The following is a 57,671-nucleotide window of genomic DNA, read 5'->3' on the forward strand; positions in this document are numbered from 1 at the left end:
CGAATCCCAGACGCGGCAGGCACCGGGCGCCCCGTCGCCGGTCGGCCGGCCGTCCGTCAGCTGCCCGTCCGCCGTCCGTCAGCCGGTCATCGACCGCACCGACTGGTAGACCTCGAAGACGGCCAGCGTCAGGGGCACCAAGGTGAGCAGGACGAAGCCCTCGGCGATCTCCAGGAAGCGGCCCCAGAAGGGCGTGAGTCCGGTGCGGGAGGCCATCAGCCCGATCGCGGTGATGATCGCGGCCGCCACGGCGATGGCCGCGACCAGCCAGACCGTACGGAGGTCCAGGTCGGCCCGGTCGCCGGTGAGCGCGTCGCGGACCAGGGCGTGCGGCGGGTTGAGGGCCAGCCCGAGGCCGAGCGCCACCAGCGACGCGAGGCCGGCGGCCAGCAGACCGGCGACCTGCGCGGTGTAGCGGAACAGCTGGGCGCGCATCAGCAGCGCGATGCCGGTGGCCAGCGCCAGCAGTTGGGCCCATACGTCGTCCGAGAAGCCGAGCACCAGTGCGGAGCCGGCCGCGAGCAGCGCGCAGCCGCCGACCAGGCCGACGAGCAGTTCGTGGCCGCGCCGGGCCTGGGCGCCGATGCGTTCGGCGTCGACCGGTTCCTGGGGTTCGGGGTCGGCGCCGTACGCGCTGCGGTAAGTGGTGTCCGGCGCGTCGAAGCCGATGGGCAGGCGGGCGAAACGCATCGACATGCCCGGCAGGAAGGCCAGTGCCCCGACGGCGACGGGGGCGCACAGTGCGGCGGTCTCGGACGGGGTCCAGTCGCCGAGGAGGGCCCCGAAGGTGGCGGCGAGGGCGAGGCCGGAGGCGACCGCGAAGGCGACGAAGGGGCCGTCGCCGCGCGGGGAGCACAGGGTGAGGACCACCGAGGCCACCAGGACGGCCGCGCAGGCCAGCAGGAACTGCAGCTTGCCGATGCCCTGCCCCTCGGACAGCGAGAGCAGGCCGGAACCCGCCACGCCGACGTTCGGCAGGGCGCCGAGCCCGAGCGCGATGCCCGCGGCACGGTCGTCGTAGACGCGGGCCCGGACGAAGCCGAGGACCACGAGGAGCACGCCGGTGACACCCGCGAGGATGCCGGGCAGGCCGTGCATGTCGTGGCGCGGGTCGGCGGCCCAGGCGACGAAGGCGAGCAGGGCGAGCAGCACCCCGCCGCCGGTCAGGCCCGCGGCGCGGGTGAGGTCGTCGCGCCACAGGGAGCGGTCGCGGGTCACGGCGGAGGCGACCGCTTCGGAGACGTCGTCGAAGACGGCCGGCGGGAGTGACTCGGAGAACGGGCGCAGGGTGAGGAGTTCGCCGTCGAGAATGCGCTGTGCCGCGAAGGAGCGGGAGCTGTCGAGGACGGTCCCGTCCCGGCGGACGAGGTGGTAGCCGACCGGGGCGCCCTCCTCGGCGGTCTGCCGGGAGAGGCGGAGGATCTCGGGGTAGACGTCGGCGACCGGCACGTCGTCGGGCAGGGCCACGTCGATGCGGCTGTCGGGGGCGACGATGGTGACCCGGCAGAAGCCGAGTCCCTGTGCCGCCCGGGTGGGAGGTGTCCCCTGCCCCGGTCCGCCCGGGCCGGTGGCCGCCGTCGAGGCCGTCATGCTCACCTGCTGTTCCCCCTCGGTGCTGCGTCCGTATTGAGTCCGTGCTGGATCCGTACTGAGTCCGTGCTGAGTCCGTGCTGAAGTCCGCACTGCCTCCGGAGTACGTCCGGAGCGCGTCCGGAGCGCGTCCGCACTGTGTCCGGAACGCGTCCGTCCTGTCGCGTACTGCGTCACTGTGTGTCGTGCTGCGTCCGCGTCCGCACGAAGCTCGTACTGCTTCGGTCGTGCACGGTACTGCGTCGTTGCCGAGCCGGTGCGGCCCGGTGGCCTCCGCCTCGCGTCACGGGCCCGGGTCCGTGTGGATGGGGTGAAAGGCTTGTGACTTCTTCCGGCGGCGCCATCGTCCGCCGTGAAGCGGGTTGTTGGCGGCAGTTCGGCAGCCGGGTACGGGCCCGTGCGGCCCGGGACGGCGTTCCCCGCCGCGCCGGATCTCACGAATGCCCCATATTCCCGGCCGGGTTCGCGTGTGCTGACGCGAACATCCGGCACCCTACCGTCCGCCGGCGCGTGAGGGGATCAGTAGGATCGCGCGGCGGCCCTCGTCCGCCTGACACGGGGTGGTGGACGACAAACCCGGCGGGCCGCCAAGGGAATTGGTGAGCAGTGACCCAGATCGTCGTGAAGCGTCCGCCACGAGCGCTGCCGCCCGAGGTGCCGTCCGGTGAGGTCGTGGTGCAGCCGCCGCCCGAGCTGCCGCGGGACCACCGGGAGAGCGTGCTGATGCAGTTGCTGCCGACGCTCGGCATGGGCGGTTCGGTGGTGTTCTTCTTCACCAGCGGTCAGCCCTTCATGCGGATCATGGGCATGGTGATGATCGCGTCGACGATCGCCATGTCGATCGCGATGGTGATCCGCTTCCGCCGAGGCTCCCAGGGCCAGCTCGCCGATCTGCGCCGGGACTACCTGAGTTACCTCTCCCAGACCCGCCGGACGGTCCAGGAGACGGCGCGCAGGCAGCGGGACGCCCAGTACTACCTGCATCCTTCACCGGACCAGTTGTGGGCCCTGGTGGCGGAGGGCAGCCGGGTCTGGGAACGGCGGCCGGGCGACGAGGACTTCGGACAGGTCCGCATCGGCCTCGGTCCGCAGGCCCTGGCCACCGAGCTGGTCACCCCCGAGACGGGCCCGGTGGAGCAGCTGGAGCCGCTCGCCGCGGGCTCGATGCAGCGGTTCGTCGCGGTCCACGGCACGCTGGACGACCTGCCGATGGCCGTGTCGCTGCGGGCGTTCTACCACGTGACGCTGGGTGGTGAGCCGGAGTCGGTGCGGTCCTCCGCGCGGGCCCTGGTCGGGTCGCTCACCGCCCTGCACTCCCCCGAGGACCTGATCGTCGCGGTGGTGGCCGGGCGGGAGGCGCTGCCGCACTGGGAGTGGGCCAAGTGGCTGCCGCACGTGCAGCTGTCCGGGGTCGCGGACGGCGCCGGGACCCGCCGTCTGATCGGCGCCGACCCCCGGGAGACGGAGGACCTGCTCTCCTCCCGCCTGACCGGGCGCCCCCGCTTCCACCCGAACGCCGCCCCGCTGCCGGAGACCCCGCACATCGTCGTCGTGCTCGACGGCGTGTCCCTGCCGCCCGACTCGATGCTGCTCAGCCCGGAGGGCCTGCAGGGGGTCACGCTGGTCGAGGTGACCGAGGGCGAGCCGGCCGGGGTCCGCGGCGACCTGTCCGTGGTGGTCCGGCCGCGGTCGCTGCACCTGGAGTCGGCACACGGCGCCGTCTACGAGGGAACGCCGGACGCCCTGTCGTACGAGTCCGCCGAGGCACTGGCCCGCCAGCTGGCGCCGCTGCGGATGGCCGAGGGCGGCGACGACGACGAACCGCTGCTGGCCAACCTGGAGTTCACCGACCTGCTCAACCTGGGCGACGCCGCCTCCGTCGACACCCGGCGGACCTGGCGGCCTCGGTCGCAGGCGGAGCGGCTGCGGGTGCCGATCGGCGTCGGTGAGGACGGCCGCCCGGTGATGCTCGACATCAAGGAGGCCGCGCAGGAGGGCATGGGCCCGCACGGCCTGTGCGTCGGCGCGACGGGTTCCGGCAAGTCGGAGCTGCTGCGCACCCTGGTGCTGGGGCTCGCCGTGACGCATTCCTCCGAGACCCTGAACTTCGTCCTCGCCGACTTCAAGGGCGGTGCCACCTTCGCCGGCATGGCGCAGATGCCGCACGTGGCCGCCGTGATCACCAACCTCGCGGACGACCTGACCCTCGTCGACCGCATGGGCGACTCCATCCGCGGTGAGCTCAACCGCCGCCAGGAGCTGCTGCGCGACGCGGGCAACTACGCCAACATCCACGACTACGAGAAGGCCCGCGCCGCGGGCGCGCCGCTCCAGCCCATCCCGTCGCTGCTGCTGGTGATCGACGAGTTCAGCGAACTGCTCACCGCCAAGCCGGACTTCATCGACATGTTCGTGCAGATCGGCCGCATCGGCCGGTCGCTGGGCGTGCACCTGCTACTGGCCTCGCAGCGCCTGGAGGAGGGCCGGCTGCGCGGCCTGGAGACATATCTGTCGTACCGGATCGGCCTGCGGACCTTCTCCGCCGCCGAGTCGCGGGCGGCACTGGGCGTGCCGGACGCGTACGAGCTGCCGAACGTGCCGGGTTCGGGCTTCCTCAAGTTCGGCACGGACGAGATGGTGCGCTTCAAGGCGGCCTACGTGTCGGGCGTCTACCGGTCCGGGACGCAGCAGAACGCGTCCGCGGGCGGACCGCTGCCGGTGGACCGGCGGCCGGTGCTGTTCACGGCCGCGGAGGTGCCGGTGCACTACGCGCCCGTACCGCAGCAGCGGAGCGCCGCATCCGGCGGCCCCGACGAGGTCGACGACGCGCTCGCCGACACCGTGCTGGACGTCGTCGTCCGGCGGCTGGAGGCCCAGGGCCCGGCCGCGCACCAGGTGTGGCTGCCGCCGCTGGACAGCCCGCCCTCGCTGGACGGCCTGCTGCCCGGTCTGACGGCCGTGGCGGGCCGGGGCCTGACCCAGCCCGGCTACGAGGGCGCGGGCCGGCTGCTCGTCCCGGTCGGTCTCGTCGACAAGCCGTACGAGCAGCGCCGCGACCCGCTGTGGGTGGACTTCTCGGGCGCGGCGGGCCACATGCAGATCCTCGGCGGCCCGCAGTCCGGCAAGTCGACGCTGCTGCGCTCGCTGATCTGTTCCTTCGCCCTGACCCACACCCCCGAGGAAGTCCAGTTCTACGGGCTGGACTTCGGCGGTGGCGGCATGGCCGCGGTGGCCGGGCTGCCGCACGTCGGCGGCATCGCCTCCCGCCTGGACCCGGAGAAGGTCCGGCGGACGGTGGCGGAGGTCTACGGGGTGCTGAACCGCCGGGAGGAGTACTTCCGCGCGTCGGGCATCTCGTCGATCGCGGAGTTCCGCACCCGGCGCGCCCGTGGCGACATCTCGGTCACCGACCAGCCGTGGGGCGACGTCTTCCTGGTGATCGACGGCTGGGCCACCTTCCGCGGCGACTACGAGGCACTCGATCAGGTGATCCTCGACATCGCCACGCGCGGGCTCGGCTACGGCGTCCACCTGGTCCTGTCGGCCTCCCGCTCGATGGAGGTGCGGTCGGCCCTGAAGGACAACCTGCTGAACCGGCTGGAGCTGCGGCTCGGCGACACCATGGACTCCGAGCTGGACCGCAAGATCGCCGCGAACGTGCCCGCCGGGGTCCCCGGCCGGGGTCTGTCACCGCAGAAGCTGCACTTCATGGCCGCGGTGCCGCGCATCGACGGCCTCACCTCCGACACGGACCTCGCGGACGCCACCGCGGCCCTGTCGGCCGAGGTGTCCCGGCACTGGCAGGGCTCCGAAGCGCCGGCGGTCCGGCTGCTGCCTCGTACGTTCCCGGCCGAACAGCTGCCGCCGGGCGACCGGTTCCCGAGGCGGGGCGTGGCGTTCGCGCTGGACGAGGACAACCTGGAGCCGGTGTTCGTCGACTTCGACCAGGACCCGTTCTTCCTCGTCTTCGGCGAGAGCGAGTCCGGCAAGTCGAACCTGCTGAAGCTGTTGATCAAGCAGCTCACCACGCGCTACCCGGGCAACGAGTGCAAGCTGTTCGTGGTGGACAACCGGCGTTCCCTGCTCGGCGTGACCCCCGACACCCATCTGGCCGAGTACATCCCCATGTCCAACGCCATGGAGCACCACATGACGGCCCTGGCCGACCTGATGCAGCGGCGCACCCCGACCGCGGACGTCACCGCACAGCAACTCCGGGACCGCAGCTGGTGGCAGGGCCCGACCGTGTACGTGGTCATCGACGACTTCGACCTCGTCGCCACGTCCAGCGGCAACCCGCTGAGCGGCCTGACCGAACTGCTCCCGTTCGCCCGGGACGTCGGCGTGCGCTTCATCATCGCCCGCTCCACGGCGGGCGCGAGCCGTGCGTCCTACGAGGCGTTCATGCAGCGCATCAAGGAACTCGGCGCCCAGGGCGTCGTCCTGGCCGGCGACCCCGGGGAGGGTGACGTCCTCGGCGGCGTCCGCCCGCGCCCGATGCCGGCCGGGCGGGGCGTGTTCGTCTCGCGGCGCCGGGGGCGTCCGCTGGTGCAGACGGGGTTGGTGGCGGAGGAGGAGTTGTAGCGGCGGGCTGGTCGGTGCAGGTCATGGGGCCGGGGGGCCTGCGGCCGGTTCGGCCGGGTCGGCGATAGGCCGGTTCGAATCGACGCGGAGGGACTGGGTGGCTGGTCACCTCGGTTGCGAACCTGTGTCGGGCGGCAGTTGAGCGTGCCTTCCGCGGGCGAAGCCTTGGCTCGATGAGTCGGACAGTCCGCTGGGAAGGCCCAGCCGCAGGTTCTCACCGACGGCATGCTCAACGGCCACGACCGTGGTTCGCGCACCGCTGCGACGTACCTGACGGACACGACGAACCGATCTCGCTCCGCAGCCCTCCAGCCCAGGAAGTTTCATGCCCCGAAGGCCCTTGCCCCGCAACCGTCACTCCTACCTCCTCACTCTGACCGCCACCGCATGCGCAGCGGTAGCCGGGATCGGGGCATGGCTGTTCCTCGGCCACGACGATGAGAGCGGCGGTTGCGAGGATCTGTTGCAGGATGAACGGATCCAAGAAGCGTTGGGTGACTCCCGCACAACCGGCATGAACTGCTCCGAGCTCGGGTCGGTGCTACGAGAGGTGACCGTGGGGTCCCTGCCGGGGCAGCATTCGCTTCGTCAGGCTCAAGCCATGAAGGATGTGCTCCTGGCTGTCGACGACGAGGTGACGAAGGCCGGTGGCCGTCTGGATCCGGGAATGCGTGTGCCGCTCGCGGAATCGCTCGCGGACTACGCCTCGGACACGGGCGTGATGCTCGGTATGGGCAGAGCTGACCACGTCGTCCGGAGTTCCGCTTCCGAGCCGGCGTGGGAGGACGAAGAGGGCGTCCACATGGCCGTTCCGCGCGCTGCACTGCTGCGCACTGTGCGGGCGGTGTCCGAGGAGCCCAAGGCGTTCGTCGTCCTCCGGCTGGCAGCTACTCGGCACGCTGCGGAAGAGCTTGCGGCAGTGGAACGTGACGCGACCGGCGCCGAGCTCGCGGCTCCACCCGCGCGCACCGCCCACACGCTCGGTGCGCTGGACGCGGTGGCCAAGGACGTGCGGGAGAACCTGGGCGGGGGCAGGACCGCCGAGTGGGAACGAGAGGTTTTCCAGGGACTGACGAAGCGAATTCCCGAGCCGTCGTCCTACGACGAGGATCCGGTGAACCACCTCGTCGTCTCGTGGCGGCGTGCGCTGCTCACCAAGGGGGCGGAAGGCAGTCGGACGCTTCTCGAGCGGCAGAGCGCAGACATGGTCGACGTCTGGAGCAGGGCGCTCGGTCTGGACGGCAAGGTACGGCGCTCGTTGCGTCATGACACGCTCAACAGTTCCTCCGCGGCGCGGGGGAATGCAGGGCGGGAACTGGACTGAGAGAGCGGGCAGGGCAGCCGCCAACACGGACGCGGGCACACGAAAGGGTGGACACCTCCCGCGCGTGTCCACCCCGTTCGTGTGAGGCGTGCGTGCCCCGACGGACTGCTCGGACTCGCACTACATGAAGTAGCTGGAGCCCTTCAGGTCGCCGCCGCGGTAGTCACCGCCGGCGGTGCCGACGCGCTGGGCGATGCTCGTCAGAGCCTGGTGGATGCCCCGGGCGTGGCGGTCCCACTCCTTGCTCTTCTTGGTGAACTCCTCGTACGCCTCGCCGCCCCAGCCCGCCGCCGCGTCGAGGACGGCCTTCTTGAGGGCCTCGAGGTCCTCCTCCAGCTTCTTGGCCTGGTCGCCCAGCTCGGTGGCGAGCGCGTCCATCGTGCCGTACTTGACGGCGAGTTCGTCGTAGTGGACTCCGGACATGATTTCCTCGTTTCGTTGAGAGCCGGAAGGTGGTGGGCTCGCGTCAGTACTGGCTGAGGGCGGAGGTCTTGCCGCCGAGGTCGTCCACGGAGATCTTGACGATGTCCGCCTCGATCTGGCTTTCGAGATTCCGCTTGTCCTTCTTGTTCAGCTCGATGCCCTCGAGGAAGTCGTCGAGCATCCGGCCGATCGCGGCCATGTGGCCGTTGATCTCCGTCTGCTTCTTGTCGAACGCGATGGCGCCCTGACCGGTCCAGTGCTTCTCGATCATGTCGATCGTGCCCTGGAGGCGGGCGAGCGACTGACGGATCGAGTCGTACCGGTCGATGACGTTCGTCTGGAGCTTCTGTACCTGGGCCTCGTAGAGCTTGCGGCCGTCAGCCATGTCGGCGGTCCCTTTCGTGAGTTCGGTGGTGCGGTGGGTTGGGGTGCGTACGGCTCACCGCGCGGTGTAGGTGGTGGGTCGGGTCAGGAGTTCCGCCGTGAACGCAGCACGGCGAAGGCTCCGCCGCCGATGGCCAGGGCGGCGGCTACGCCTCCGAGGGTGATCCAGAGGGTGGTGTTGCCGCCGTCGGAGGACTCCTCGGCGGAGGCGGACACCGAGGACTGGTCGTCCGCTGACCCTTCCGAGGGTTTCGCGGACGGCGCCCCGGACGCGGAGACGGGCTTGCCCGACTCGTCGAGCACACCCTTCTCGTTCTCCCTGGCCAGCGGGTCGACATCGGGGGGGCCGGGGTCGAAGTCCGGCTTCTCCAGCACCCTGCGGGGGCGGATCAGGCCGTAGCCGAGGTAGATGCTCGGATCGTCCTTGGCCCAGTCGCGGCCGGCGGTGTCGATGAGGCTGGCGAGGACCTGGTTGGCGGTCCAGTCGGGGTGCGCGGACCAGATCAGGGCGGCTGCGGCGGAGGTGAGGGCGGCGGCGCCGCTGGTGCCTCCATCGCCGTCGCAATAGGAGCGGAGGGTGGCGTCGCAGTAGTAAGACATGTTCACCCCCGGAGCAGCCACGTCGATGTAGTTACCGTGCTCGGAGAACTTGGCGACCTTCCCGGACTCATCGCTGGCGGCAACGCCTACGACGTAGGGGTAAGCAGCCGGGTAGTCGATGAGGTTGTGCTTCATCGCATCGTTGCCGGCAGCGGCAATCATCAGCTTCCCCTTGGAATGGGCGTACTTGACTGCCGCCATTTCCTCGTCGTTCTCGGCATCGACGCCGAACGACATGTTGATGATCCGAGCGTCACTGTCAGCAACGGCCCTGATCACCTCAGCGACCTCGGGGGCGTTCTGCACGGGCTTCCTGGCTGTCGAGCCGGCCAGGTCGATCCGGTAGGGAACGATCTTCGCCCCCGGGGCCAGTCCCTTGAGCCCACCACCCGCCCCCGTGCCGGCGATCAGCTCAGCCATGCTCGTGCCGTGACCCGAGTAGTCCTCAGTCGCTCCGTGGCTCACGGAATCCGGCGCTTCACCAGCGAGGACCTGACCTCTGAGAGAGGGAGTGTCGGGATTGACGCCGCTGTCGATCACAGCGACCTTGATGCCCTCACCGGTGCTGACCTTCCACATCCCCTCGGCCTTCATCGCCGACAGATACCACTGCTTGGACTGCACGTCCGCGGCTGCGACGCCCGTCGTGAGACCGGTCGACAGCAGCGCTACAGCACCGACCATCGAGCAGATGGCGACGCTCCGTCCCCTGCTCCGGCTCTGCTGCGAGGCCGCAGACGTGTTCCGCCCGGCGAGTCGGCTCACCCTTGACACCATGCTTCTGCCTGTCCCTTGTCCATCCGGTCAGCCGGACGCCGATGTGTCGTCGCGGCGCCCCTCGCGGCGTGAACGGCCCGAGCCGGCGTTCCGGCTCTTCGACGCGCCATGTCGCGCTCCGGGCTCCTCAGATGAGCGGCCACTTTTCCTGGAGGCCGCCCCAGTCGCCGTTGGCGCTCCGATGACACCCTCGGAGCTGCCGGCTGGACGACGGCCCGATGGTGCCCTGTTCGCGGTCGTCGGGGGTGCTCCGATCACGCCTTGCTGACCGGGCCTCTGCCCGGTCGAGCCGCCGGCGGCTGCACCTTCACCGCCGATGACGTTGCCGCGTGGCAGCCTCGGGGTGGTCCCGGCACCGGACTGCGGTGCCCCGACGACAGGGCGTCCGCCCACCACGCCGTCACCGCGTCGGCCGGAGGTTCCGCTGCGGCCTGCCAGTGGTGGTCCCATGGGGCCCATCGGCCCGCGAGCGCCACCGCCTACGGGACCTGGCATCGGCGTCGTAGCTCTCGGTACGCCACCAACGATGCCGCGTCCTGCGGTGCCGCTCCCGGCGCCGGAGGCTTGCCCTGGCATGGCTCCACGCCCGACTGGCCCCAGCGGACCGGTGGCCCTGCCCATCGGCCCGGCGCCCCCCGCTACAGGGCCCGACCCCGTGCCCATGGCACCCGGCCCCATACGTCCGATCGTGCCGTTCCGCCCCGGCCCACCGGCCGGGCCGTGCGCCACGGGAGGAACCTTGCCCCCGGGCAACCCGCCAGGGCCACCCAGGGAGCGTCCTGCGGTTCCGCGCAGGACGGGCGGCATCGTGCTGGGCGCCATGGGAGGGACGGGACCCGGTTGGCCGACGGGACCAGCGGTCATCGGCGGCGCACCGGCCGTCGGCGGCCTCACCGCTTCCTGAGGGGGCAAGGTGCCAACGGTGTTGATCTCCGTGCCCACTGCAGGTTTCGGCAGCCCATCGGGCTTGGTCGCTTCCTTGAGCAATGCCTGCGCGTCCACGGACTGCCGCCCGGGCTCCGCTCCCCGTTCGCTCTGCGCCGTGGTGCGGGCGTCGTGGGAGGAAGCGGGCAACATCTGTTCCGACGCAGGCGGCGTGGGCAGGCGCTCGTAGGGCAGCGGCTCTGGAACCCCCACGTCCGGCATCTTCGGGAACACCGGCTCCTCCGCCGAGGCCATCTTCCCCTGCGACACCCGGTAGAACGACGCCAGCCGGTACATCTGGTTGATGGCTTCCTGGCGGTTCTGTTCCGCCTTGCGGGCGGCGGTGAACTCCTCGTTCGTGTCGAGCCGCTGGATGGGCGGGATGTCGTCGACGGTCTTGGGGTTGGCCCGGGAGTCGCGCGGGGGCATGGACTTGCGGACGGAGGCCAGGCCGGAGCCGGCGGCCATGACCTGGGTGCCGACGGTTTCCGCGTAGTTCGCCAGGCCCTTGGCGGTGGTGACGAGGCTCTTGGCCCACTTCTGGAAGGCGTCGTGGGCCTCGCCCTTCCAGTCGATGTTCTTGAGGTCACCGTCGAGTATGTCCGCGGCCTCCTCGATGGCGGTACGTGCGGCGAGGAGCGCCTCGCCCGCGGACTCGAGAAGTTCGGGGTTGGCCGATTCGACGATGTCCACCATGTCGTTGAGGTCGTAGCCCTCGAAGTCGGTGGACGCGAAGTGGATGCCCCGGGCGTTCGGGAAGGGGGAGAGGGGATTGAACGGGTTGACGACGCGGGTCATGGTCATGACCGCGTCCAGGGCGCCGTTCTGGGACGTGGCGTCCTCGCGCTCGTCCTGGTAGGGATCCGGCCTGTTCTTGTCGCCGCTCATGAGTACCCCCCGTCAGTCTGGCCGGCCGTGTTCTCCCGCTTGTCCTGCGCGTCGCGCATCTCCTCGCTGGTCCGGTTGACCTCGGTCCGGATCGAGTGGAACTTGCGGCGCTGCTCTTCTTCGAGGTTGTCGAAGTCGACGTCCACGCCGTGCACCGCGATCCGCATGGCCTCGAGTTGCAGGCCCAGAGATTTGGACAGCGCGGTGATCCGTTCGTGGACGCGCTCGTACTCCAGGTGGAGTTGCTGGCCCTCGGGGAAGGCGCCGGTGCCGAAGGCGGTCTGGGGCAGGCTGTGGGCCGAGACCTTGGCCGGGCCGCCGGGTGACCCCTCGAAGGTCTCGAGGAGGTCGTCCACCTTCTCCTTGAACTTCGACAGCGCCATCACGCCGCGGCGCAGGTCCGCCGATCCGGACGCACTGCCCGGCGCTCCGACCCTGTCCTCCTCTGGAAGCCCCATGCTTCTTCCTCCCCGTGGGTACTGCTGCCCCGTTGTCCCCGTGCCGTGGCCGGTCGGACCCGCTCGGGCGTTGTTCCGTTCGCGCCCCGAAGCGATCACGACCGCAACGGAACCACTCTAGTGATCCGCACCGACAGTCCCAACTGCCATACGCCGTCGCGGTCGTGCGGAACGGCGTATCCTCACCCTCTCTTCACCGGACGGTACGGATGCGGAGCCGGTTGCCGTCGGGTCCCCGGTGATCGAGCGGTGTTTCTCACATCGTGCTGTCGACGTTTTCCGGGGTGACCGCCCGCTTTCGCCTGCGCGCGTCCCGGACGGCCACCGCCGTACCGCCCAGCCCGGCCACCAGCACCGCGGTGCCGACGGCGACGTAGGTGGCGAGGCGGGCGTTGCGTTCGTCGGCGGTCTCACCGATCGGGAGGGCTGCCGGTCGGGGTGCCTCGGCCCGGGCGAGGCCCTCGCGGGGGCGTGGGGACTCGATCGGGCGGTCGTCCTCGGTGAGGGCGGCGACCGGGTCGACCACGCCCCAGCCGACCAGGCGGTCGCGGCCGGCGATCGACCGTTCCGCCGACTGCTCGATCTGGGCCACGATCTGACGCTGCGTCCACTTCGGGTGCTTCGCCTTGATCAGCGCGGCGACGCCCGCGACGTAGGGCGCGGAGAAGCTGGTGCCGTTGTCGAGGCAGTGGCCGCCCTTGGGGACGGTGGAGATCATGTCGACGCCGGGTGCCGCCACGTCGACGAAGTCGCCGGACTGGGAGAAGGAGGCGCGTTCGTTGTTGCGGTCGGAGGCGGCGACGGCGAGGACACCCTCGTAGGAGGCGGGGTAGGTCTTCTTGACGTTGCCGCCCGCTCCGTCGTTGCCGGCCGAGGCCACGACGACGATGTCGTTCTCCAGGGCCTCGTCGATGGCGGCCTTCAGGTCCGGGTCCGGTTCGGCGGCGTTCGAGGTGTCCTGGCTGATGTTGATGACGTCGGCCTCGGCCTGGACGGCGTGGCGGATCGACCGGGCCAGGGTGGCGGTGTCGCCGTTGCCGTCCGCGTCGTTCTGCTGGATCGGGATGATGACGGCTTCGGGGGCGAGGCCGACGAAGCCGGTCTTGTCGGCCGGGCGGGCGGCGATGATGCCGGCCACCTTGGTGCCGTGGCCGACGGTGTCGGTGGTGCCGTTCTCCTTGCCGCGGTCGACGGGGTCGCCGTTGTCGTCCTTGAGGCCCTTGGGCAGGAAGTTGCGGCCGCTCTTGGCGTCGACGGCGTCCTTGAGCTGCGGGTGGGTGATGTCGACGCCGGTGTCGATGACGGCGACCCGTACGCCCTTGCCCTTGGACTGGCTCCACAGCGCGTCGAGTTGGACGCGCTGGAGGGACCAGGGGCGGCCGGGGTAGGAGGCGTTGGGGTATTCGCACTGGTCGGAGAAGGAGTCGTCCGCGGTGGCGGGCGGGGCGAGGGCGACCGGGGCCGCCAGCAGGACCGCCGCGGTCGCTGTCCGGAGCAGGGCGTGGTGGTTGCGTCGCATGCCGTCCCCCGGGTCAGGAGCCCTGCGGCTGGCGGGCCGCTGCCGTGGACAGGCGGGGTCCGGTGGGCAGGAACGCGGACCAGGCGGCCGGGACGGGGGTCGGGTCGACGTCGGCGTAGCCGAGGCGGGTCTGCGCCTGCTGGGCCTCCTGCTCCAACTGCTTCCTCTCCGCGGCGGACATGCCGATGCCGGCGTCGTCGGTGGCGCTGTCCGCGTTGGACTGCAGCACGTAGCGCAGGCCGGTGTCGGTGACCAGGAAGACGGGGCCGGCCTTGGTCTCGGTGCCCTGGAACTGGCGGTAGAGCTGCCCGGAGCCCGGGGTGACGTAGGCGCTGGAGGAGCCGGCGGGGAGGTCGGCCGGGAAGTCGGTGCCGGCCCAGGTGGTGAGCGTGGTGGCGCCCTTGTCCCCGACGTGGTGCAGGACGTTGCAGACGGTGTTGCGGCTGCCCTTGGCGGCGGAGGCCTCGTTGACCGCCTCGGGTGTGCCGGTGGGCCAGTCGTGCTCCTGGCCGAAGGGCTTGCCGGGGACGATCGCGCCGGGGCTGGTGTCCAGGGCGTGTCCGGCCTGGCCGAGTGAGGTCAAATCCTCGCTGAACAGCAGGAGTTTGGCGACGAAGGCGGAGACGGGGGCGACCCGGCCGGGGAGGACGACGTAGTGCTGCACCTTGTTGTTGTCGGGGGCCTTGAGCACGGTGCCGACCTTGTTGGCCGACGGGTCGAGCCGGCCGGGGGCGTCGGCGGGGGTGCCGGGCGTGGCGTCGAGTTCGGGGAAGGTGACCGGGTCGCCCCGGTGCAGGGTGGCCAGCCACTCGCGGGAGACCCGCTGCGGTTCGCTGCCGGAGCCGACGATCGTGCGCAGCAGCAGCTCCAGGTCGTCGCCGCTGTCCAGTTCGTCGACGCGATAGGCGGTGCCGCCCGCGTCCACGATGTGGCGGTGGCCGTCGGGGTCGACGACGTAGAGCAATTGGCCGCCCTTCAGCTTCTGCTTGCCCTCGGTCAGGGACCGTTCGCGGTCGGCGAGGACGAGGGCCGCCTTCTGGATCGACTGGCCGCCCGCGCTGGGGCGTTCGCAGACCGCCCACCGCTTGGCCGCGGCCGCTTCCTTCGCGGAGGGCAGGCGGTCGGGGGCGTAGGGGATGCCGATGGTGGCGCCGTGCGGGATCTTGCCGCTGTCGAGGAGCGACTCGCTGACGGTGACGACGTCGCCCTTGTTGGGGGCCAGGAGCAGCTTGGCGGACGCCATGTTGAGGACGGGGTGCAACTGGGCCTCGTCGCCGGTCTTCAGGACGACGTACCGGGTGGTCGACTCGCTGGCGATGATGACTTTCTCGTTGGGGGTGTCCCAGCCCTTGGGCGCCGTCGGCTTGAGCATGCCCCAGGCGCCGAACACGGCCATGACGATCACGCCGATGACGAGGCCGGGCACGACACCGCGCAGCGGGCGGGGCGCTCCCTCCTCCGATCCTTGCGGGAACGACTGGACGAACGCCGCGAGCAAGCGGCGCTTCGCGAAGGTGTAGGCGTTGAGCTGATCCCGCCGAGATGCCATTGGTGCGTGTCTCTCCCCGTGTTCCGCACGTGTCCCGCCCGCACCCGTTCCGGGGGCGGGGATCGCCGTCGTCCGCCCGCCGGTGTCGGACCGGGCCCCTACTATGCCTGGTGTGGGGAGCAACTTGCGGAGCGGGTAGGGTGCCTGGGCCCCGCAGGGCCTGGTGGGACGCGGGATTTCCTGCGTGTTGTGAACAAATTGGGGGAATGCAGTGATGGCTTCCGGAAGGCGGCCCCCGGGGCGTGGCCGGACCCGGACGCGCGGTGCCGCCGCACCCGACGCCGGGGCCGCGGGGCAGCCGTCCCCGCGCGGAGGTCTCCAGCTCAAGGTGCGTGCGGGACGCCCGGGTTCGTTCCGGTTGCAACGGATCGTCCTGGTGGAGCTGGCCGCCGCGGTGCTCCTGGCGGGCTGGTTGTTCGGGCCGCTGTTCCTGGTGCCCGCCGCCGTCGTCGCGGTGCTGCTGGTGCTGCTCGCCTTCGTGCGGCGCCGCGGCCGTTCGCTGCCCGAGTGGATCGCCACGGTACGGGCGCTGCGTTCCCGGCGGAAGCGCGCGGCGAAGCTGGAGATCCCGGCGGGGACGGAGGCCGGGCTGGCGCCGGCGGTGGAGTGCGATCCGAGCCTGCGCACGTACGCGTTCGGCGGGCGGGAGCGGCGTCCCGTCGGCCTGGTCGGGGACGGCACGTTCGTGACGGCCGTGGTGCAGGTGGAGGCGGACGCGACGGCCCTGCGGGCTGAGCGCTCCCGGCGGCCCCTGCCACTGGCACTGGTGCGGGACGCGCTCGACGTGGACGGGATCCGCCTGGAGTCGGCGCAGATCGTGCTGCACACGCAGCCCGCCCCCGCGCTGCACCTGCCCCGTCAGTCGGTGGCGGTCAGCAACTACGCGCCGTTGCAGGAGCAGACCGGCGCTCCCGCGGTGCGCATCACCTGGATCGCGTTGAAGGTGGACCCCGAGCTGTGTCCGGAGGCCGTGGCGGCCCGGGGCGGCGGGCTGGTGGGCGCGCAGAAGTGCGCGGTGCGGGTCGCCGACCACCTGGCCAGCCGGCTGACCGGTGCCGGGTTCCGGGCCACGGTGCTCGACGAGGAGGAACTGACCTCGGCCATCGCGACGTCGGCCTGCGCCAACCCGCTGGTGACGGCGGAGGCGGGGCGGGCCTCCCGGCAGGAGCGGCGCACCGAGGAGTCGGGCCGCAGCTGGCGCTGCGACAACCGCAGACACACCACGTACTGGGTGCGCAGATGGCCCGCGCTCGGCGGCGAGGGCGGCGTCCCGCTCCCCCAGTTCGTCGCCCGGGTCACGGCGGTTCCGGCACTCGCCACCACCGTCAGTCTCACCCTGGCGGCGGAGGGCCGGCGGGAGCTGTCGTTGACCGGGCACCTGCGGGTGACCGGTCGCAGCGCGGAGGAGCTGACCGAGGCGCGGCGGGCGTTGGAGGGTGCCGCGCGGGAGGCCGGTGCGGCCCTCATGCGCCTGGACCGTGAGCAACTGCCCGGCGTACTGGCCACGTTGCCCCTGGGAGGTGTGCGGTGACGGCCATGACGACAGGACCCGGCGCCGGCCCCGGCGTCCCCGCGCCCGCGCCCGGCGCAGGCCCGGTGACACCGGCTCCGGGCACGCCGGACACCACGGCGTCCCGCGCGGCGGAACTGCTGCGCACCGGTTTCGGGCTGCTCGGCCCGCGCCACGGCCGGCACACCCTGACGGCCGACGACCTGGACACCCTGGCGCTGCCGATCGGGGACGACGGGGTCGTCATCGGGGTGGACGCCGAGGGTCAGCCGGCGGTGCTGGGGCTCAACCGGCCCACCCCGTACGACATCGTGCTGATCGGCAGCCTGTGGACGGTCCAGGTGCTGGCGCTGCGGGCCGCCGCGACCGGCGCCCGGGTCGCCGTGGAGACCGGGCGTCCGCAGGCGTGGACGCAGATGGTGCACGCCATGGGCGGCGGGCAGAACGGCCTCGCGGTGTACGACGTCGGGCGGGTGCCGCCGCAGGGCGCCTCGGCCGGTACGCCGGTCCTGGTCGTGCGGGACTGCGGAATGCGTCCGCCGCGCGGCCGGGTGGTGTCCGGGCGCTGGCAGTCGGTCCTGACGCTGCTGCCCTATCTCAGCCCCGTCGCGCCCCGGTTGCTGCGTCAGGCACGGCTGGTGGGGGTGCAGCGCATCTCGCCGGACGAGTCGGCCGAGCTGGGGCGCACCATGGGGCTGCCCCGGGCGGACATCGACGCCCTGCCGACGCTGCCCGACGGTGTCACCCTGTGGTGCGCCGACCGCGACCGGCAGTACGTGATGACCCAACCGACGGACGCGGAGATCGGGTTGCTGGGTACGCCCCGGCGGATGGACTGAAGGCCGCCGGCCGCCGGGGCGCGGAAGCGTACCGAGGGGTCGACGGGGCCTGCCGGGGTGCCGGTGGTGGTGATTAGGCTGGGTCCGGTCGGGGGCGGCACCGTGCGACGGACGACTCCGCAGCGGCCTCGGACAGCCCCCGGAAGACTTCGGACGACGAGCAGGGGCGCCCCCGGCACGGCCTGAGGGTGCGCCACCACACCAGGAGGAACTGTGAACAGCGATCGGGACGGGAACCGCGGGGGCTGGGCGACACCCGGCGATGACCAGCCCGACGCGGAGTCCGTCGAGGCGACGGGCGAGTTCACCATCGACTACGCACCACCGGCCTGGTACACGCAGAACGCCTCCGGTGGCGGTGCGGCGGGCCCACCCCCGACGGGTTCCGGCGCGGTGCCCAGGCTGCCGGCGGGCAGCGGCTTCGAGCCCCAGCAGCCCGAACCGCCCCGCGCGCGGGACGAGGGGACGGCGGACGACGCGGGCCGGGTGACCGGCCCGGCCGCCCAAGCCGGGGTACCGCCCGCCCCGGTCGGCAGCGACGGCTACACGCCGGACTCCGGCAACGGTGACCTGGAGAGCGGCGCCACGATGCGCTTCTCCGCCGCCGCCCTGAAGCAGGAGTTCGCACGGCGTGACGCCGCCGCGGAGGCGGAGGCCCGGTCCCAGGGGGCGGCACGCCCCGAGGAGGGCGGCACGGGTCCCGCATCGACGGCCGGAGCGACAACTGGAGCGACGGCCGGTTCGGCAGCCGGTTCGGAGGCCGCCGGGCCGTCGGCGGGACAGCCGGTCACGGGCGGGCCCACCGGCGGGCAGCACGGCGACGGGACCGCCGCGCCCGGCGAACAGCACAGCGACGGGACCACCGTGTCCGGCGGCGCGCCGGAGGATGACGGCGGCGCCCGGAGCACCACGGCCGACGACGCCTCCGGCGCCGAGGCCGGCCGCGACACCGGATCCGGTCCGGACTCCGGCGACACCGCTGCCGGTACCGAAGGCCAGGGTGGAGACACCACTGCCGGCGCCGAGGGCCAGGGTGACGGCGTCCCCGCGGACGAGAACGCGGACGCGGACGTGGACGAGGACGAGGACGGTGCGGTGCCGTCAGCACCGGCAGCCGCAGCGGCAGCCGGTGTGCGACCCCCCGTCGGCCCGGACTCGGATGCCGGGACCAGGGCCGGGCAGCAGGAGGGCGAGGACGCTCGACCGGCGTCCGCCGACACCGGAGAGGTGGCAGCGGACACCCGGTACAGGACCGAGGGGACGGACGGCTCCCGCGCGGAGGCGGAGTCCACCGACGGCTCCACGCCGCCGGCGGGCGAAGCGGTGGCACCCGACGGCGCGACCGCCCCGCCCGCGGCCCCGCCCGCCGAGGCGCACGGTGCCCACGCGCCGCAGGACGCCGCTCCGGCCACCGCCGACATGGCTCCGCCCGCGTGGGCTCCTCCCCCGCCCTCGCAGAACGTCCCACCGCTGCCCCCCGCCTACCCCGCGGCGCCCGCACCCGCGAGCCAGTGGCCGGCCCAGCCCCACGGGGCACCGCAGCCCCCGGCCCCGGAGACACCGGGGCAGGAGGCACCGGTGTCCCCGGCACCGGCGCCCCAGCCGGAGGGCACCACCCCGGCTCCGCCCGCGCCGCAGCCGGGTGTTGCCGCCCAGCAGCCGCCCGCGTTCCAGCCGCAGGCCCCGCAGTCCGCCCCGGCCGCCTGGCAGACGCCGGCCGCGCCGGTGCCGCCGCAGCAGGGGCCCGACCAGACCGGGCGACCCGACCAGGCCGCCCCGCAGCCGGGGTACGGGTTCCCGCAGGCCGCTGCCCCCGGCCCCGGCACACCCGCGGGCTACGGCTTCCCGCACACCCAGCCTCAGGCGGGTCCGGCGCCCACTCCCCCGGCCCAGCCGGGCGGTTACGGCTTCCCGCAGCAGCCCCCGGCGCAGCCCGCCCAGCCCGCGCAGCAGGGACCGGGAGGGCCCGGGGCCCACGGGCAGTCGCAGCACCCGGGCGTTCCGCCGCAGGCACTTCAGCCGGACCAGCCGGGGCACCCGGGGCAGCCGCCGGTCGACCCCCGGGTCGGGGCCGCCTGGCCGCAGCCCGTGCAGCACGACCAGCGGCAGCCGACCAACCCCGGTGCGGCACCGCTCGGTTACACCGCGGCCGTGGAGCTGTCCTCGGACCGCCTGCTCAACAGCAAGAGGCAGAAGGCGAAGAGCACCCGCCCCGCGACCGGCGGCTCGCGCTTCAAGCTGGGCGGCAAGAAGGAGGAGGCGGAGCGGCAGCGCAAACTGGAGCTGATCCGCACGCCGGTGCTCTCCTGCTACCGCATCGCCGTCATCAGCCTGAAGGGCGGCGTCGGCAAGACGACCACGACGACCGCGCTCGGCTCCACCCTCGCCAGCGAGCGGCAGGACAAGATCCTCGCCATCGACGCCAACCCGGACGCGGGCACGCTCGGCCGCCGCGTGCGGCGGGAGACCGGGGCGACGATCCGCGACCTGGTCCAGGCGATCCCGTACCTCAACTCGTACATGGACATCCGGAGGTTCACCTCCCAGGCGTCCTCCGGCCTGGAGATCATCGCCAACGACGTGGATCCCGCGGTGTCCACGACGTTCAACGACGAGGACTACCGGCGCGCGATCGACGTGCTGGGCCGGCAGTACCCGATCATCCTCACCGACTCCGGCACGGGTCTGCTGTACAGCGCGATGCGCGGGGTGCTCGACCTCGCCGACCAGCTCATCATCATCTCCACGCCGTCGGTGGACGGGGCGTCCAGCGCCAGTACGACGCTGGACTGGCTGTCGGCCCACGGGTACGCGGAGCTGGTCTCCCGGTCCCTGACGGTCATCTCCGGGGTCCGCGAGACCGGGAAGATGATCAAGGTCGACGACATCGTGTCCCACTTCAGGACGCGCTGCCGCGGGGTGGTGGTCGTGCCGTTCGACGAGCACCTGGCCGCCGGTGCGGAGGTCGACCTGGACATGATGCGGCCGAAGGTGCGGGAGGCGTACTTCAACCTGGCGGCCCTGGTGGCCGAGGACTTCGTCCGGCACCAGCAGGCGCACGGCCTGTGGACCTCCGACGGCAACCCGCCCCCGGTCGCCGCCCCGCCGCTCCCGGGCCAGCCCGTGCCGGGGCAGCCCGTGCCGGGACAACCTGTGCCGGGGCAGCCCGTGCCGGGGCAGGGCACCCCCGGGCAGGGCGTGCCGGGCATGCCGTACCCGGGCGGACCGCAGGTTCCCGGCCCGCAGCAGCCGCCCGCCGGCGGACACCACATGCCCGGCCAGCCCCAGGGCCCCGGCCAGCCCCAGGGCCCGGGCCCGTACCCGCAGCAGCCGTACGGAGGGCCCCCCGCCCAGCCGCACCCGCAGGCACCGCCGTACGCCCACCCGGCAGCGCCGGGCCATCCGCAGGCCCAGCCTCCCCACGGGCACCCGGGGCAGCCCGGGCAGCCGCCGGTCCCGCCACACGCCGCCCACCCGCAGCCCCCGGCACCGGGCGGGGCGCCGGACCAGTCCTACCCCCTGGCCCAGCCGCAGCCACCGGCACAGCCCCAGCCCCCGGCCGCCCCGCCGGAGGCGCAGCCCCAGCAAAACGGGACCCCGCCGCCCCAGCAGTAGGGGCGACCCGGCGGTACGGGAGGCGGCAGCATCCGGCCGCCTCCCGTGCCGCAGGACAGCGCCGCCGCACCGGCTCCCTGCCCCGCCCTTCCTCCGATCGGCCCCTCCTCCGAGGGGCCGATCGCCGTTTCAGCCCCTCCGAGGGGCCGATCCCCGTTTCGGCCGCGTCCACCACGCGCACGGCCCGCCGACCGGCGCCCCCCTGCGATCCGGCCCACCTCGTCGGCAGAGCCCCTGTCCCACACCCGTCCGGAACGTGCGGAACAGACCGTCGCGCCCCCAAGACCGGACCACCGCGCACCGGCACAGGCCGGCCACACCCCCGCACCGGCCACCGTGTACGCGCCCCCTCCCCCGCCACCTCAGTCCCCTCGCCGCCCGCCCCAGTCCCCTCACCACCCGCCCCCGGCCATGACACCGCCCAAAGGCCGGATCCGGCCGCCAGCCCCTGGCCTGGGGCGCTTCAGTGGTCTCCGCCAATGGGCGAGAAATGCTCGTCAATTCGTTATTTCCGCAGGCCACATGGGGTGCACGCGCCGTTGACGGTGGCGGAGGGCGCTGATAGACACACTCATCACCCACCTGATCAACCCGTCCTTCCCGTGCGAGCGATGACGCGAGGTCAGCCCTCTTATGGACACGAACGATCAGTACGGCGGGCCCCCCGGCGGGCGGCGCCCCTCCCCCCACCCCCGGCCCCGGCGCGGGGCGCTCCACGGCGGTCCGCTGCGTGTCGTCGCGGTGGCCGGTGCCGCAGCGCTGACGCTGACCGCCGGGCTGGTGACACCGCTGAACCCGGCGCCCCAGCGGGCCGAGGCGGCCGACGACGGCAAGAAGGTGCTCACCGTCGCGGTGGCGCAGAGCGTCGACTCGCTCAGTCCGTTCCTCGCCGTGCGGCTGCTCAGTACGAGCATCCACCGGCTCACGTACGAGTACCTGACCAACTACGACCCGGAGGACAACCACGTCGTCCCCGGGCTGGCCACGAAGTGGGAGTCGTCGCCGGACAAGCTGACCTGGACGTACACCATCCGGTCGGACTCGACGTGGTCCGACGGGAAGCGGGCCACGGCCGAGGACGCGGCCTGGACGTTCAACACGATGATGACCGACGAGGGGGCGGCCACCGCCAACGGCAGCTTCGTCGCCAACTTCGAGGAGGTCACCGCGCCCAGCCCGACCGAACTGGTCATCCGGCTGAAGAAGCCGCAGGCCACGATGACGGCGCTGGACGTGCCGATCGTGCCCAAGCACGTGTGGGAGAAGGTCGACGACTACGCGAAGTTCAACAACGACCAGGACTTCCCCCTCGTCGGCAACGGGCCGTTCGTCCTGACCGACTACAAGGCCGACAGCTACGTGCGGCTGAAGCCCAACAAGGACTTCTGGCGCGGGGCGCCGAAGTTCGACGAGCTGGTCTTCCGGTACTACAAGGACCAGGACGCGGCCGTGTCGGCGCTGCGCAAGGGCGAGGTGTCGTTCGTCGCCGGGTCTCCGTCGCTGACGCCCGCGCAGGCGGAGTCGCTCGCGAAGGAGAAGAACATCCGGGTCAACGACGCGCCCGGGCGCCGTTTCTACGCCCTCGCCACGAACCCGGGCGCGAAGGCGAGGAACGGCGAGAAGATGGGCGACGGCCATCCCTCGCTGCTCGACCAGCGGGTGCGCAACGCGCTGTTCATGGCGGTGGACCGCGAGGCGATCATCGACAAGGTGTTCCAGGGGCACGCCGTGGAGGGGGCGGGTTACATACCCCCGCGCTTCTCGCAGTACTTCTGGGAGCCGTCGGCCGGGCAGGAGCTGGCGTACGACCCGGCGAAGGCGGCGGCGCTCCTCGACGAGGCGGGGTACCGGGAGAACGCCGACGGCAGGCGGGTCGGCAAGGACGGCGAGCCGATCACGTACCGGGTGCTGTGCCACGCCACCGACCCGAACGACAAGGCCATCGGCAAGTACCTCCAGGAGTGGTGGGGCGACCTCGGCATCGGGGTGCGGCTCAACTGCCTGGACAACGTGACCGATCCGTGGCTGGCGGGCGAGTACGACCTGGCCTTCGACGGCTGGTCGGTCAACCCCGACCCGGACTTCGTCCTGTCCATCCACACCTGTGCCGCGCTGCCCGCGACGCCGAAGGACACCGGCGCCACCGACAACTTCATCTGCGACGAGAAGTACGACGAGCTGTACGCGCGCCAGCTCGCCGAGTACGACCCGGCCGCACGTGCCGGTCTGGTGAAGCAGATGCAGTCCCGGCTGTACGACCTCGGGTACATGAACGTCATGGCGTACCCGAACGCCGTGGAGGCGTACCGCACGGACCACATCGAGTCGATCACCACGATGCCGGCGAAGGCGGGCAACATCTACGGCCAGGACGGCTACTGGAGCTGGTGGTCCGCGGTGCCGGCGGCCTCGGACGACTCGGGCGGCGGCTCCTCGTCGGTCGGTGTGGTCCTCGGGATCGTCGCGGGGGCCGTGGTCCTCGCGGGGCTGGGCGCGTTCCTGGCGCTGCGGCGGCGGGCGACCGCCGACGACCGTGAGTAGGCGGCGGGCGGGCGCCCATGACCGCTGACGCGGCATCCGCGCCCGTGGGGGGTGTGCCGGCCGCCGGTCCGGTGAAGGGGGACGGACCGGCGGCCGGCCGCGGCGGCCCGCGGGCCCGCACCACGACCGGCTACCTGCGGTACGTGGCGGGCAAGCTGGCCGGCGCCGCCGTGTCGCTGTTCGCCGTCCTCGTCACGAGCTTCTTCCTCTTCCGGCTGATCCCGGGCGACCCGGTGAAGTTCATGACCGGCGGACGTCAGGTGTCGGCGGAGCAACTGGACGCCTACCGCCGTGAGTTCGGGCTGGACCTGCCGATGTGGCAGCAGTTCACCGACTACTGCGGCAAGGCCCTCACCGGCGACCTGGGAACGTCGTACCAGTTCCGGGCCCCGGTGATCGACAAGATCACCGAGGCGTTGCCGAACACCCTGCTGCTGACCGGGACCGCCTTCGTCCTCTACACGGCGCTGGGCGTCCTGCTCGGCACGCGGGCGGCGTGGCGCAAAGGGCGGCTCGGCGACCGGTTCCACACCGGTCTGGCGCTCGTCCTGTACTCCGTGCCGTCGTTCTGGCTCGGCCTGCTGCTGATCGTCACGCTGTCGGTGGGCGTCGGCCCGGTCCCGGGCCTGTTCCCGACCGGCGGCATGGAGTCGGGCGGCGAGGAGGGCCTCGCGTACGTACTGGACGTGGCCCACCACCTGGTGCTGCCGGTGCTGACGCTGGTGGCGGTGGAGTACGGGCAGACGCTGCTGGTGACGCGGTCCGCGCTGCTGGACGAGATGGGGAGCGACTACCTGACGACCGCGCGGGCCAAGGGACTGCGTGACGACCTGGTGCGCCGTCGCCACGCCGTGCCCAACGCGCTGCTGCCGACGGTGACGCTCGTGTTCATCAACCTCGGGCGGACCGTGGCGGGCGTGATCCTGGTGGAGACGGTCTTCTCCTGGCCCGGTCTCGGCGGGCTGTTCTACCAGGCGCTGAGCGTGCCCGATCTGCCGTTGGTGCAGGGCCTGTTCTTCGTGTTCGCGGCCGCGGTGATCCTGATGAACACGCTGGCCGACCTGATCTATCCGCTGCTCGACCCCCGGGTGGGCCGATGACGACCGACCACGACGGCACGACCGACACGCCGGCGCCGGGCTCCGGCACCCCGGCCGGGGGCCCGCCGCCCGCCTCCCCGCCGCCCGGCTCCCCGCCGGCTGACTCCCCGCCGGCTCCGGTGCCGGTGAAGGCGTCCGCGCGCACCCTGGCCGGGCAGCGGCGGCGTGCCTCGGTGGCCCGCTTCTGGCGGCAGTACCGCACCCACCGGTCGGGCGTGGCCGGACTGGCCGCGCTGCTGCTGGCCGGGGTGCTGGCGCTCGCCGCACCCCTGCTGGTCGGGTCCGACGTCGACCAGGTGACGGACGCCCCCGGCGAGGCCCTGGAGAGCCCGAGTGCCGCGTTCCCGTTCGGCACCGACCGGTTCGGGCGGAACCTGCTCGGCCTGGTGATCCAGGGCGCGCGGGTGTCGCTGCTGGTGGGGCTGCTCGCGGCCGTGCTGTCGGTGGCCATCGGCACGCTGATCGGGGTGACCGCGGGACACTTCCGCGGCTGGTACGCGACGGTGACGATGCGGATCACCGACTGGTTCCTGGTGATGCCGACCCTGGTGCTGGCGATCGCCCTGGCCAGTGTGATGCCCCGTTCGCTGGTCACCATCGTGGTGGCGATCGGGGTGACCACGTGGCCGACCACGGCCCGGCTGGTGCGCGCCCAGACGCTCGCGGTGGAGACCCGGCCCTACATCGAGCGGGCGCGGGCGCTGGGCGGCGGGCACTGGCACGTCATGAGCCGCCACGTGCTGCCCAACGTGATGCCGCTGGTGCTCGCCCAGACGACCCTGATCATCTCGTCCGCGATCCTGGCCGAGGCGACCCTGGCCTTCCTCGGACTCGGCGACCCCACGGTGGTGTCGTGGGGCGGCCTGCTCCAGGACGCCCGGGAGGCGGGCGCGGTCAGCTCCGGCCACTGGTGGTACCTGGTGCCACCGGGCCTGGCCATCGCCTCGGTGGCCCTGGCGTTCACGCTGTGCGGGCGGGCCGTGGAGTCCGTCCTCAACCCCAGGCTGGGGGTGTCCCGTTGAGTCTGCTGGAGGTCAGGGACCTGGCCGTGACCTATCCGGGCGGGGCGACCGCCGTGCGCGGAGTCGACCTGCGGCTGGAGGCGGGCCGGAAACTGGGCATCGCCGGGGAGTCCGGCTGCGGCAAGTCCACGCTGGCGCTGGCCCTGCTGCGGCTGCTGCCCCCGGGGACGCACACCGCCGGACAGGTGCTGCTGGACGGCGAGGACGTGCTGGCCATGAAGTGGGGCCGGGTCCGGGCGGTCCGCTGGGCCGGCGCCTCGATCGTGTTCCAGGGCGCGATGCACTCCCTGAACCCCGTGCACCGCGTGGGCGACCAGATCGCCGAGCCCCTGCTGCTGCACCGCCGGGCGACCCCGGCCGAAGCGCGGCGCAGGGCCGGGGAGTTGCTGGAACAGGTGGGGCTCCCGGCGGCACGGGCGGCGGCCCATCCGCACGAGCTGTCCGGCGGGCAGCGGCAGCGCGTGATGATCGCCATGGCGCTGGCCTGCGATCCGCGGCTGATCATCGCGGACGAGCCGACCACCGCGCTCGACGTGATGATCCAGGCGCAGATCCTGCGTCTGATCGAACGGCTGGTCGCCGACCAGGACGTCGGCCTGATCATGATCAGCCATGACCTGGCGGTGCTGGCCGACACCTGCGACCGGCTGGCGGTGATGTACGCGGGCCGGGTCGTCGAGGAGGGCCCGGCCGACGCGGTCCACCGTGCCGCCGTCCACCCGTACGCCCGGGCGCTGTCGGCGGCGTTCCCCCGCATCGGCGACCCGGCTTCGCGCTTCGCGCCGCGCGGCCTCGCCGGGGATCCCCCGGACCCGTCGGCGCTGCCGTCCGGCTGCGCGTTCCATCCGCGGTGTCCGGTCGCGCTGGAGTCCTGCGCGGTGGACGACCAGCCGCTGCGCGGGGTCGACGCGGACCGGCGGGCCGCCTGCGTACGGGTCGGTGAGGACACGACGGCCGCCGCCGCGGCGGTCCCCCTTCGGAAGGCGAGGCCCGGCACCCCATGACCACCTCCCCCACCCCGGCTCCCGCTGCCCCGCTGCTGAGTGCCCGGGGGGTGCGGGTCGCCTTCCCCGGGCGGCGCGGAGCGCCGGGCGCCCGTGCCGTGGACGGTGTCGACCTCGACATCCGCGCCGGTGAGATCGTCGCCCTGGTCGGCGAGTCGGGCTGCGGCAAGACGACGCTGGCCCGCGCGCTGCTGGGCCTGGTGCGGCCCACCGGCGGCCGGGTCACGTTCGACGGCGAGCCGCTGGACCACTCCGGCCGCGCCCTCAAGGCGTACCGCCGACGCGTGCAGTTGGTGCTGCAGGACCCCAGCGGCTCACTCAACCCCCGGCACACGGTGTACGACGCGGTCGCCGAGGGGCTGCGCATCCACGGCCACGGCGGTGACGAGCGGGCGACGGTGGCGCGCGCACTGTCCCGGGCCGGACTGCGGCCTCCCGAGCGGTTCTTCCTGCGCTACCCGCACGAGTTGTCGGGCGGACAGCGGCAGCGGGTGGTGATCGCGGGCGCACTGGTGCTGGAGCCCGAACTCCTCGTCGCCGACGAGCCGGTGGCCTCCCTGGACGCCTCGGTGCGCGGGGAGATCCTGGCGCTGCTGCTGCGGCTGCGCACCGAACTGGGCCTGTCCGCACTGGTGGTGACGCACGATCTGGGCCTGGCGTGGAACATCGCCGACCGGGTGGCGGTGATGTACCTGGGCCGGATCGTGGAGAGCGGGGCGGTGGAGCAGGTGCTGACCGCCCCCCGCCATCCGTACACCCGGGCCCTGCTGTCGGTGCTGCCGGAGGCGCCGGGCGAGCCGGTGGTGCTCACCGGTGAACCGCCGGATCCGTCCCGCATCCCGGGCGGCTGCCGCTTCCACGCCCGCTGCCAGGTCCTCGCGGCCGGGGAGGCGGACCGGGCCGGCGTCGCACAGGCGTGCCGGACCGTGGACCCGGCGGTCCTGGACGGCGGCGACACGGCCCAGGTCGCCTGCCACTGGGCCCACGCGACCGGCGTGCGGGGGACGGAGGACGACACCGCCGCGGAGCACTGAGGCCGGAGGGCCGGGGGCGCCGGGAACGGAGCGGGCGCCTGGGTCGGAGCGGGCGCCGGGAACGCGGCAGATACCGGGGGCGGTCCGGGCTCCGGGGACGGTCCGGACTCCGGGCCCGGAGGATACGTACCGGGACGCGGCACGCACCGGCGACGGCCCGGGCGCCGCGGGCAGGACGCAGGCGCCTGCGAGAGGCCTCACCCCGGGGCCGGCGCTCCCGGGACCGGCGGGTGCCGGTCGTCGGGCCGCTTCGCGCCCCGCTACGGGCGCTGCTCGGCCGCCGCGACCAGTTCGCGGCAGCGCTGCACGTCCCGGCCCATCTGCTCCACCAGGGCGTCGAGCGTGTCGAACGTGGCCTGGCCGCGCACGAAGGCCAGGAAGTCCACGGCGACGTGCAGGCCGTAGAGATCGAGGCCGACGCGGTCGATGGCGTACGCCTCCACGGTGCGCTCGGTGCCGTCGAACTGCGGGTTGGTGCCCACCGAGATGGCGGCCGGCATGGCCTCCCCCTGGGCGTGCAGCCAGCCGGCGTACACGCCGTCGGCGGGGATGGCGGTGTGCGGGAGGGTCTCGACGTTGGCCGTCGGGAACCCCATCTCGCGCCCGCGCTGGGCGCCGCGGACGACGACGCCCTCCACGCGGTGCGGACGGCCCAGGATCTCGGCGGCGCCCTCGACGTCGCCCTCGGCGATCAGGCGCCGGGTGAGGGTGGACGAGAAGGGCTCGCCGCCGCCCGCCTCACCGGACACGAACAGGTCGACGACCTCGACCTCGAAGTCGTGGAGCTTGCCCTGCTCGGCGAGGAAGTCCACGGTGCCCGCGGCCTTGTGCCCGAAGCGGAAGTTGGGGCCCTCGACGACCGCTTTGGCGTGCAGCCTGTCCACCAGCACCTTCGCCACGAAGTCGGCCGGGGAGAGCTTGGAGAACTCGCTGGTGAACGGCAGGATCAGGACCGCGTCCACGCCCAGCTCCGCCATGAGTTCCGCGCGCCGGTGGTGGGGGGCGAGCAGCGGCGGGTGACTGCCGGGGCGGACGACCTCGCTGGGGTGCGGGTCGAAGGTGACGACGACGGCCGGGACGCCCAGGTCGCGGGCCCGGTCCACGGCGTGCCGGATGATCAGCTGGTGCCCGCGGTGCACTCCGTCGTAGGAGCCGATGGTGACGACGCTGCGCCCCCAGTCCTGGGGGATGTCCTCCAAGCCACGCCAGCGCTGCACTGTGCCTGCTCCTTGTCGAAACCTTGTCGAGCCGAGTCCGTGGACGTCGCGTGGACTTCTTTCCGCGCAGGTCTAAGGGTGCCATGCCGCCCCGCCGGGACGCGCAGCGGCATGGTCGCAGGGGACCGCTCGCCCGGCCGCCGGGCCCGCCCGTCGTGAGCCGGCGCCGGCCCTGCCCGGATCCCCCGGTCAGCCCGCCCGGATCGTCGGGGCGGCCGGCTCCGCCCGGCCGGTTCACACCGGAACGCGCGCCCCCACCACGTCCTCGACGGTCCGGCGGGCACCGGTACCGACGAGGGGCGCCCAGACGCCCGGGGCGTCCGCCAGCCAGCCGGCCAGCGCCGCGGCGAAGCCCGGGACGTGGCGGGCCAGGTCGGCCAGGGCCCGGTCGAGGCGGGCGGCGCCGTCCGCGGTGCGGGTGAGCAGAAGTCCCGTGCGGTGGACGAGGTCGCGCAGGTCCGGGCCGGTGGTGCGGGCGGCGGCGTGCAGGACCGCGGTCAGGACGTCGGGGTCCTGCACGCGGGCGAGCAGGGTGTCCAGCAGGACGCGGCGCGGTGGCCGGGAGGCGGGTGTGCCGGGGTCGGCGAGGAGACCGGCGAGGGCCGCCCGCAGCGGGGCGGGGCCGCCGTCGAGCAGACCGGCGAGCAGCCGGAACAGGACGTCCAGGGCGGCGGGTCCTCCGTTCAGGCGCCGCTCGGCGTACCCGGCGATGTGCCCGGCGAGTTCCGGATGCCGTCGGACGGCGTCCCGCAGCAGCGCGGCGACCCGGCCGGCCAGGCCCGGGGTGGTGGCGTCGCCGAGGACGCGGAGGGTCTCGGCGGCGTCCGCCCGCGTGAGCCGTTCCCCGAAGGCGGCGAGGACCGGCCCGGGGTGGGTGACCAGGGCGCCGGTCAGGGCGTCCGGCGGGAGTTGCGGGTCCCCGGCCGCGAAGTGTTCCAGGGCGCGGGCCAGGTGCTGGTCCCGGCTGCTCGGGTCGCGGACCAGCAGGGCGAGGGCGCCGCCGTGCGGGGCGGTGTCGTCGGTCCGGTCGAGCAGGGCCAGGGCGGCCTGCCGCAGCAGGGCGCGGTCGGCGCCGTTCCGGACGTAGGGGACGACGCGCAGCCCGTGGGTCACGGCCGCGGCCCGGCGCGCGGGCCGCCCGTCGTGCGCCCACCGGTGGACGGCCCGGCAGACGGCGCCGGGTTCCTCCTCGGCGAGGACGGCCAGCAGTTGTCCGGCCCGGCGGTGCGCGCTGTCGGCGAGCGCCTCGGTGAGGGCGTCGGGGGCGCGGTCGCGGTGGGTGTGCAGCAGGACCTGTGCGGCCGTGGCCACGGTCGCGTGCGGGGTGGCGGGCAGTGGCCGCTCGTCGTCGAACCAGCGGACGAGCTGCGGGATGACCTCGACGGGGTCGGCGGTGAGCAGCCGGGCGGCGGCGTCGAGGAAGCGCGGGCCGGTCTCGCACGGCGGGCCGTCGGCGGGGACGAGCCGTCGCAGCAGGGCGAAGCGGGTGTCGGGCGGCAGCGGGACGGTGCTCCAGAAGTCCGGGCCGAGGTCCGCGGGCACCGGCCGGCGCTGCTCCCGCCAGGCGGCCACGCGGTGGGCCAGCAGGCCGAGGACCGCCGTGTAGGGCGTGGCGTCGGGCACCCGGGTGAGGGTGGCGGAGAGCAGCCGGGCGGCCCACCAGGAGGACGGGTCGGCGTCCAGGGCGTGCACCAGGTCGGCGAGCCGGGAGGCGAGCGGGACGGTGCCGCCGCGACGTCCGAGGCGCAGCAGGGCCTCCACGACGGGGCCGGCCCGGTGGTGCGGGACGGGGACGCGGTCCGGGTCGCCGGCCGGGCGGGGGGCGTGGACCAGGGCGCGCAGGGCTTCGTCCAGGTCGAGGTGGACGCCCTGGATCCAGTCGGCGAACTCCTCGTGGGCAAAGCGGTATCCGGCCCCCGCGGGCACCAGGACGCCCTCGGTGAGCACGGCGGTGGCCCAGCCGGTGCCCCCGCCGAGGTGGGCGGGGGCGGGGCCCCAGGGGAACAGTTCCTCGAACGCGGTCCGCTCCAGCTCTCCCTGGCCCGGCCCGAGGCTGCGTCGTGCGGCTTCGTGCAGCTGTCCGGCGACGCGGGCGGCGAGGCGGCGGACGGCGGTGCCGCGCAGGCCGTTCCCGGCGGCGAGGCGGACCGCGACGCGCAGGCACATCAGGTCCAGGTGGGCGGAGAAGAGGTCGTCGCGGTCGACGGGCACGCCGGGTGTGCCGCCGAGCGCGTCCCGGATCTCCGACAGCAGCCGGAGGGCGAGGGGATGCCGGGCTTCGGAACCGGTGAGGAGGTCGTCGGGCAGACCGTGGTGGGCGCGGGCGCGCCGGGCCTCCTCGGCCGACAGGTCACCGAGGGGCACGTGGGCGGGGGCCGGGTCGGCGCGGTCCGCCGCGTCCCGTGCCGCGTGCAGCAGGCCGGCGGGGAAGCGGGGCGCGGCGTCGTCCCAGAACTCCGGGCGGCAGGCGACCACCAGGCGGATGCCCGTCGTCCGCAGCCAGCGCGCGGTGCCGTCGGTCCACGCGGCGAGGCGGTGGGCGAGGACGGGGGGCATCTCCTCGGGACCGTCGAGGAGGACGGTCAGGGGTCGTCCGGCGGCGCGGGCCAGGGCGGCGAGGTGCTCGGGCCCGGTGTCGCCGAGGCCGTCCGGGCCGGCCGGCAGGGGGCTGCGGGAGGCGGCCACGATGCGGGCGGCCCGGCCCAGGGCGCGGCGGGCAGCGTCGGCGAGGGAGGTGTCGTCCTGGTGGAGGTCGGCACCGCGCAGCCAGAGCGTGGGCCGGCCGTCCCGGTGGCGGCGGGCGGCGTACGCGGCGAGTTCGGTGGTGCGGCCGCTGCCGGGCGGGCCGACGAGGCCGAGCACGGTCGCCGAGCCCTGCTCGAACGCGGTGAACTCCGCTGTCACGCCCGCCCGTTCGACGCGGGGCAGGCCGCCGCGCGCGGCGGTGTCCCCGGTGAGGACGCCCGGGGGGCCGTCCTGTGCGACGGAGGTGGCGGTGAGGTGCAGGACCCCGGCGACGTTCAGGTCGGCGCCGTAGGCGGGGACCGTGGTGGCGTTCCGGGCCAGGAGGGCGGCGAGCGGGCCGTCGGCCCGGCGGGTACCGGCGGCGGTGCCGTCCGACCGGCCGGGGGCGTCCTCCGCGGCGGTGGGGGCCGGTGAGCGCAGGGGGACGGCGAAGCCGGTGTCGCGGTGCGGGGAGCGCAGCGCGGTACCGAGCACCCCGAGCACGGCGCCGGTCCGGGCGTCGAGCACGGGCCCGCCGGCCGCTCCGCCGCCGAGCCGCAGGGCGTCCCGTCCCGCGGTGCCGATGGCCAGTTCGAGGGCGTCGTCGAGGCGGTGGGAGCGGTCGGTGGCGGTGTACGTGACGGTCGTGGCGCCCAGGACGCGGGCCTCGCGCCAGCAGCCTGCGGCGAGCGTCACGTAGGTGCCGCTGTCGATCCGGTCGCGGGCGGTGACGGGCAGCGGGTCGAGGCCGAGTCCGTCGGTGCGGACCAGGGCGAGGTCGAGGGCGGGCAGCGGGGTGACGGCGTCGGCGTCGACCACGCAGTGCCGGTCGTCCGGGGCCCGCAGGACGAGGCGGGGCAGTCCGTCGACGGCCTCGTGACTGGTGATCACCGTGCCGTGGTGGTCCGCGAGGAAGCCGGTGCCGCGCGGCCGGCCGGCGAGGTCGTGGACCCGTACCAGCAGGTCCTCCGGGGCCGGCGGCCCGACGGGGGTCTCCCCGGCGTCCGGGGCGGGGTCCTGAGCGTGTTCCTGAGCGCCGTCCGGACCGTGGGGGGCGTCGGGATCGCGGGGGATCCGGTGGCGCGACGTCATCGATGTCATCGCCGAACCTCCCCGCCGTACTGCCTTACCACCGTGCCTGTGTTCTGGACAGTAGGCCACGATGATCAGCGGGAAACGCCCTGCGGCGAACGCGCCCCCTTCCGCTCCCCCGGTTCACTCCGAGCGCCTGCACGTACGGGTGAACAAAGGATGCCTGGTGGATACACCCTAGGGGTGGGGGAACCGAGGGGGACCGTGGAGCGGCGGCAGGGCAGGTCCGTGACGCCGCTCCACGGACGGGCCGGCCGCGCCGACCGCCTGGGAAGGGCGCGTACCGGCATGGCGGCGCCCGACGGACGGGCGCGTCGAGGAGACGAGTCGGCGCATCGGCGCATCGGCGCATCGGCGCATCGGCAGGACGACACATCGGCAGAGCCCTCAGCGGCAACGTGACGGACCGCATCGGCGGAGCCCTCGGCGGCAGCGCGACGGACCGCTCGGCCGGACCATCGTCCCCAGGGCGACACACCGCATCGGCGCCGGGGCGCCTGAGGGCCGACGGTCCGGTGGTCCGGTCCCCCCGCGGGCGGGCGAGCAGACCGGCGGCCGGGGGGAGCAGAAAGGCGGGCAGGCGGGCGGGCAGCCGTGTATGCCCGTCCCCAGCCGGGCGGGCGAGCGGGCAGGCCCGTGATCCCGCCCCCGCCCCGGACGGGTGCCGCGGGCCGTCCGTCAGGCGAAGACGGCCAGGCTCTTGGCCTTGCCCCGGTGTTCCTCGACCAGGGCGAGCAGGCCGCCCTCCGGGCCGAAGACGGCCACCGGACCGGTGCCCGCGTACATCTCGGGCATCTCCAGCCGCACCCCGTTGGTGAGCAGCCGGGCGTGCCGGGCGTCGACGTCCCAGCGGGGGAACGCGGCCGCCGCCGCCTCGGCGATCGGCATGACGGTGAGGTCCTGCTGCAACTGATCCAGGGTCCGCGCCGTGTCGAGCCGGTAGGGGCCGACGCGGGTGCGGCGCAGCGCGGTGAGGTGTCCGCCGACCCCGAGTCCGGCGCCCAGGTCGCGGGCGAGGGCCCGGATGTAGGTGCCGGAGGAGCAGACGACGGAGACGACCAGGTCGAGCACCGGGGTGCCGTCCTCGGCGACGGCGTCCCGCACGTCGTACAGGTCGAACGAGGAGACGGTGACCGGGCGGGCCGGGATGTCGAAGTCCTCGCCCTCGCGGGCCCGCTTGTACGACCGCACGCCGTTGATCTTGATGGCGCTGACCTTCGACGGGACCTGCATGATGTCGCCGGTCAGTGCGGCGATACCGGCGTCGAGGGCCTCGCGGGTGACCTTCGAGGCGTCGGTGGAGGAGGTGATGTCCCCCTCGGCGTCGTCGGTGACCGTGTCCTGCCCGAGCCGGACGGTGCCGAGGTACTCCTTCTCCGTCAGCGCGAGGTGGCCGAGCAGCTTGGTGGCCTTCTCGACGCCGAGGACGAGGACGCCCGTCGCCATCGGGTCGAGGGTGCCGGCGTGACCGACCCGGCGGGTGCGCGCGATGCCCCGCATCTTGGCGACCACGTCGTGCGAAGTGAAGCCCGACGGCTTGTCGACGATGACAAGGCCGTCGGGCGTGGGGGGCTTCTGCGTCATTCGGCGGTGTCGTCCGTCTCGTCCTCGTCCGGCTTGCGGTACGGGTCGGCCCCGCCGGCGTACGTGGCGCCCGCGGACGCCTCGCGCACCTTGGCGTCGGACTGGCGCGCCTTGTCGAGGAGGTCCTCGATGTTGCGTGCCGTGTCCGGGAGGGCGTCCATGACGAAGGTCAGCGTCGGCGTGAACTTCACGCCCGCCGCCCGGCCCACCTCGGAGCGCAGCACGCCCTTGGCGCTCTCCAGGCCCGCCGCGGCGGCCTTGCGCTCCTCCTCGTCCCCGTACACCGTGTAGAAGACGGTCGCCTCCCGCAGGTCACCCGTGACCCGGGTGTCCGTGATGGTGACGTGCGTGCCGAGCCGCGGGTCCTTGATCCCGCGCTGCAGCTTCTGGGCCACCACCTCTCGGATGAGGTCCGCCAGCCTTTTCGCCCGCGCGTTGTCGGCCACTGGTCCGTCTCCCGTTCTTTCCTGATCTCGTTCTCGACAGCCTGGTCGTCGTCAGTCGTCGTCAGTCGTCGTCTTCGCCGTGGAAGCGCCGCCTGACGGACAGCAGCTCCACTTCCGGATGCCCGGCGACCAGCCGCTCGCACCGGTCCAGCACGTCGGTGATGTGCCCCGCGTCGCCGGAGACCACCGCGAGGCCGATGAGCGCCCTGCGGTGAAGGTCCAGATGATCCACCTCCGCCGCGCTCACCGCGTACTTGCGCTGGAGTTCGGCGACGATCGGGCGGACGACGGAGCGCTTCTCCTTCAGCGACCGTACGTCGCCGAGGAGGAGGTCGAAGGACAGCGTCCCCACATACATGTGCAACCGGTTCACCCGCCGGCACGGGATCGATGGCCCCGCCATCCAGTGGGCGGGGACATCACGAACGGTACAACGAAGCGGGCCGCGTGATCGACGGATATTGCGCCCCGCGGCTCCCGGCCGGGCCGGGACCGGGCACGCGCCGGCCGACGGGACATGGAGCGTCCCGTCGGCCGGCGCGTGGACCGTGGCGGTTACGCCCGCGGCTTCTCGCGCATCTCGTACGTCGCGATGACGTCGTCGACCTTGATGTCGTTGAAGTTCCCGAGGTTGATACCGCCCTCGAAGCCTTCGCGGATCTCGGTGACGTCGTCCTTGAAGCGACGCAGTCCCTCGATGGTGAGGTTCTCCGCGACCACCTTGCCGTCGCGGATGAGGCGCGCCTTGGTGTTGCGCTTGACCTCGCCGGAGCGGATGAGGACACCCGCGATGTTGCCCAGCTTGGACGACTTGAAGACCTCGCGGATCTCCGCCGTACCGAGCTCGACCTCTTCGTACTCCGGCTTGAGCATGCCCTTGAGGGCCGCCTCGATCTCCTCGATCGCCTGGTAGATGACCGAGTAGTACCGGACGTCCACACCCTCGCGCTCGGCCATCTGCTGTGCCCGCCCGGCGGCGCGCACGTTGAAGCCGATCACGATGGCGTCGGAGCCCATCGCCAGGTCGATGTCGGACTCCGTGACCGCACCGACGCCGCGGTGCAGGACGCGGATGTCGACCTCTTCGCCGACGTCCAGCTGGAGCAGCGAGGACTCGAGTGCCTCGACCGATCCGGACGCGTCACCCTTGATGATCAGGTTCAGCTGCTGGACCTCGCCGGCCTTGAGCACCTTGTCCAGGTCCTCCAGCGACACGCGGCGCGTGCGCTTGGCGAACGCGGCGTTGCGCTCACGGGCGGCGCGCTTCTCGGCGATCTGACGGGCCGTACGGTCCTCGTCCACGACGATGAAGTTGTCGCCCGCACCCGGGACGTTGGTCAGGCCCAGGACCTGGACCGGCGTCGACGGGCCCGCCTCGGAGACGTTGTTGCCGTTGTCGTCGAGCATGGCGCGCACGCGGCCGTAGGCGTCGCCCACCACCATCGTCTCGCCGACCCGCAGCGTTCCGCGCTGCACGAGGACGGTCGCCACCGCACCGCGGCCACGGTCGAGCCGGGACTCGATCGAGATGCCCTGCGCGTCCTGCTTCGGGTTGGCCCGCAGGTCGAGCGAGGCGTCGGCGGTGAGGACGACGGCCTCCAGGAGGCTGTCGATGTGCAGACCCTGCTTGGCGGAGATGTCGACGAACATGGTGTCGCCGCCGTACTCCTCGGCCACCAGGCCGTACTCGGTCAGCTGACCGCGCACCTTGGTCGGGTCGGCGCCCTCGACGTCGATCTTGTTGACCGCGACGACGATCGGGACCTCGGCCGCCTTGGCGTGGTTGAGCGCCTCGACCGTCTGCGGCATGACGCCGTCGTTGGCCGCGACGACCAGGATCGCGATGTCGGTCGACTTGGCACCGCGGGCACGCATGGCGGTGAACGCCTCGTGACCCGGGGTGTCGATGAAGGTGATCTTGCGATCCTCTTCGTTGACCTCGGTCGTGACCTGGTAGGCACCGATGTGCTGGGTGATGCCGCCCGCCTCGCCGGAGGCGACGTTGGTCTTGCGGATGGCGTCGAGCAGACGGGTCTTTCCGTGGTCGACGTGACCCATGACGGTGACGACCGGCGGACGGACCACCAGGTCCTCCTCGTCGCCCTCGTCCTCGCCGAACTCCAGGTCGAAGGACTCGAGCAGCTCGCGGTCCTCCTCCTCCGGGCTGACGATCTGAACGGTGTAGTTCATCTCGTCCGCGAGGAGCTGGAGCGTCTCGTCGGAAACGGACTGGGTCGCGGTGACCATCTCGCCGAGGTTCATCATGACCGCGACGAGCGACGCCGGGTTGGCGTTGATCTTCTCCGCGAAGTCGGTGAGCGAGGCACCGCGCGACAGGCGAATGGCTTCGCCGTTGCCGCGAGGCAGCATCACACCGCCGACCGACGGGGCCTGCATGGCCTCGTACTCCTGGCGCCTCTGCCGCTTCGACTTGCGGCCGCGACGCGCGGGACCGCCGGGACGGCCGAAGGCGCCCTGCGTGCCACCGCGGCCACCGGGACCACCGGGACGGCCGCCGAAGCCGGGACGGCCACCGCCGCCACCGAAGCCGCCACCGGGACGGCCGGCGAAACCGCCGCCACCACCGGGACGGCCGGCACCGCCGCCGCCACCGGGACGCCCGGCGAAGCCGGGACGGCCGCCGCCGCCACCGCCGCCGGGACGACCCGCACCGCCCGGACCGCGGCCGCCGGGGCCGGGACGCGGGCCGGCAGCGGGACGCTGCGGCATCATGCCGGGGTTGGGACGCGGACCGCCGGGACGGGGAGCCCCGCCCTGCGGACGCGGCATCGAGCCCGGGGTCGGGCGCTGCCCGCCCGGAGCCTGCGGACGCGGACCGCCGCCCTGGGCACCGGGTGCCTGGGGACGGGGACCGCCGCCGGGGGCACCGGGGCCGCCGGGACGCTGTCCCTGGGGACGCGGCGCCTGCGGACGGGCCATGCCGGTGGAGCCACCCGAGGTGAACGGGTTGTTGCCGGGACGCGGACCGGCCGGGCGGGCGCCCGGACGGGGACCGCCGGGACGCTGTCCCTGACCGGCCGGACGGCCCTGACCTTGGCCCTGGCCCTGACCGGCGGGACGACCGCCGGGCTTGGGGGCACCGGGACGCGCGCCGCCGGGCTTCGGCCCGGACGGGGCGGCCGGCGACGCGGGCGGGGCCTGGAACTCCGGCGCGGCCGGGGCCGGACGCGGCGCGGGGCGCGGGCCCGGCGTCGGACGCGGACCCGGGGTCGCCGGCGAGGGCGCCGACGGTGCCGGGGACTGGGACGCGGCCGGCTTGGGCGCGGCCGGCGGCTTCGGGGCAGCCGGACGCTCCCCCGGCGCCTTGGCGGCGCGGGGGCCTGCGGCCTGTGCCGGAGAGGGTGCCGCGGGCCTGGGGGCCGCCTTGCGGGGCGCTCCCGGCTTCGCCGCGGACTTGCCATTGCCGCCGCCGCCCTGGAAGGCGTCGGTCAGCTTGCGTACTACGGGCGCTTCGATGGTCGAAGACGCCGAACGGACGAATTCACCGAGTTCCTGGAGCTTGGCCATGACGACCTTGCTCTCCACACCGAACTCCTTGGCGAGTTCGTAGACCCGGACCTTAGCCACTTCGCTCCTTTGAGGTCCGGGTTGCGTCCGGACCGTCGCTAGTTCATGGGCGTACTCATCGCGTACTCATCGAGTGCTCATCGCAATCTCGACCTGCTTTCGACTCGCGAGGTACCAGACCGCACGGGGGGTTCCGTACGGCATGTCTTCCTGTCGGGCTGCTGTCAGCAACCCTGTGCCTGCTCGACGTAGTGGCGCAACGCCTTTACGTCGAGCGGTCCCGGGACGCGGAACGCCCGCGGGAACGCCCTGCGGCGCACCGCCTGGTCCAGACAGAGCGGGACGGGGTGTACGTAAGCACCCCGGCCGGGCAGCGTACCGCGAGGATCGGGGACGCAGGCGCCCTCGACCGCCACGATCCGCAGCAGCTCGTTCTTGACCGCTCGCTCCCGGCACCCCACGCAGGTGCGTTCGGGGCATGCACGGGTAGGTGTCCGGCCAGACACAGCTCAGTCTACCTCCCCGAAGCGACCTCACCCCTTCGGGGCAAGGATCGAACACGTGCCGCAGAAAAAGCTGTCGTGATCTCAGCGACCTGCGGCCTGGATCCATTCCCCGGCCGCGTTCCGGCCGGCCGGGGACGCACGGTGCGGCCGCCGGCCGCACCGCCGCACGGGCTACTCGCCCGACGCGTCGCCGGGCTGCTCGGTGTCCGGCCGGATGTCGATCCGCCAGCCGGTCAGCCGGGCGGCGAGCCGCGCGTTCTGCCCCTCCTTGCCGATGGCCAGGGAGAGTTGGTAGTCCGGCACCGTCACCCGGGCGGACCGGGCCGCCATGTCCACGACCTCCACCTTGGAGACCCGGGCGGGCGACAGGGCGTTCGCCACCATCTCGGCCGGGTCGTCCGACCAGTCGACGATGTCGATCTTCTCACCGTTCAGCTCGGCCATGACGTTGCGCACCCGGCCGCCCATGGGGCCGATGCAGGCGCCCTTGGCGTTCAGCCCGGACCGCAGGGAACGGACGGCGATCTTCGTGCGGTGACCGGCCTCACGGGCGATCGCCGAGATCTCCACGGAACCGTCGGCGATCTCCGGCACCTCCAGCGCGAACAGCTTCTTCACCAGGTTGGGGTGGGTGCGCGACAGCGTGACCGAGGGCCCGCGCACGCCCTTGGCGACCCGGACGACGTAGCTGCGCAGCCGCATGCCGTGCGGGTACGTCTCGCCCGGGACCTGCTCCTGCACCGGCAGGATGGCCTCCAGCCGGCCGATGTCGACCAGCACGTTCTTCGGGTCGCGGCCCTGCTGGACGACACCGGTCACGATGTCGCCCTCGCGGCCCGCGTACTCGCCGAGCGTCGCGTCGTCCTCGGCGTCCCGCAGCCGCTGCAGGATCACCTGCTTGGCCGTGGTCGCGGCGATGCGGCCGAACCCCGACGGGGTGTCGTCGAACTCGCGGGGCTCCTGGCCCTCCTCGACGTCCTCGGGGTCCTCCTTCGCCCACACGGTCACGTGCCCGGTCTTCCGGTCGAGCTCCACGCGCGCCTGGCGGCGGCTGCCCTCGGTCCGGTGGTAGGCGATGAGGAGAGCCGATTCGATCGCCTCGACCAGCAGGTCGAAGGAGATCTCCTTCTCCCGCACCAGGCCCCGCAGGGCACTCATGTCGATGTCCACGGCTACGCCTCCTCTTCCTTCTCGTCGCCCTGCCTGGCGGACGCGTCGTCGGACTTGTCGTCCTTGCGGTTGAACTCGACCTGGACGCGCGCCCGGGTGATGTCGCCGAAGGCGAGCCTGCGCGCGGTGGGCCTGCGCCCCTTGACCCCCGGCACCTCGACGTCGAGTCCCTCGTCGTCGGCCGTCAGGATCCGGGCGGTCAGCTCGCCGCCCTCGGTCAGCTGGAACCTCACCAGGCGTCCGGTGGCACGCACGTAGTGCCGGTGCTCGGTGAGGAGACGCTCCGCGCCGGGGGTGCCCACTTCGAGGGTGTACTCCCCGCCGCCCATCGCGTCCGTCTCGTCCAGCTTCGCCGAGAGCGCGCGGCTCACATCGGCGATCCGGTCCAGGTCGGCACCGGTGTCGGAGTCGACGGTGACGCGCAGCACCCGCTTGCGGCCGACCGAGTCGACGGCGATCTCCTCGAGATCGAGGCCCTGTGAGCTGACGAGCGGTTCCAGAAGTTCTCGCAGCCTCTCGCTCTGGGTGGTGCTCATCCGGGTGACTCCTCGGCCGCGTGTGCTGTTGTGGGACGGTGCGCGTGTCTGGTCAAAGGGTATCCGGTCGCAGAGGGTGATGCCGTCCACCCGGTGACGGAGGGTGCCGCTGACCGCCGCCGGGGGCGACCCCGGGTACCGTGATCACGCGTCTGCGGCCCCCGCCGTCGCCGCCACGTTCGAACGAGCCCCCCGAGGACGTCTCCCGTGCCGTTCCCCCATCTCCCGGGCACCCGCTCGGGGCCCCGCAGACGGAGCCTGCTCGCCGTCGCCCCGGCGGCCCTCGTCGCCGCGGGCTGTTCCGCCGGGTCCGACGACTCCGCCACCACCCGCGGCAGCGGCCCCTCGGCCGCGGAACGGGTCCGCGCGCGTGCGGCCCGGGACAGCGGGGAGCTGGCCGCCCGGTACGACGCGGTGATCGCCGCGCACCCCGGGCTCGCCGACCGGCTGCGCCCGCTGCGCGCGGACGTCGTCCGGCACGCCGGGGCCTTCGGACCCGCGCCGACGCCGACGACGTCCTCGTCCTCGGAGGCACCGACGCCGTCCGGAACCGGCGCCGAGACGTCCGCGGCCCCCTCCGCGCCGGCCTCCCCCGCCGTGCCGGCGACGCCGAAGGAGGCCCTGGCCGGCCTCGCCGCGGCGGAACGGGAGCTCGCCGACCGGCGCACCCGCGCGCTGCTGGAGGCGCCGGGCGAGCTGGCCCGCCTGCTGGCCTCCGCGGCGGCGGCCGGGGCGGCGCACGTGTTCCTGCTGACGGAGGGACGGGCGTGAACGAGGCGGAGGAGCGGGAGCTGCGGTCGCTGCAGGCGGCCCTGGCGGCGGAGCACGCGGCGGTGTACGGCTACGGCGTGGTCGGCGGACGCGTCGGCAAGGACCTCGGACCGCAGGCACGCGCCGCCTACGACGCCCACCGGGCCCGCCGGGACGCGCTGGTGCGCGACGTCCGGGAGGCGGGTGCCGCACCGGTCGCCGCGGCCGCCGGGTACGCGCTGCCCTTCCCGGTGCCGGACGCGGCGGCGGCCGTACGGCTGGCCGCGGAACTGGAGAACCGCCTGGCCGGCGTCTACGCGGACCTGGTCCGCGACAGCCGGGGCGGTCGGCGCCGGACCGCCGCGGAGGCGTTGCGGGAGGCGGCGGTGCGCTCGGCCCGCTGGAGCGGGGGGAGCGTAGCCTTCCCTGGGCTGGCCGAGCGGGCCGGTCCGGACGACTGAGGCGCCCGCGGGCGGCACGGCCCGGGACGGCACGGCGCCGGGCGCGCGGACGGCGCACGACGGGCGGCGGGTTCCGCGACACCGCGGGCAGGCTCCGCGACACCACGAAGGGAACGACGCGCGCATGGTTTTCGACCCGCCGAGGCGTCTGGTGAGGGCGCTCGCGGAGACGGCTCCGGACGGTGACCGCTGGCTGGAGCAGGTGCCCGGGGCGGCACGGCGGGCCGTGGCCGCGCTCGGGTTGACCGTGGAGCGGGTGCAGGTGCCCGGGGGCCGCAGCAGTCTGGTGGTGCTGGTGAGCACGGCGCAGGGCACGCCCGCGGTGCTGAAACTGGCGCCGCGCCGGTTCCGGCCGGAGGCCGAGCGGGCCGCGCTCGCGCACTGGGCCGGGCGGGGCGCGGTGCAGCTGCTGGACGCCGGCACCGCCCCGGAGGAGTCGGAGGGGGTGCTGCTGCTGGAGCGGCTGCACCCGGACGTGTCGGTGCGGTCGCTGCCCGAGGCACGGGCACTGCTGGAGGCGGCGGGGACACTGCGCCGCCTGTGGGTGCCGCCGCCCGGGGACCACGTCTTCGAGACGGTCGCCGAGCGGACCGGGCGGCAGGCGGAGGCGATGCGGGCGGGCACCGGGGCGGACCCGGAGTCGGCCGCGCTGGTGCGGGCCGCGCTGGCCGCCCGGGACGAACTGCTCGCCGGGCCGCCCGAACCCCGCCTCCTGCACGGGACGTTCCGGCAGAGCAAGGTGCTCGCGGGCGATCGGATGCCGTGGCTGGCGGTGGGCCCGGACCCGGTGGTCGGCGAGTGCGCCTTCGATCTGGCCCGGCTCGTCCGCGACCGGGTCGAGGACCTGATCGCCCAGCCGTCCGGCGCGGCGACGACCCGCCGCCGGGTGAAGCGGCTCGCGGAGTCGCTGGAGGTGGACCAGGAGCGGCTGCGCGGCTGGACCCTCTTCCGTGCGGTGGAGTCGGGCGTGCGCGCCCGCCGGGTGGGCCGCGCCCAGGACGCGGAGCTGCTGCTGGAGTTCGCCACCTGGCTGTGACTCCTCGGAGGTCGTGGAGGGCTCGGAGGTCCGGGGCGGCGTGCGGGCGGGCGCGCCCCCCTGCCGGTGATGGTGGCAGGGGGGCGCCGGTGATCCGGACGGCGTGCCTCCCGAGCTTGCCGGCCGGATTCCCGGGTCTCCCCCGGCACGGCTCACAAACCGGCCGGGGGCCCCGGTGCCTGCCGTCCGGCCGCGGCGGCGAAACCGGCCGACAGGGTTCCTTCGCAGGCCAGCAGCTGCGTGTGGCGGCGGATGACCGCGTCCTGGTCGGGGGCGTCGCCGTCCGGCGCCGGGTGCGGGACGGGTTCCGGCCCGGGGGGCACGTGGGCGAACAGGGCGAGGTCGCCCGGCGCTATCCGCCACGACAGGTGCCAGCCCCCGGCGACCAGGCACAGGCGGTACGCGCCCTGCGGTCCCTGGCCGGGGCCGGTGAGGGGCGTGAGGACCGCGCTGGCCGGGTGCAGCGCCGCGAGCCAGGCGAGGAGGTGGGCCCGCTCCCGCTGCACGCGGCCCAACTGGCGTTCGTAGGAGTCGGCGTGCTGCTGCCACCGGGCCAGCCGCTGTCTGCTGACGGACAGTTCGTGCTGGAGGCGCAGCCGGTCCTCGGTCTCCCGGCGGCGGGCCGAGCGGTGCCGCAGGAGCCGCCCGAGCAGGCCGCCGGGACGCCGTCCGGCAGCCCCCACGGCTGCCCGGGGGCTCATCGGTCCTCCTCGTCGTGCGGGACGCCGCGGACGGGGGTGAGGGGGCCGGCGTACTCGGCGACGTTGGCCAGGGAGCAGCGCTCCGGGCGGCCGTCCACCGACATCAGGGGCATCCCGTCGGGGGTGCGCAGGCCCTGGAAGTACCAGGTCTCCCCGTGCGCGTCCCGGTGCGGGAGCGTCAGGTCGTAGGTGGTGCCGCCGTGCCGGTAGGTCCGCTCGGCCGTCCCGCCCGCACCGTCCCCGTGGGGGCGGTCCGGGCCGCGGGCGACGACGGTCACCCGGACCCCGTCGCGCCGGCCTTCGCCGGCGAGCGTACGGGGGCCGAACGCCTCGCCGGACACGGTGACTCCGAAGTAGGCGCACCAGGCGTCCCAGCGCGGGTACGGGGGCGCGAGCCCGAGGAGGACCCGCACGGTGTCGCCGTCCGCCCGGACACCGTGCACGTCCGGGTGGGTGCCGACCTCACGCTCGACGGCCCGCGCCACGGCCCGGGCGCGGGCGGCGGCGTCCTGCTCCGGGGTGGCGGTCGGGGCCCGTGCCGGGGCAGGGGCAAGGTGTTCCGTTCCGCCGCCGCCGGGCAGGACGTGGAGGTGGCCCGCCGGGCTCGGCAGGGTCCGGACGGGGAACTCCAGGAGTCCGGCGGGGAGCGCCGCCGGGGCGTCCGGGAGGTGGACGTCGAGGACGTGGTCGTGCCGGCAGGCCGTCACGGTCACGCGGACGACGGACACCGTGCGGACGTCGACGGGGGCATCGGCGCGGGCGTGCTCGGGGAAGCCGTCCGCGGCGTGCGGGTGTCCGTCCTCGGGGTGGATGTGTCCGCCCTCGGGATAGGTCCGACCGCCCTCGGGATAGGTCCGTCCGCCCTCGGGGTGGGTGCGTCCGTCGACGACGGCCCAGGGATGCCCGTCGACGAGCCGGAGGGCACCGTCCGCCGCCTGGGCGTGCCCGTCCGCAGCGGGGAGGGAGGCGTCCGCCGCGTAACCGTGCCCGTCCACGACGGGAAGGTGGGCGTCCGCCGCGTAACCGTGCCCGTCCGCGGGAGGGAGATGGGCGTCCGCCGCGTAGGCGTGTGCCTCGCCGGTGGGGAGGGGGTCGTACGCCACGGGGAGGTGGCCGTCGACGGCGTGCAGGGGGCGTTCGTTCACGAGGGCATCACTCCCGCCGCCCAGCGGAGTTTGTGCATGGCGCGGTGGGTCAGCGCCTTGACGGCGCCGACGGTCCGGCCCATGGCGTGTGCGGTCTCCTCGGCCGACAGCCCGCCGAGGAAGCGCAGTTCGACGCAGTGCCGCTGGGGCGGGGCGAGGGTGCCCAGCGCGCGGCGCACGGTCTCGCCGGCCTCGATCGCGTCCAGTTCGCGCAGCACCAGCGACTCGGTGCCGGGGCCGGGCTGCACCGGGTCGCCGAACTCGGCGACGAGGGTCTCCCGGCGGGTGCGGCTGCGGCCCACCTCGTCGAGGTGCAGGTTCCTGGCGATGATGGTGAGCCAGGCGACGGGGTCCGTGCCCCGCCAGGCGAAGCCGCCGATGGTGCGCAGGGCGCGGGCGAACACCTCCTGGGTCAGGTCTTCGGCCAGGTGACGGTCGCGGGTGCGGCACAGCAGATAGCGGTACACGAATCCGTAGTGCTCGCGGTAGAGGTGGGCGAACGCCTCCCTGTCCCCGGTGCGGGCACGAGCGAGCCACGCGGGCTCCGGGGTGGTCCCCCTGCCGGTGTGTAAGGACACGGTCGGTACTCCTTCTACGTCGGGTCACGGGCGGGCGCCCGGTGTGCGGCGCCTCGCGGGTGCGCAGGACAGGGCGCGGCGGACCCGCCTGCAATCTTCATGTGGATGTAGATTCTTGTGTGACACTTCGCGTGGGCCCCACCACCCGAGGAGGCCCCGGCCGGGGCAGCCCGGACGCACGCCCGTCCACCACCGGCCCGGCCGATGTCCGACCCCCCGAAGCCGTCTACAGTCTCCGTGTAGATGTAGATCGTGTCAAGGTACCCGGGGCATACTCGGTTTACGGGGCGTACGGGATCCGGAGGTTGTGCGCGGGCGGCTCACGCGCGCGGGCGCACACCATACGGTCCTGCGACGATCTGCGATCTACTTGCGCTTGTAGATGGCCATGGCCGATCCTCTGACGCGTGACGAACCGCGAGACGCCCTCCCCCACCTCCTCCACCCCCGGCGACGACCTGGACCGGCCGGGCGAGGATCTCGCAGCGCTGCTCGAGCGCCTCCTCGCGCAGGTCCCCGGCCGGAGCCAGAAGGACCTGGCACGGGAGGCGGACATCTCCTACCAGACGCTCAACGCCTGGATGAACCGCACCCGGGGCACCTCGCGGATCCCCCCGGAACGCCTGCGGGCCATGGTCGAGGTGTTCCGGCGGTGGGGCGTGCGGACGACGCCCAAGGAGTTCTTCGAGGCCGTTGGGCGGCCGGTGCCCGGACCGGGCCGCGACGAGCGCGAGGCCCGGCTGCTCAAGCTCTACCGCCAGCTCCCCGAGGCACGGCAGCGCGCGCTGATCAAGGACGCCGAAGCCATGCTCCAGGTCAGCCGGATGTCGTGATCCCAGGCGTCACATCGGCCCGACGGCCGACGATTGCACCAAAAACCCCACAGGTGGCCCAGAGCACCGATACCATCGGGTGGCCGCTGGCCTCCCGAAGCGGAATTTCATGCCGTTGTGCATCCCTGGGGAGACAGTCATGTGCATCCACGTTTTCGTGGCGGACGATCTGCCGGACATCGTTGTGTGGGACCCCGACGAGGTCAGCGTCCTGGTGGCGCGGGGCTCCCGGGCCCGGGAGGTGCTCCGGGAACTGCGGGCCCTGCTGACGATCGACCTGGGAGCGCCGGAGGGCTCCGGCACCGCACTGCTGTGCTTCTGCGGTGCGCGCATCGACCTTCCCGTCGGCCTCACCGAACAACCGGTCACGGCCGGCGTCTGCTGACCCCGGCGTGAGGTCCGGTCCACGGCGTGCGCCGCGCGACCGGGCAGTCCCGTCCGGCGTCGCCTCCGGCCCGGCCGAGCCGGCCGGAGGCGACCCGCCGGGCCGGGTCAGAGGGCGGTCAGACGGGCCACGGCCTCCTCGACCGTGAGCTCCTCCCGCTCACCGGTGCGGCGGTCCTTCAGCTCCACCACGCCCTCGGCGGCACGGCGTCCGGCGACCAGGATCTGCGGGACACCGATCAGCTCGGAGTCGGTGAACTTCACGCCCGGGGAGACGCCCGCACGGTCGTCGACCAGGACCCGCACCCCGGCCGCGGCGAGCTTCTCCGAGACGTCCAGGGCGAGTTCGGTCTGCAGCGCCTTGCCCGCGGCCACCACGTGCACGTCGGCGGGCGCGACCTCCTTGGCCCAGATCAGGCCCTTGTCGTCGGCGTGCTGCTCGGCGAGCGCCGCGACCGCGCGCGAGACGCCGATGCCGTAGGACCCCATGGTGACGCGGACCGGCTTGCCGTTCTGGCCGAGCACGTCCAGCTTGAGGGCGTCGGTGTACTTGCGGCCGAGCTGGAAGATGTGGCCGATCTCGATGGCGCGGTCCAGCCGCAGGCCGGTGCCGCACTTCGGGCAGGGGTCGCCCTCCTGCACCACCACGACGTCCACGTAGGCGTCGACCTCGAAGTCACGGCCGGCGACCACGTTCTTGGCGTGCGTGTCGGCCTTGTTCGCGCCCGTGATCCAGGCCGTGCCGGGCGCCACGCGGGGGTCGGCGAGGTAGCGGACCTTCTCCAGGCCCTGCGGGCCGACGTAGCCGCGGACCAGCTCGGGGCGGGCCGCGAAGTCCGCCTCCGTGACCAGTTCGACCTCGGCGGGCGCGAAGTGCGCCTCCAGCTTGCCCATGTCGACCTCGCGGTCGCCGGGCACGCCCACGGCCACGATCTCGCCGTCCACCTTGACCAGCAGGTTCTTCAGGGTCGCGGAGGCCGGGACGCCGAGCGAGGCGGCGAGGGTCTCGATGGTGGGGGTGTCGGGCGTCGGGATGTCCTCGGCCGCGGGCACGTCCGCCGCGTCGACCGGCCGCACCTCGTAGGTGATCGCCTCGGTGTTCGCGGCGAAGTCGCAGTTCGGGCAGTCGGCGAACACGTCCTCCCCGGCCTCGGCCGGGGCCAGGAACTCCTCGGACTTGGAGCCGCCCATCGCGCCGGCGGTGGCCGCGCAGATCCGGTAGTCCAGGCCCAGCCGCTCGAAGATGCGCTGGTACGCCTGCCGGTGCAGGGCGTAGGACTCGCCGAGTCCCTCGTCGGTGACGTCGAACGAGTAGGAGTCCTTCATCAGGAACTCACGGCCGCGCAGGATGCCCGCCCGGGGCCGGGCCTCGTCGCGGTACTTGGTCTGGATCTGGTAGAGGATCACCGGCAGGTCCTTGTAGGAGGACGCCTGGTCCTTCACCAGCAAGGTGAAGATCTCCTCGTGCGTCGGGCCGAGGAGGTAGTCGCCGCCCTTGCGGTCCTTCAGGCGGAACAGCTCGCCGCCGTACTCGTCCCAGCGGCCGGTCGCCTCGTAGGGCTCGCGCGGCAGCAGGGCGGGCAGCAGCACCTCCTGGGCGCCGATGGCGTCCATCTCCTCGCGGACGACGCGCTCGACGTTGGCGAGGACCTTCTTCCCCAGCGGCAGCCAGCTCCAGATGCCGGCGGCGGTGCGGCGCACGTAGCCCGCGCGGACCAGCAACTTGTGGCTGAGGACCTCGGCGTCCGCCGGGTCGTCGCGCAGCGTCTTCGCCATCAACTGGGACATGCGCTGGACCGGTGCGTTCGCCATGGTTCTCGTCACTCCTGCTGCTGGGGGTCCCCCGGCTCGAACGCAGCCGAGAGGGGGGAAGGTGATGACGAGAGGTTAGCCGGGCGGGACGGGGCGGTGGAAATCGGTTATGGACCGGCCTCGTCAGGGGCGCAGCAGGGGCAGGGGGGCGCCCATCACGGCGTAGGGCTTGGTGGCGCTGGGGAAGTGGACCCGGCGGGCCAGGTCCTGGTAGCCGAGGGAGCGGTACAGGCCGCGGGCGGGGCTCTCCACGTCGATCGCCGAGAGGATCGAGCGGGGTTCGTCGGCGCCGTCGGTGATCGTGGTGATCAGGGCCCGGCCGATGCCGTGCTGCTGGTGCCGCGGGTGGACGTGCAGCTCGGTGATGACGAAGGAGTCGTCGAGCCAGTCCCCGTGGCCGAGGGCGCGCAGGTAGGGCTCCACGACGGTGGACCACCAGTGGCCGCGGTCGTTGGGCATGCCGTAGACGAAGCCGACCAGGCGCCCGGAGGCGGTGGTGGCGCCGAACGCCCGGGCCCCCGGGAGCGTCATGTGGCGCAGGACGATCTGCCGGCGTACGGCCACCTCGTCGGGGCCGAGCCCGAACGCCGCCGCCTGGACGGCCAGGGCCGCGTCGACGTGGGCCGGGAGGTCGAGGGGGCCGATCACGATGTCGTCGGCGTCGGGTCGGCCGTGACCGGGAAAGCGCAGCATGCGGGGAGACTACAGGGCGTCGGGGCCGGTCCGGAGGGGTCGCCCGGCCGTCTCAGAACAGCACGCTCATGAACGCGCCGACTTCCTCGAAGCCCACCCGCCGGTAGGTGCGGCGGGCGGGGGTGTTGAAGTCGTTGACGTAGAGGCTGACCACCGGGGCGACGTCGGCGAGGGCGTACCGCAGGACGGCGGCCATGCCGGGGGCGGCGACGCCGGTGCCGCGGTACTCGGGGGCCACCCAGACGCCCTGGATCTGGCAGGCGCGGTCGGTGGCGGCGCCGATCTCCGCTTTGAACACGACGTTGCCGTCGGCGTCGAAGCGCGCGAAGGAACGTCCCGCCCCGACGAGCTCCGCGACCCGGGCCTGGTACAGCAGTCCGCCGTCGCCGGCCAGCGGGGAGATGCCGACCTCCTCGGTGAACATGGCGACACAGGCCGGCATGATCCGTTCCATCTCGTCCTTGCGGACGCGGCGCACGTAGGGGTCCGGGGCGAGGTCGGCGGGCATGCGGTCGGTGACCATGAGCGGCTGGCAGCGGCGGACCTCGCGGGCGGGGCCCCACTGGGGTTCCAGCAGCCGCCACAGCTCGGCGGTGGGTTCGGCCGGGCCGACGATGGAGGAGCAGCGGCGGCCGGCCCGGCGGGCCCGGTCGGCGAAGGCGCGCACGGCCCGGGGGGTGGCACAGATGGGGACGAGGTTGGCGCCCGCGTAGCACAGGGAGGTCAGCATGCCGCCCTCGTACCAGCCCCACATCTCGCCGCCGAGCCGCCAGGGATCCAGGCCGGCGACCTGCACCCGGGACGTCACGAAGGCGTTGGCGACCGGCTCGCGGTCGAGCACCGCGAGAGCGGCGTCCAGGTCACTCGGTTCGAGGACCCGGGAGGTGGTCTGCGTCAACACGCGCGGGGGCCTCACACACTGGGGTCTGCTGGTTTCCGCACTGTACCTGCGGAGCCGGTGCCGCGCCGCATCGTGCCGGTGCCTTCCCGCAGCCCGCTCCGCGGATCGTGCTGGGCGTGCGGGCCCGCCGCAGCGCGCCCCGGAACGCGTACCCGTCCGGCTCGGAACGCGTACCGGTCCCGCCCGGAACGCGTACCCGTTCGGCTCGGAACGCGCCTCCGGTCCGGCGCCGGGAGTCGGCCCGGGCCGGTCCGGAGGCGTGCCGGTTCCGCTTGCTCCGCGGCCGGAAGGGCCGTGTCGCCGCGGGGCGTCGGTGCCGTCGGCGGGGCCGCGGGGCTCCTCCCCGTCCGGCCGGGACGCGTTCGCGGGCGGGGGCGGCGGGGTCAGCCGGCGACGGAGATCTGGGGCTCGCCCGAGGCGATGCCGTCCTTCTCCATCTGTTCGGCGATCTTCATCGCCTCCTCGATCAGAGTCTCGACGATCTTCGACTCCGGCACCGTCTTGATGACCTCGCCCTTGACGAAGATCTGCCCCTTGCCGTTGCCCGACGCCACCCCCAGATCGGCCTCCCGCGCCTCACCCGGACCGTTCACCACACAGCCCATGACCGCGACCCGCAGCGGCACCTCCATGCCGGTCAGACCGGCGGTGACCTCCTCGGCCAGCTTGTACACATCCACCTGCGCCCGCCCGCACGACGGGCAGGAGACGATCTCCAGACCCCGCTGCCGCAACCCCAGCGACTCCAGGATCTGGTTCCCGACCTTGATCTCCTCCACCGGCGGCGCCGACAACGACACCCGGATCGTGTCCCCGATCCCCTGCGACAACAGCGCACCGAACGCCACCGCCGACTTCACCGTCCCCTGGAAGGCCGGACCCGCCTCCGTCACCCCCAGGTGCAGCGGGTAATCACACTGCGCCGCCAGCTGCCGGTACGCCTCGATCATCACGACCGGGTCGTTGTGCTTCACCGAGATCTTGATGTCCCGGAACCCGTGCTCCTCGAACAGCGACGCCTCCCACAGCGCCGACTCCACCAGCGCCTCCGGGGTGGCCTTCCCGTACTTCTGCAGCAGCCGCCGGTCCAGCGAGCCCGCGTTCACCCCGATACGGATCGGCGTCCCCCGCTCCCCCGCCGCCTTCGCGATCTCCTTGACCTGATCGTCGAACTTCTTGATGTTGCCCGGATTCACCCGCACCGCCGCGCACCCGGCCTCGATCGCCGCGAACACGTACTTCGGCTGGAAGTGGATGTCCGCGATCACCGGGATCTGCGACTTGCTCGCGATCACCGACAACGCGTCCGCGTCGTCCTGCGTCGGACACGCCACCCGCACGATCTGGCACCCCGACGCCGTCAGCTCCGCGATCTGCTGCAACGTCGCCCCGATGTCCGACGTCCGCGTCGTCGTCATCGACTGCACCGACACCGGCGCGTCACCGCCCACCGCCACCGACCCGACCTGGATCTTGCGGCTCCTGCGGCGCTCGGCCAGCTTGATCGGAACGGACGGCATGCCGAGAGAAATCGCAGTCATCTGCAGTGCAACCCCAAGTCGTGGATCAAGGTCCGGCTCCCGGTGAGCAGCGGGCTCCGGGTCCCGAGATTACGGTACGGGCGCGCGGCCGGGCACATCACGCCCCTAAACCCACCCAAAGGACGACGGCCCGGAACGGGGCGGTTCCGGGCCGTCGTGAACGGCGGGTGACGGGTGTCCGGCCGGGGCCCGGCCAGGCAACGAAAGGCCCTAGGAGATGCGGACCGGGTTGACCACGTCGGCGACGAGGACGAGCAGCGTGAAGCAGACGAAGATCCCGGCCACCACGTAGGCCACCGGCATCAGTTTCGCGACGTCGAACGGTCCGGGGTCGGGCCGGCGCAGGACCCGGGCCAGGTTGCGGCGCAGCGACTCCCACAGCGCGCCCGCGATGTGCCCGCCGTCGAGCGGCAGCAGCGGGAGCATGTTGAACAGGAACAGGGAGAGGTTGAAGCCGCCGAGCAGCATCACGAACATGGCCATCTGCTGGGAGGCGGGGATCTCCAGCGTGGCGATCTCACCGCCGACCCGGGCCGCCCCCACGACGCCCATCGGGGAGTCGGGCTCGCGCGGTCCGTCGCCGAAGGCCGCGTCCCACAGGGCGGGGACCTTCGACGGCAGGGCGGCGAGGGAGTCGACGGCGTCGCCGACCCGGTCGGTCATCCAGACCACGGAGTCGCCGAGGTCCTGCTTGACGACGCCGGTGGCCGCGCTGAAGCCGAGGAAGCCGGCCTTGACGTACTCGCCCTCGACGTAGGTGCCGTTGCCGTCCTTCTTGGCGACCAGGTTGGTGGCGATCTTCGCCTGGAGGGCGACCTCCTGGCCTCCGCGGTCGACGACGATCGGCACCTGCTGGCCGGCGCTGTCCCGGATGAGGTCAGAGAGCGTGGCCCAGTCCTCGGTGCGCACGCCGTCGAAGGCGACGATCCGGTCGCCCGCCTTCAGGCCGGCCGCCTCGGCCGGGGACTCGGGGTCGCCGGCCTTGCAGGTGTCGCGGTTCTCGCTCTGGGAGATGACGCACGGCGAGACGGAGCTGACGGTGGTGGTCTGCTGCTGGATCCCGAAGCCCATCAGGACGGTCAGGAACAGCGCCACGGCGAGGATCAGGTTCATGAAGGGGCCGGCGAACATGATGATGACCCGTTTCCACGGCTTGCGCGTGTAGAACAGGCGCTTCTCGTCGCCGGGCTGCAGTTCCTCGAAGGCCGCCGAGCGGGCGTCCTCGATCATGCCGCGCCACGGGGAGGTGGAGCGGGCCTCCAGCCGTCCGTCGGGGCCGGGCGGGAACATGCCGATCATGCGGATGTAGCCGCCGAACGGGATCGCCTTCACGCCGTACTCGGTCTCGCCCCGCTGCCGGGACCAGAGGGTGGGCCCGAAGCCGACCATGTACTGCGGCACCCGGATGCCGAACATCTTGGCCGTCGACAGGTGGCCCAGCTCGTGCCAGGCGATGGAGACCAGCAGGCCGACCGCGAAGACGACTATGCCGAGGAAGAACATCAGGGTCGTCATGCACGCGCCTCCGCGCTCGCCGTCCGGTCGGTCAGTTCCCGGACCCGCGTCCGGGCCCAGGTCTCCGCTTCGAGGACGTCCGACACGGTCAGCGAGGTTCCCGGCCGCGGGGTGCCGTGTTCCTCGACCACCCGCGTGACGGTCTCGATGATGCCGTTGAACGGCAACGTGCCGGACCGGAAGGCCTCCACGCACTCCTCGTTGGCGGCATTGAACACCGCCGGCGCCGTCCCGGCGAGCTCGCCCACGTGCCGGGCGAGGTTCACCGAGGGGAACGCCTCGTTGTCCAGGGGGAAGAACTCCCAGGTGGACGCCTTGCTCCAGTCGAAGACCGGGGCCGCGTCGGGGACCCTTTCGGGCCAGCCGAGGCCGATGGCGATGGGCCCCCGCATGTCGGGGGGCGTCGCCTGGGCCAGTGTCGATCCGTCCGTGAACTCAACCATCGAGTGGACATACGACTGCGGGTGCACGACGACCTCAATGCGGTCGAAGGGAATGTCGTAGAGCAGGTGCGCCTCGATGACTTCCAGGCCCTTGTTGACGAGCGTCGCCGAGTTGATGGTGATCACCGGCCCCATCGCCCAGGTGGGGTGGGCGAGGGCGTCCTCCACGGTGACGTCGGCCAGCTCCGCCCGGGTCCGGCCGCGGAAGGGGCCTCCGGAGGCGGTGACGACCAGCTTGCGGACGTCGGCGCGGGTGCCCGCGGCGAGCGCCTGGAACAGTGCGGCGTGCTCGGAGTCCACCGGGATGATCTGACCGGGCTTCGCCAGCGCCTTGACGAGCGGCCCGCCGACGATGAGCGACTCCTTGTTGGCGAGCGCGAGGGTGCGGCCCGCCTCCAGGGCGGCGAGGGTCGGGGCGAGGCCGATGGAGCCGGTGATGCCGTTGAGGACGGTGTGGGCGGGCGAGGCGGCGGCCTGGGTGGCCGCGTCGGGCCCGGCGAGGATCTCGGGCAGCGGCTCCCCGGCCCCGTACCGCGCGGACAGCGCCTCCCGCAGCGCCGGTACGGCGTCCTCGCGGGCGACGGCGACCGTGCGCACCCGCAGCCGGTGGGCCTGCTCGGCGAGGAGGCCGGTCCGGCTGCCGTGGGCGGACAGGGCGGTGACCCGGAAGCGGTCGGGGTTGCGCAGCACGAGGTCGATGGCCTGGGTGCCGATCGACCCGGTGGAGCCGAGGATCACCACGTCCTTGGGGCCGTCCCCGGCAACGGGGTCGTACACCAGATGGGGATCGGCCAGGGGAGCTGGAGCGTCGGTCATGGGCTCTATTGTGTCCGGTCGCGCCGGCTGCCGGGTCCCGCCCCGGCAGCCGGTTTCCGTGTCCTCGTGCTCCGGCCGCCGTGCGGGGCGGGGCAGGCGGTCGGCAGGCGGTCAGCGGATCGGCCGATGCACGTTCCCCTTCGTGCTCGGGCCGGGGTGGCCGGTCAGCGGATCGGCCGGTGCACGTTCTCCTTCGTGCTCGGGCCGGGGGAGGCGTCCGCGATCCAGGGGCCGTCCCCGGAGGGGTCGACGACGCCCTGCTCCAGCCAGGCGTAGGTGCCGGACAGGACGCCCTTGACGACCTTGCGGTCCAGGTCGTCGGTGTTGGTCCACAGCCGACCGAACAGCTCCTCGACGCGGATGCGGGACTGGCGGCAGAAGGCGTCGGCGAGCTGGTACGCCTCGCGGCCGTTCTCGTCCCGGCGGCGCAGCAGTTCGGCGCGGACGCAGGCGGCGCTCATGGCGAACAGTTCGGCGCCGATGTCGACGATCCGGCCGAGGAAGCCCTGCTTGGTCTCCATCCTCCCCTGCCAGCGGGACATGGCGTAGAAGGTGGAGCGGGCCAGCTTGCGGGAGGTGCGTTCGACGTACCGCAGGTGCGTGGAGAGGTCGACCGCGTGCTTGAAGTCGCCGTAGGAGCCGGGGAGCTGTCCCGGCCCGGCGACCAGCCGGGGCAGCCACTTGGCGTAGAAGACGCCCGCGCCGGCGCCCGCCCGGGCCTTGTCGCCGAGGGACTTCTCGGGGTCGATCAGGTCACCGGCGACGGACAGGTGCGCGTCGACCGCCTCCCGCGCGATCAGCAGGTGCATGATCTCGGTGGAGCCCTCGAAGATACGGTTGATGCGCAGGTCCCGCAGCAACTGCTCGGCGGGGACCGCCCGTTCGCCGCGCGCCCGGAGGGAGTCGGCGGTCTCGAAGCCGCGTCCGCCGCGGACCTGGACCAGCTCGTCGGCCATCAGGCAGGCCATCTCCGAGCCGTACAGCTTAGCGAGGGCGGCCTCGATGCGGATGTCGTTGCGGTCCTCGTCGGCCATCTGCGAGGACAGGTCGAGGACCGCTTCCAGGGCGAAGGTGGTGGCGGCGATGAAGGAGATCTTGGAACCGACCGCCTCGTGCAGCGCCACCGGCTTGCCCCACTGCTCCCGGGCGGCCGACCACTCGCGGGCGATCTTCAGGCACCACTTCCCGGCGCCGACGCACATCGCGGGCAGGGACAGCCGGCCGGTGTTGAGGGTGGTGAGCGCGATCTTGAGTCCCTGGCCCTCCTCGCCGATGCGGTGGGCCGCGGGCACCCGGACCCGGTGGAAGCGGGTGACGCCGTTCTCCAGGCCGCGCAGGCCCATGAAGGCGTTGCGGTTCTCCACGGTGATGCCCTCGGAGCCGGCCTCGACGACGAAGGCGGTGATGCCGCCGCGGTGCCCCTCGGACTTCGGCACCCGGGCCATGACCACCAGGAGGTCGGCGACCACGCCGTTGGTGGTCCACAGCTTCACACCGTCGAGCACGTAATGGTCGCCTTCGGGCACGGCGGTGGTGGCGAGGCGGGCCGGGTCGGAGCCGACGTCCGGCTCGGTGAGCAGGAACGCCGAGATGTCGGTGCGCGCGCAGCGCGGCAGGAACGTCTCCCGCTGCTCCCGGGTGCCGAACATCTTCAGGGGCTGCGGGACGCCGATCGACTGGTGGGCGGAGAGCAGCGCGCCGATCGCCGGGCTGGCGGAGCCGACCAGGGCGAGCGCCTTGTTGTAGTAGACCTGGGTGAGGCCGAGGCCGCCGTACTTGGTGTCGATCTTCATGCCGAGGGCGCCGAGCTCCTTGAGCCCGGTGATCACCTCGTCCGGGATCCGCGCCTCGCGCTCGATCAGGGCGCCGTCGATCTTCGTCTCGCAGAAGTCGCGCAGTTTGGCGAGGAACTCCTCGCCGCGCTGGGCGGCCTCGTCGGCGGGCAGCGGGTGCGGGTGGATCAGGTCGAGGCGGAAGCGGCCGAGGAACAGTTCCTTGGCGAAGCTGGGCTTGCGCCAGTCCTGTTCCCGGGCCGCCTCCGCGACCTGGCGGGCCTCACGTTCGGTGACGGTGGGGGAAGACGGAACCGGGGGTGTTGCGGGTGTTGCGGACATGAGGCTCACCTCGCCGCGAATCGGGGGGAGTGGGTGCGTTACCGACTGGTGCTACCCGATCGTATGTACCGGATCCGTCGCGGCCCCACCACCCTTCGTGCGCCCGTTCGGCCCATACCGGTCCCCGTCCGTGCGGCCCCGCCGGGGACCGCCCGGCGGCCCGGGAGCGACCGAGGGCCCGGCGCCGGAGGGTTCTCCGGTGCCGGGCCCCGGCGGACGGGACGGACGGGCTCAGAGGTCGAGGCCGGTCAGCACCATCACGCGCTCGTAGGTGTAGTCGTCCATCGCGAAGCGAACGCCCTCGCGGCCCACGCCGGACTGCTTCGTGCCGCCGTACGGCATCTGGTCGGCGCGGTAGGACGGCACGTCGCCGATGACCACGCCGCCGACCTCCAGGGCGCGGTGGGCCCGGAAGGCGGTCTGCAGGTCGTGGGTGAACACGCCTGCCTGGAGTCCGTACTTGGAGTCGTTGACGGCGTCGAAGGCGGCGGCCTCGCCGTCCACCTTCTGCACGGTCAGAACGGGGCCGAAGACCTCCTCGCAGGAGAGGGTGACGTCGGCCGGCACGTCGGTCAGCACGGTCGGCGCGTACGAGGCGCCGTCCCGCTTGCCGCCGGTGTGCAGCGTGGCGCCCGCCGCGACCGCCTCGTCCACCCACGCCTCGACCCGCTTGGCGGCGTCCTCGCTGACCAGCGGGCCGACGTCGGTCCGGTCGTCGTTCGGGTCACCGGTCACCTGGGCCTCGACGGCGGCGACGATGCGCGGCAGCAGCCGGTCGTACACGGAGGCGTCGGCGATGACCCGCTGCACGGAGATGCAGGACTGGCCGCCCTGGTAGTTGGAGAAGGTGGCGATGCGGCCCGCCGCCCGGTCGAGGTCCTCGTCGCTCGCGAAGTCGGCGAGGACGACGGCCGCGCCGTTGCCGCCGAGTTCCAGGGTGCAGTGCTTGCGCGGCACCGAGTCCATGATCGCGTAGCCGACCTGCTCGGAGCCGGTGAAGGAGATCACCGGCAGCCGCTCGTCCCGCACCAGGGCGGGCATGCGGTCGTTGGGGACCGGCAGGATGCTCCAGGAGCCGGCGGGCAGGTCGGTCTCGGCGAGCAGCTCGCCGAGGATCAGCCCGGACAGTGGGGTCGCCGGGGCGGGCTTGAGGACGATCGGCGCGCCGGCCGCGATGGCCGGGGCGATCTTGTGGGCGCACAGGTTCAGCGGGAAGTTGAACGGCGCGATGCCGAGGACCACGCCCTTGGGGAAGCGGCGGGTGAAGGCGAGGCGGCCCTGGCCGCCGGCGTCGGTGTCGAGCCGCTGGGCCTCGCCGGCGTTGAACCGGCGGGCCTCCTCGGCGGCGAAGCGGAACACGGAGACGGCCCGGCCGACCTCGCCGCGCGCCCACTTGACCGGCTTGCCGTTCTCGGCGGAGATCAGCAGCGCGATCTCCTCGGTGCGCTCCACGAGGCGGC

The 57,671-nt window shown here is 73.3% G+C and carries 43 protein-coding genes (1 of these 43 only partly in view); 15 read left to right on the forward strand and 28 right to left on the reverse strand.

Translation table 11 applies throughout. The annotated features are described in order from the left end of the window. Positions 1-78: 78 nt before the first annotated feature. Complete coding sequence (eccD, locus tag AB0F01_RS28860; RefSeq protein ID WP_362101612.1) at positions 79-1,596, reverse strand: type VII secretion integral membrane protein EccD; 1,518 nt, start codon at positions 1,594-1,596, stop codon at positions 79-81. A 600-nt stretch (positions 1,597-2,196) separates the two neighbouring features. Here eccD and eccCa point away from each other — a divergent pair. Together eccCa and AB0F01_RS28870 are read left to right on the forward strand one after the other, a co-directional pair. Further along, positions 2,197-6,174 (forward strand): type VII secretion protein EccCa, encoded by a 3,978-nt coding sequence (gene eccCa / locus AB0F01_RS28865; RefSeq protein WP_362101615.1) that lies wholly within the window; start codon positions 2,197-2,199, stop codon positions 6,172-6,174. A 325-nt stretch (positions 6,175-6,499) separates the two neighbouring features. After that, a complete protein-coding gene (locus AB0F01_RS28870; protein ID WP_362101618.1) occupies positions 6,500-7,498 on the forward strand; it encodes a hypothetical protein in 999 nt (332 codons plus the stop codon). 120 nt (positions 7,499-7,618) lie between these two features. Here the strand turns inward: AB0F01_RS28870 and AB0F01_RS28875 are convergent, their stop codons facing one another. The 7 genes from AB0F01_RS28875 to eccB form a co-directional block, all read right to left on the reverse strand. After that, positions 7,619-7,921, reverse strand: a complete 303-nt coding sequence (locus AB0F01_RS28875) for a WXG100 family type VII secretion target (protein ID WP_362101621.1) — start codon at positions 7,919-7,921, stop codon at positions 7,619-7,621. Between the two features lie 43 nt (positions 7,922-7,964). Then, positions 7,965-8,306 (reverse strand): WXG100 family type VII secretion target, encoded by a 342-nt coding sequence (locus AB0F01_RS28880; protein ID WP_362101623.1) that lies wholly within the window; start codon positions 8,304-8,306, stop codon positions 7,965-7,967. A gap of 83 nt (positions 8,307-8,389) precedes the next feature. Continuing rightward, positions 8,390-9,670 (reverse strand): S8 family serine peptidase, encoded by a 1,281-nt coding sequence (locus AB0F01_RS28885; RefSeq protein ID WP_362101626.1) that lies wholly within the window; start codon positions 9,668-9,670, stop codon positions 8,390-8,392. A 39-nt stretch (positions 9,671-9,709) separates the two neighbouring features. Further along, positions 9,710-11,494, reverse strand: coding sequence for a hypothetical protein (locus AB0F01_RS28890; protein WP_362101629.1), 1,785 nt, complete (start codon positions 11,492-11,494; stop codon positions 9,710-9,712). Next, positions 11,491-11,952 (reverse strand): hypothetical protein, encoded by a 462-nt coding sequence (locus tag AB0F01_RS28895; protein ID WP_362101632.1) that lies wholly within the window; start codon positions 11,950-11,952, stop codon positions 11,491-11,493. The genes AB0F01_RS28890 and AB0F01_RS28895 overlap by 4 nt, the downstream gene beginning before the upstream one ends. Before the next feature lie 256 nt (positions 11,953-12,208). Then, positions 12,209-13,471: a type VII secretion-associated serine protease mycosin gene (gene mycP, locus AB0F01_RS28900; protein ID WP_362101634.1), complete on the reverse strand. Its 1,263-nt coding sequence runs from the start codon at positions 13,469-13,471 to the stop codon at positions 12,209-12,211. 13 nt (positions 13,472-13,484) lie between these two features. Beyond that, complete coding sequence (eccB, locus tag AB0F01_RS28905) at positions 13,485-15,020, reverse strand: type VII secretion protein EccB (protein WP_362101637.1); 1,536 nt, start codon at positions 15,018-15,020, stop codon at positions 13,485-13,487. Positions 15,021-15,234: 214 nt separating this feature from the next. Here eccB and eccE point away from each other — a divergent pair, with 214 nt between their 5' ends. From eccE to AB0F01_RS28945, 8 genes are all read left to right on the forward strand, one after another. Further along, complete coding sequence (gene eccE / locus AB0F01_RS28910) at positions 15,235-16,551, forward strand: type VII secretion protein EccE (protein ID WP_362101639.1); 1,317 nt, start codon at positions 15,235-15,237, stop codon at positions 16,549-16,551. Then, positions 16,548-17,369, forward strand: a complete 822-nt coding sequence (locus AB0F01_RS28915; RefSeq protein ID WP_362101642.1) for a hypothetical protein — start codon at positions 16,548-16,550, stop codon at positions 17,367-17,369. Before eccE ends, AB0F01_RS28915 begins: the two co-directional genes overlap by 4 nt. Before the next feature lie 213 nt (positions 17,370-17,582). After that, entirely contained in the window at positions 17,583-20,984 is a 3,402-nt protein-coding gene (locus AB0F01_RS28920) for an SCO5717 family growth-regulating ATPase (protein WP_362101644.1), read from the forward strand. A gap of 633 nt (positions 20,985-21,617) precedes the next feature. Then, positions 21,618-23,525, forward strand: a complete 1,908-nt coding sequence (locus AB0F01_RS28925) for an ABC transporter substrate-binding protein (RefSeq protein WP_362101646.1) — start codon at positions 21,618-21,620, stop codon at positions 23,523-23,525. 17 nt (positions 23,526-23,542) lie between these two features. Further along, positions 23,543-24,625, forward strand: coding sequence for an ABC transporter permease (locus tag AB0F01_RS28930; protein WP_362101649.1), 1,083 nt, complete (start codon positions 23,543-23,545; stop codon positions 24,623-24,625). Next, on the forward strand, positions 24,622-25,647 hold the full coding sequence (locus tag AB0F01_RS28935; RefSeq protein ID WP_362101652.1) for an ABC transporter permease: 1,026 nt from the start codon (positions 24,622-24,624) through the stop codon (positions 25,645-25,647). Before AB0F01_RS28930 ends, AB0F01_RS28935 begins: the two co-directional genes overlap by 4 nt. Beyond that, the gene (locus AB0F01_RS28940) at positions 25,644-26,651 is read left to right on the forward strand and encodes an ABC transporter ATP-binding protein (protein WP_362101655.1); all 1,008 of its coding nucleotides are present in this window, start codon (positions 25,644-25,646) and stop codon (positions 26,649-26,651) included. Before AB0F01_RS28935 ends, AB0F01_RS28940 begins: the two co-directional genes overlap by 4 nt. After that, the gene (locus AB0F01_RS28945) at positions 26,648-27,685 is read left to right on the forward strand and encodes an ABC transporter ATP-binding protein (RefSeq protein ID WP_362101658.1); all 1,038 of its coding nucleotides are present in this window, start codon (positions 26,648-26,650) and stop codon (positions 27,683-27,685) included. Before AB0F01_RS28940 ends, AB0F01_RS28945 begins: the two co-directional genes overlap by 4 nt. Positions 27,686-27,945: 260 nt before the next feature. Here AB0F01_RS28945 and AB0F01_RS28950 read toward each other — a convergent pair whose 3' ends face one another. The 9 genes from AB0F01_RS28950 to rimP form a co-directional block, all read right to left on the reverse strand. Then, positions 27,946-28,902: a bifunctional riboflavin kinase/FAD synthetase gene (locus tag AB0F01_RS28950; RefSeq protein ID WP_362101661.1), complete on the reverse strand. Its 957-nt coding sequence runs from the start codon at positions 28,900-28,902 to the stop codon at positions 27,946-27,948. A 234-nt stretch (positions 28,903-29,136) separates the two neighbouring features. Beyond that, entirely contained in the window at positions 29,137-32,718 is a 3,582-nt protein-coding gene (locus tag AB0F01_RS28955) for a trypsin-like peptidase domain-containing protein (protein WP_362101733.1), read from the reverse strand. Positions 32,719-33,396: 678 nt separating this feature from the next. Next, positions 33,397-34,302, reverse strand: coding sequence for a tRNA pseudouridine(55) synthase TruB (gene truB, locus AB0F01_RS28960; RefSeq protein WP_362101665.1), 906 nt, complete (start codon positions 34,300-34,302; stop codon positions 33,397-33,399). After that, on the reverse strand, positions 34,299-34,748 hold the full coding sequence (gene rbfA, locus AB0F01_RS28965; protein WP_362101668.1) for a 30S ribosome-binding factor RbfA: 450 nt from the start codon (positions 34,746-34,748) through the stop codon (positions 34,299-34,301). The genes truB and rbfA overlap by 4 nt, the downstream gene beginning before the upstream one ends. 61 nt (positions 34,749-34,809) lie before the next feature. Beyond that, positions 34,810-35,106: a DUF503 domain-containing protein gene (locus AB0F01_RS28970; RefSeq protein WP_362101735.1), complete on the reverse strand. Its 297-nt coding sequence runs from the start codon at positions 35,104-35,106 to the stop codon at positions 34,810-34,812. Positions 35,107-35,303: 197 nt separating this feature from the next. Then, a complete protein-coding gene (gene infB / locus AB0F01_RS28975; protein WP_362101671.1) occupies positions 35,304-38,336 on the reverse strand; it encodes a translation initiation factor IF-2 in 3,033 nt (1,010 codons plus the stop codon). Between the two features lie 164 nt (positions 38,337-38,500). Next, on the reverse strand, positions 38,501-38,782 hold the full coding sequence (locus AB0F01_RS28980) for a YlxR family protein (protein WP_362101673.1): 282 nt from the start codon (positions 38,780-38,782) through the stop codon (positions 38,501-38,503). A 171-nt stretch (positions 38,783-38,953) separates the two neighbouring features. Further along, positions 38,954-39,952 (reverse strand): transcription termination factor NusA, encoded by a 999-nt coding sequence (gene nusA / locus AB0F01_RS28985; RefSeq protein ID WP_362101676.1) that lies wholly within the window; start codon positions 39,950-39,952, stop codon positions 38,954-38,956. A gap of 2 nt (positions 39,953-39,954) precedes the next feature. Then, positions 39,955-40,488 carry a ribosome maturation factor RimP gene (gene rimP / locus AB0F01_RS28990; RefSeq protein ID WP_362101679.1) on the reverse strand — a complete coding sequence of 178 codons (534 nt, stop codon included), beginning with the start codon at positions 40,486-40,488 and terminating at the stop codon, positions 39,955-39,957. Positions 40,489-40,695: 207 nt separating this feature from the next. Between rimP and AB0F01_RS28995 the strand changes: the two genes are divergently transcribed. The 3 genes from AB0F01_RS28995 (at position 40,696) to AB0F01_RS29005 (ending at position 42,735) form a co-directional block, all read left to right on the forward strand. Beyond that, a complete protein-coding gene (locus tag AB0F01_RS28995) occupies positions 40,696-41,259 on the forward strand; it encodes a hypothetical protein (protein WP_362101682.1) in 564 nt (187 codons plus the stop codon). Then, complete coding sequence (locus AB0F01_RS29000) at positions 41,256-41,699, forward strand: DUF4439 domain-containing protein (protein WP_362101683.1); 444 nt, start codon at positions 41,256-41,258, stop codon at positions 41,697-41,699. Before AB0F01_RS28995 ends, AB0F01_RS29000 begins: the two co-directional genes overlap by 4 nt. Before the next feature lie 124 nt (positions 41,700-41,823). Further along, positions 41,824-42,735: an aminoglycoside phosphotransferase family protein gene (locus AB0F01_RS29005; RefSeq protein ID WP_362101686.1), complete on the forward strand. Its 912-nt coding sequence runs from the start codon at positions 41,824-41,826 to the stop codon at positions 42,733-42,735. A 152-nt stretch (positions 42,736-42,887) separates the two neighbouring features. On the opposite strand, the gene AB0F01_RS29010 is transcribed toward AB0F01_RS29005, so the two are convergent. The 3 genes from AB0F01_RS29010 to AB0F01_RS29020 are packed head-to-tail and all read right to left on the reverse strand — an operon-like array spanning position 42,888 to position 45,159. After that, entirely contained in the window at positions 42,888-43,436 is a 549-nt protein-coding gene (locus AB0F01_RS29010) for a hypothetical protein (RefSeq protein WP_362101689.1), read from the reverse strand. After that, positions 43,433-44,581: a BN159_2729 family protein gene (locus AB0F01_RS29015; protein WP_362101692.1), complete on the reverse strand. Its 1,149-nt coding sequence runs from the start codon at positions 44,579-44,581 to the stop codon at positions 43,433-43,435. Before AB0F01_RS29015 ends, AB0F01_RS29010 begins: the two co-directional genes overlap by 4 nt. Further along, complete coding sequence (locus AB0F01_RS29020) at positions 44,578-45,159, reverse strand: sigma-70 family RNA polymerase sigma factor (protein ID WP_362101695.1); 582 nt, start codon at positions 45,157-45,159, stop codon at positions 44,578-44,580. The genes AB0F01_RS29015 and AB0F01_RS29020 overlap by 4 nt, the downstream gene beginning before the upstream one ends. 407 nt (positions 45,160-45,566) lie before the next feature. Between AB0F01_RS29020 and AB0F01_RS29025 the strand changes: the two genes are divergently transcribed. Next, positions 45,567-45,992, forward strand: coding sequence for a helix-turn-helix transcriptional regulator (locus tag AB0F01_RS29025; protein ID WP_362101697.1), 426 nt, complete (start codon positions 45,567-45,569; stop codon positions 45,990-45,992). Between the two features lie 139 nt (positions 45,993-46,131). Beyond that, positions 46,132-46,377 carry a hypothetical protein gene (locus AB0F01_RS29030; RefSeq protein ID WP_362101700.1) on the forward strand — a complete coding sequence of 82 codons (246 nt, stop codon included), beginning with the start codon at positions 46,132-46,134 and terminating at the stop codon, positions 46,375-46,377. Between the two features lie 107 nt (positions 46,378-46,484). On the opposite strand, the gene AB0F01_RS29035 is transcribed toward AB0F01_RS29030, so the two are convergent. The 8 genes from AB0F01_RS29035 to AB0F01_RS29070 form a co-directional block, all read right to left on the reverse strand. Then, on the reverse strand, positions 46,485-48,188 hold the full coding sequence (locus tag AB0F01_RS29035; RefSeq protein ID WP_362101703.1) for a proline--tRNA ligase: 1,704 nt from the start codon (positions 48,186-48,188) through the stop codon (positions 46,485-46,487). 123 nt (positions 48,189-48,311) lie between these two features. Then, a complete protein-coding gene (locus AB0F01_RS29040; RefSeq protein WP_362101706.1) occupies positions 48,312-48,881 on the reverse strand; it encodes a GNAT family N-acetyltransferase in 570 nt (189 codons plus the stop codon). A gap of 52 nt (positions 48,882-48,933) precedes the next feature. Next, positions 48,934-49,782: a GNAT family N-acetyltransferase gene (locus AB0F01_RS29045; protein ID WP_362101708.1), complete on the reverse strand. Its 849-nt coding sequence runs from the start codon at positions 49,780-49,782 to the stop codon at positions 48,934-48,936. A 383-nt stretch (positions 49,783-50,165) separates the two neighbouring features. Continuing rightward, entirely contained in the window at positions 50,166-51,323 is a 1,158-nt protein-coding gene (gene ispG / locus AB0F01_RS29050; RefSeq protein ID WP_362101710.1) for a flavodoxin-dependent (E)-4-hydroxy-3-methylbut-2-enyl-diphosphate synthase, read from the reverse strand. Positions 51,324-51,533: 210 nt separating this feature from the next. After that, positions 51,534-52,826: a site-2 protease family protein gene (locus AB0F01_RS29055; protein ID WP_362101738.1), complete on the reverse strand. Its 1,293-nt coding sequence runs from the start codon at positions 52,824-52,826 to the stop codon at positions 51,534-51,536. 8 nt (positions 52,827-52,834) lie between these two features. Beyond that, positions 52,835-54,097 (reverse strand): 1-deoxy-D-xylulose-5-phosphate reductoisomerase, encoded by a 1,263-nt coding sequence (gene dxr, locus AB0F01_RS29060; protein ID WP_362101713.1) that lies wholly within the window; start codon positions 54,095-54,097, stop codon positions 52,835-52,837. 164 nt (positions 54,098-54,261) lie between these two features. Continuing rightward, complete coding sequence (locus AB0F01_RS29065; RefSeq protein WP_362101715.1) at positions 54,262-56,211, reverse strand: acyl-CoA dehydrogenase family protein; 1,950 nt, start codon at positions 56,209-56,211, stop codon at positions 54,262-54,264. Positions 56,212-56,442: 231 nt separating this feature from the next. Beyond that, positions 56,443-57,671, reverse strand: partial view of an aldehyde dehydrogenase family protein gene (locus AB0F01_RS29070; protein ID WP_362101717.1) — the 3' portion only. The gene runs 217 nt beyond the window's last position; 1,229 of the gene's 1,446 nt are visible here — the last part of the coding sequence; its start codon lies off the right edge, out of view — the gene reads right to left on this strand; the stop codon is at positions 56,443-56,445.

Source organism: Streptomyces sp. NPDC029526 (genome assembly GCF_040637405.1).
Lineage (GTDB): Bacteria > Actinomycetota > Actinomycetes > Streptomycetales > Streptomycetaceae > Streptomyces.

What these genes read in the sequence shown, in the direction of transcription:
- AB0F01_RS28870 (WP_362101618.1), top strand. Translation starts at nt 6,500, where the DNA reads ATGCCCCGAAGGCCCTTGCCCCGCAACCGTCACTCCTACCTCCTCACT.
- AB0F01_RS28875 (WP_362101621.1), bottom strand. Translation starts at nt 7,921, where the DNA reads ATGTCCGGAGTCCACTACGACGAACTCGCCGTCAAGTACGGCACGATG.
- AB0F01_RS28880 (WP_362101623.1), bottom strand. Translation starts at nt 8,306, where the DNA reads ATGGCTGACGGCCGCAAGCTCTACGAGGCCCAGGTACAGAAGCTCCAG.
- AB0F01_RS28890 (WP_362101629.1), bottom strand. Translation starts at nt 11,494, where the DNA reads ATGAGCGGCGACAAGAACAGGCCGGATCCCTACCAGGACGAGCGCGAG.
- AB0F01_RS28895 (WP_362101632.1), bottom strand. Translation starts at nt 11,952, where the DNA reads ATGGGGCTTCCAGAGGAGGACAGGGTCGGAGCGCCGGGCAGTGCGTCC.
- mycP (WP_362101634.1), bottom strand. Translation starts at nt 13,471, where the DNA reads ATGCGACGCAACCACCACGCCCTGCTCCGGACAGCGACCGCGGCGGTC.
- eccB (WP_362101637.1), bottom strand. Translation starts at nt 15,020, where the DNA reads ATGGCATCTCGGCGGGATCAGCTCAACGCCTACACCTTCGCGAAGCGC.
- eccE (WP_362101639.1), top strand. Translation starts at nt 15,235, where the DNA reads ATGGCTTCCGGAAGGCGGCCCCCGGGGCGTGGCCGGACCCGGACGCGC.
- AB0F01_RS28925 (WP_362101646.1), top strand. Translation starts at nt 21,618, where the DNA reads ATGGACACGAACGATCAGTACGGCGGGCCCCCCGGCGGGCGGCGCCCC.
- AB0F01_RS28930 (WP_362101649.1), top strand. Translation starts at nt 23,543, where the DNA reads ATGACCGCTGACGCGGCATCCGCGCCCGTGGGGGGTGTGCCGGCCGCC.
- AB0F01_RS28935 (WP_362101652.1), top strand. Translation starts at nt 24,622, where the DNA reads ATGACGACCGACCACGACGGCACGACCGACACGCCGGCGCCGGGCTCC.
- AB0F01_RS28945 (WP_362101658.1), top strand. Translation starts at nt 26,648, where the DNA reads ATGACCACCTCCCCCACCCCGGCTCCCGCTGCCCCGCTGCTGAGTGCC.
- AB0F01_RS28955 (WP_362101733.1), bottom strand. Translation starts at nt 32,718, where the DNA reads ATGACGTCGCGCCACCGGATCCCCCGCGATCCCGACGCCCCCCACGGT.
- truB (WP_362101665.1), bottom strand. Translation starts at nt 34,302, where the DNA reads ATGACGCAGAAGCCCCCCACGCCCGACGGCCTTGTCATCGTCGACAAG.
- AB0F01_RS28970 (WP_362101735.1), bottom strand. Translation starts at nt 35,106, where the DNA reads ATGTATGTGGGGACGCTGTCCTTCGACCTCCTCCTCGGCGACGTACGG.
- rimP (WP_362101679.1), bottom strand. Translation starts at nt 40,488, where the DNA reads ATGAGCACCACCCAGAGCGAGAGGCTGCGAGAACTTCTGGAACCGCTC.
- AB0F01_RS29005 (WP_362101686.1), top strand. Translation starts at nt 41,824, where the DNA reads ATGGTTTTCGACCCGCCGAGGCGTCTGGTGAGGGCGCTCGCGGAGACG.
- AB0F01_RS29010 (WP_362101689.1), bottom strand. Translation starts at nt 43,436, where the DNA reads ATGAGCCCCCGGGCAGCCGTGGGGGCTGCCGGACGGCGTCCCGGCGGC.
- AB0F01_RS29030 (WP_362101700.1), top strand. Translation starts at nt 46,132, where the DNA reads ATGTGCATCCACGTTTTCGTGGCGGACGATCTGCCGGACATCGTTGTG.
- AB0F01_RS29035 (WP_362101703.1), bottom strand. Translation starts at nt 48,188, where the DNA reads ATGGCGAACGCACCGGTCCAGCGCATGTCCCAGTTGATGGCGAAGACG.
- AB0F01_RS29040 (WP_362101706.1), bottom strand. Translation starts at nt 48,881, where the DNA reads ATGCTGCGCTTTCCCGGTCACGGCCGACCCGACGCCGACGACATCGTG.
- ispG (WP_362101710.1), bottom strand. Translation starts at nt 51,323, where the DNA reads ATGACTGCGATTTCTCTCGGCATGCCGTCCGTTCCGATCAAGCTGGCC.
- AB0F01_RS29055 (WP_362101738.1), bottom strand. Translation starts at nt 52,826, where the DNA reads ATGTTCTTCCTCGGCATAGTCGTCTTCGCGGTCGGCCTGCTGGTCTCC.
- dxr (WP_362101713.1), bottom strand. Translation starts at nt 54,097, where the DNA reads ATGACCGACGCTCCAGCTCCCCTGGCCGATCCCCATCTGGTGTACGAC.
- AB0F01_RS29065 (WP_362101715.1), bottom strand. Translation starts at nt 56,211, where the DNA reads ATGTCCGCAACACCCGCAACACCCCCGGTTCCGTCTTCCCCCACCGTC.